The sequence below is a fragment of the Kitasatospora sp. NPDC008050 genome, assembly GCF_042957465.1.
GTDB lineage: Bacteria > Actinomycetota > Actinomycetes > Streptomycetales > Streptomycetaceae > Kitasatospora.
The window spans coordinates 287,675-344,952 of sequence record NZ_JBIBIJ010000009.1 but is presented as its reverse complement, the minus strand read 5'-3'; the positions used below and the strand labels follow the sequence as shown (position 1 = coordinate 344,952).

General features: G+C 72.8%; 46 protein-coding genes and 1 tRNA gene (2 of these 47 running past the window's edge). 16 read left to right on the top strand and 31 right to left on the bottom strand.

All coding sequences use genetic code 11. From position 1 onward, the window contains the following. From ACFZB9_RS20535 to ACFZB9_RS20470, 14 genes are all read right to left on the bottom strand, one after another. Positions 1–150 carry part of the coding region annotated (locus ACFZB9_RS20535; protein ID WP_391449022.1) for a flavodoxin-dependent (E)-4-hydroxy-3-methylbut-2-enyl-diphosphate synthase on the bottom strand (this coding region is incomplete at its 3' end). Its footprint begins 515 nt before the window's first position, so 150 of the 665 annotated nt are shown. 85 nt (positions 151–235) lie between these two features. Further along, positions 236–1,258: an adenosyl-hopene transferase HpnH gene (gene hpnH, locus ACFZB9_RS20530; RefSeq protein WP_391449020.1), complete on the bottom strand. Its 1,023-nt coding sequence runs from the start codon at positions 1,256–1,258 to the stop codon at positions 236–238. A 2-nt stretch (positions 1,259–1,260) separates the two neighbouring features. Next, the gene (locus ACFZB9_RS20525; RefSeq protein ID WP_391449018.1) at positions 1,261–1,983 is read right to left on the bottom strand and encodes a 1-hydroxy-2-methyl-2-butenyl 4-diphosphate reductase; all 723 of its coding nucleotides are present in this window, start codon (positions 1,981–1,983) and stop codon (positions 1,261–1,263) included. Further along, entirely contained in the window at positions 1,980–3,929 is a 1,950-nt protein-coding gene (shc, locus tag ACFZB9_RS20520) for a squalene--hopene cyclase (protein ID WP_391449047.1), read from the bottom strand. Before shc ends, ACFZB9_RS20525 begins: the two co-directional genes overlap by 4 nt. 154 nt (positions 3,930–4,083) lie before the next feature. After that, positions 4,084–5,169: a polyprenyl synthetase family protein gene (locus tag ACFZB9_RS20515; protein ID WP_391449016.1), complete on the bottom strand. Its 1,086-nt coding sequence runs from the start codon at positions 5,167–5,169 to the stop codon at positions 4,084–4,086. 179 nt (positions 5,170–5,348) lie between these two features. After that, on the bottom strand, positions 5,349–6,920 hold the full coding sequence (locus ACFZB9_RS20510) for an FAD-dependent oxidoreductase (protein WP_391449014.1): 1,572 nt from the start codon (positions 6,918–6,920) through the stop codon (positions 5,349–5,351). A 127-nt stretch (positions 6,921–7,047) separates the two neighbouring features. Beyond that, positions 7,048–7,905 (bottom strand): presqualene diphosphate synthase HpnD, encoded by an 858-nt coding sequence (gene hpnD / locus ACFZB9_RS20505; RefSeq protein ID WP_391449013.1) that lies wholly within the window; start codon positions 7,903–7,905, stop codon positions 7,048–7,050. Positions 7,906–7,946: 41 nt separating this feature from the next. Then, complete coding sequence (gene hpnC / locus ACFZB9_RS20500) at positions 7,947–8,861, bottom strand: squalene synthase HpnC (protein ID WP_391449012.1); 915 nt, start codon at positions 8,859–8,861, stop codon at positions 7,947–7,949. Positions 8,862–9,226: 365 nt separating this feature from the next. Further along, positions 9,227–10,090: an ABC transporter ATP-binding protein gene (locus ACFZB9_RS20495; RefSeq protein WP_391449010.1), complete on the bottom strand. Its 864-nt coding sequence runs from the start codon at positions 10,088–10,090 to the stop codon at positions 9,227–9,229. Further along, positions 10,083–11,021: an ABC transporter permease gene (locus ACFZB9_RS20490; protein WP_391449009.1), complete on the bottom strand. Its 939-nt coding sequence runs from the start codon at positions 11,019–11,021 to the stop codon at positions 10,083–10,085. The genes ACFZB9_RS20495 and ACFZB9_RS20490 overlap by 8 nt, the downstream gene beginning before the upstream one ends. 125 nt (positions 11,022–11,146) lie before the next feature. Further along, positions 11,147–12,070, bottom strand: coding sequence for a glycosyltransferase family 2 protein (locus ACFZB9_RS20485; RefSeq protein WP_391449007.1), 924 nt, complete (start codon positions 12,068–12,070; stop codon positions 11,147–11,149). Between the two features lie 8 nt (positions 12,071–12,078). Further along, positions 12,079–12,816 carry a CDP-alcohol phosphatidyltransferase family protein gene (locus ACFZB9_RS20480; protein ID WP_391449045.1) on the bottom strand — a complete coding sequence of 246 codons (738 nt, stop codon included), beginning with the start codon at positions 12,814–12,816 and terminating at the stop codon, positions 12,079–12,081. Positions 12,817–12,922: 106 nt separating this feature from the next. Further along, positions 12,923–13,984: an iron-containing alcohol dehydrogenase family protein gene (locus tag ACFZB9_RS20475; RefSeq protein WP_391449005.1), complete on the bottom strand. Its 1,062-nt coding sequence runs from the start codon at positions 13,982–13,984 to the stop codon at positions 12,923–12,925. After that, on the bottom strand, positions 13,972–14,727 hold the full coding sequence (locus ACFZB9_RS20470) for a sugar phosphate nucleotidyltransferase (protein ID WP_391449004.1): 756 nt from the start codon (positions 14,725–14,727) through the stop codon (positions 13,972–13,974). The genes ACFZB9_RS20475 and ACFZB9_RS20470 overlap by 13 nt, the downstream gene beginning before the upstream one ends. A gap of 539 nt (positions 14,728–15,266) precedes the next feature. Between ACFZB9_RS20470 and idi the strand changes: the two genes are divergently transcribed. Next, entirely contained in the window at positions 15,267–15,872 is a 606-nt protein-coding gene (gene idi / locus ACFZB9_RS20465) for an isopentenyl-diphosphate Delta-isomerase (RefSeq protein ID WP_391449002.1), read from the top strand. Positions 15,873–15,951: 79 nt separating this feature from the next. On the opposite strand, the gene ACFZB9_RS20460 is transcribed toward idi, so the two are convergent. Beyond that, positions 15,952–16,482 (bottom strand): ATP-binding protein, encoded by a 531-nt coding sequence (locus tag ACFZB9_RS20460; protein ID WP_391449000.1) that lies wholly within the window; start codon positions 16,480–16,482, stop codon positions 15,952–15,954. Positions 16,483–16,916: 434 nt separating this feature from the next. Between ACFZB9_RS20460 and ACFZB9_RS20455 the strand changes: the two genes are divergently transcribed. Beyond that, positions 16,917–17,004 (top strand) — tRNA-Leu (locus tag ACFZB9_RS20455). A 2,505-nt stretch (positions 17,005–19,509) separates the two neighbouring features. Beyond that, positions 19,510–20,682, top strand: coding sequence for a serine hydrolase domain-containing protein (locus ACFZB9_RS20450; RefSeq protein WP_391448998.1), 1,173 nt, complete (start codon positions 19,510–19,512; stop codon positions 20,680–20,682). Between the two features lie 99 nt (positions 20,683–20,781). Here the strand turns inward: ACFZB9_RS20450 and ACFZB9_RS20445 are convergent, their stop codons facing one another. From ACFZB9_RS20445 to ACFZB9_RS20435, 3 genes are read right to left on the bottom strand one after another with little or no spacing between them, the layout of a single operon-like run. After that, positions 20,782–21,657: a geranyl diphosphate 2-C-methyltransferase gene (locus ACFZB9_RS20445; protein ID WP_391449043.1), complete on the bottom strand. Its 876-nt coding sequence runs from the start codon at positions 21,655–21,657 to the stop codon at positions 20,782–20,784. Between the two features lie 34 nt (positions 21,658–21,691). Continuing rightward, a complete protein-coding gene (locus tag ACFZB9_RS20440; protein ID WP_391449041.1) occupies positions 21,692–22,942 on the bottom strand; it encodes a family 2 encapsulin nanocompartment cargo protein terpene cyclase in 1,251 nt (416 codons plus the stop codon). 20 nt (positions 22,943–22,962) lie between these two features. Continuing rightward, positions 22,963–23,115, bottom strand: a complete 153-nt coding sequence (locus ACFZB9_RS20435) for a hypothetical protein (protein ID WP_391448996.1) — start codon at positions 23,113–23,115, stop codon at positions 22,963–22,965. 518 nt (positions 23,116–23,633) lie between these two features. On the opposite strand from ACFZB9_RS20435, the gene ACFZB9_RS20430 reads away from it, so the two are divergent. From ACFZB9_RS20430 to cobF, 6 genes are all read left to right on the top strand, one after another. Further along, positions 23,634–28,034, top strand: coding sequence for a hypothetical protein (locus ACFZB9_RS20430; protein WP_391448994.1), 4,401 nt, complete (start codon positions 23,634–23,636; stop codon positions 28,032–28,034). Between the two features lie 126 nt (positions 28,035–28,160). Further along, entirely contained in the window at positions 28,161–28,586 is a 426-nt protein-coding gene (locus ACFZB9_RS20425) for a hypothetical protein (protein ID WP_391448992.1), read from the top strand. Between the two features lie 5 nt (positions 28,587–28,591). Then, positions 28,592–29,392 carry a nucleotide exchange factor GrpE gene (locus ACFZB9_RS20420; protein ID WP_391448990.1) on the top strand — a complete coding sequence of 267 codons (801 nt, stop codon included), beginning with the start codon at positions 28,592–28,594 and terminating at the stop codon, positions 29,390–29,392. 15 nt (positions 29,393–29,407) lie between these two features. After that, positions 29,408–31,990 carry an Hsp70 family protein gene (locus ACFZB9_RS20415; RefSeq protein ID WP_391448988.1) on the top strand — a complete coding sequence of 861 codons (2,583 nt, stop codon included), beginning with the start codon at positions 29,408–29,410 and terminating at the stop codon, positions 31,988–31,990. Then, a complete protein-coding gene (locus ACFZB9_RS20410) occupies positions 31,987–32,307 on the top strand; it encodes a tetratricopeptide repeat protein (RefSeq protein WP_391448986.1) in 321 nt (106 codons plus the stop codon). Before ACFZB9_RS20415 ends, ACFZB9_RS20410 begins: the two co-directional genes overlap by 4 nt. Positions 32,308–32,374: 67 nt before the next feature. Next, on the top strand, positions 32,375–33,133 hold the full coding sequence (cobF, locus tag ACFZB9_RS20405) for a precorrin-6A synthase (deacetylating) (RefSeq protein WP_391448984.1): 759 nt from the start codon (positions 32,375–32,377) through the stop codon (positions 33,131–33,133). 71 nt (positions 33,134–33,204) lie between these two features. Here the strand turns inward: cobF and ACFZB9_RS20400 are convergent, their stop codons facing one another. From ACFZB9_RS20400 to ACFZB9_RS20380, 5 genes are read right to left on the bottom strand one after another with little or no spacing between them, the layout of a single operon-like run. Beyond that, positions 33,205–33,981 carry an enoyl-CoA hydratase gene (locus ACFZB9_RS20400; protein ID WP_391448982.1) on the bottom strand — a complete coding sequence of 259 codons (777 nt, stop codon included), beginning with the start codon at positions 33,979–33,981 and terminating at the stop codon, positions 33,205–33,207. Further along, positions 33,978–34,868: a 3-hydroxyisobutyrate dehydrogenase gene (gene mmsB / locus ACFZB9_RS20395; protein ID WP_391448980.1), complete on the bottom strand. Its 891-nt coding sequence runs from the start codon at positions 34,866–34,868 to the stop codon at positions 33,978–33,980. Before mmsB ends, ACFZB9_RS20400 begins: the two co-directional genes overlap by 4 nt. Further along, the gene (locus ACFZB9_RS20390) at positions 34,868–35,953 is read right to left on the bottom strand and encodes an enoyl-CoA hydratase/isomerase family protein (RefSeq protein ID WP_391448978.1); all 1,086 of its coding nucleotides are present in this window, start codon (positions 35,951–35,953) and stop codon (positions 34,868–34,870) included. Before ACFZB9_RS20390 ends, mmsB begins: the two co-directional genes overlap by 1 nt. A 14-nt stretch (positions 35,954–35,967) precedes the next feature. Further along, positions 35,968–37,116 carry an acyl-CoA dehydrogenase family protein gene (locus ACFZB9_RS20385; protein ID WP_391449039.1) on the bottom strand — a complete coding sequence of 383 codons (1,149 nt, stop codon included), beginning with the start codon at positions 37,114–37,116 and terminating at the stop codon, positions 35,968–35,970. Then, positions 37,113–38,612: a CoA-acylating methylmalonate-semialdehyde dehydrogenase gene (locus ACFZB9_RS20380; RefSeq protein ID WP_391448976.1), complete on the bottom strand. Its 1,500-nt coding sequence runs from the start codon at positions 38,610–38,612 to the stop codon at positions 37,113–37,115. Before ACFZB9_RS20380 ends, ACFZB9_RS20385 begins: the two co-directional genes overlap by 4 nt. Positions 38,613–38,906: 294 nt before the next feature. Between ACFZB9_RS20380 and ACFZB9_RS20375 the strand changes: the two genes are divergently transcribed. Beyond that, positions 38,907–41,126, top strand: coding sequence for an NADP-dependent isocitrate dehydrogenase (locus tag ACFZB9_RS20375; RefSeq protein WP_391448975.1), 2,220 nt, complete (start codon positions 38,907–38,909; stop codon positions 41,124–41,126). Positions 41,127–41,184: 58 nt separating this feature from the next. On the opposite strand, the gene thrS is transcribed toward ACFZB9_RS20375, so the two are convergent. Continuing rightward, positions 41,185–42,429 carry a threonine--tRNA ligase gene (thrS, locus tag ACFZB9_RS20370; RefSeq protein WP_391448973.1) on the bottom strand — a complete coding sequence of 415 codons (1,245 nt, stop codon included), beginning with the start codon at positions 42,427–42,429 and terminating at the stop codon, positions 41,185–41,187. A 535-nt stretch (positions 42,430–42,964) separates the two neighbouring features. Next, entirely contained in the window at positions 42,965–43,339 is a 375-nt protein-coding gene (locus ACFZB9_RS20365) for a cupin domain-containing protein (RefSeq protein ID WP_391448971.1), read from the bottom strand. Between the two features lie 71 nt (positions 43,340–43,410). Between ACFZB9_RS20365 and ACFZB9_RS20360 the strand changes: the two genes are divergently transcribed. Then, positions 43,411–44,403 carry a helix-turn-helix domain-containing protein gene (locus ACFZB9_RS20360; protein WP_391448970.1) on the top strand — a complete coding sequence of 331 codons (993 nt, stop codon included), beginning with the start codon at positions 43,411–43,413 and terminating at the stop codon, positions 44,401–44,403. 58 nt (positions 44,404–44,461) lie between these two features. On the opposite strand, the gene ACFZB9_RS20355 is transcribed toward ACFZB9_RS20360, so the two are convergent. Next, positions 44,462–45,025 carry a WhiB family transcriptional regulator gene (locus tag ACFZB9_RS20355; RefSeq protein WP_391448969.1) on the bottom strand — a complete coding sequence of 188 codons (564 nt, stop codon included), beginning with the start codon at positions 45,023–45,025 and terminating at the stop codon, positions 44,462–44,464. Between the two features lie 413 nt (positions 45,026–45,438). Here ACFZB9_RS20355 and ACFZB9_RS20350 point away from each other — a divergent pair, with 413 nt between their 5' ends. Genes ACFZB9_RS20350 through meaB form a run of 3 tightly spaced genes read left to right on the top strand, consistent with a single transcriptional unit; the run spans position 45,439 to position 50,602 of the window. Further along, a complete protein-coding gene (locus ACFZB9_RS20350; protein ID WP_391448968.1) occupies positions 45,439–47,373 on the top strand; it encodes a methylmalonyl-CoA mutase family protein in 1,935 nt (644 codons plus the stop codon). After that, positions 47,370–49,571, top strand: coding sequence for a methylmalonyl-CoA mutase (gene scpA, locus ACFZB9_RS20345; RefSeq protein WP_391448966.1), 2,202 nt, complete (start codon positions 47,370–47,372; stop codon positions 49,569–49,571). Before ACFZB9_RS20350 ends, scpA begins: the two co-directional genes overlap by 4 nt. Positions 49,572–49,609: 38 nt before the next feature. Then, positions 49,610–50,602 (top strand): methylmalonyl Co-A mutase-associated GTPase MeaB, encoded by a 993-nt coding sequence (gene meaB, locus ACFZB9_RS20340; protein ID WP_391448965.1) that lies wholly within the window; start codon positions 49,610–49,612, stop codon positions 50,600–50,602. A gap of 27 nt (positions 50,603–50,629) precedes the next feature. Here the strand turns inward: meaB and lnt are convergent, their stop codons facing one another. From lnt to ACFZB9_RS20320, 4 genes are all read right to left on the bottom strand, one after another. After that, positions 50,630–53,428 (bottom strand): apolipoprotein N-acyltransferase, encoded by a 2,799-nt coding sequence (gene lnt / locus ACFZB9_RS20335; protein ID WP_391448963.1) that lies wholly within the window; start codon positions 53,426–53,428, stop codon positions 50,630–50,632. Positions 53,429–53,456: 28 nt separating this feature from the next. Continuing rightward, complete coding sequence (locus ACFZB9_RS20330; RefSeq protein ID WP_391448962.1) at positions 53,457–53,735, bottom strand: dsRBD fold-containing protein; 279 nt, start codon at positions 53,733–53,735, stop codon at positions 53,457–53,459. 83 nt (positions 53,736–53,818) lie between these two features. Beyond that, on the bottom strand, positions 53,819–55,099 hold the full coding sequence (locus ACFZB9_RS20325) for an SPFH domain-containing protein (protein ID WP_391448960.1): 1,281 nt from the start codon (positions 55,097–55,099) through the stop codon (positions 53,819–53,821). Positions 55,100–55,120: 21 nt separating this feature from the next. Then, positions 55,121–55,345, bottom strand: coding sequence for a hypothetical protein (locus ACFZB9_RS20320; RefSeq protein ID WP_391448958.1), 225 nt, complete (start codon positions 55,343–55,345; stop codon positions 55,121–55,123). A gap of 250 nt (positions 55,346–55,595) precedes the next feature. Here ACFZB9_RS20320 and ACFZB9_RS20315 point away from each other — a divergent pair, with 250 nt between their 5' ends. Together ACFZB9_RS20315 and ACFZB9_RS20310 are read left to right on the top strand one after the other, a co-directional pair. Next, positions 55,596–55,739 carry a hypothetical protein gene (locus ACFZB9_RS20315; RefSeq protein ID WP_391448956.1) on the top strand — a complete coding sequence of 48 codons (144 nt, stop codon included), beginning with the start codon at positions 55,596–55,598 and terminating at the stop codon, positions 55,737–55,739. 5 nt (positions 55,740–55,744) lie between these two features. Further along, on the top strand, positions 55,745–56,260 hold the full coding sequence (locus ACFZB9_RS20310) for a pyridoxamine 5'-phosphate oxidase family protein (RefSeq protein WP_391448955.1): 516 nt from the start codon (positions 55,745–55,747) through the stop codon (positions 56,258–56,260). A gap of 48 nt (positions 56,261–56,308) precedes the next feature. Here the strand turns inward: ACFZB9_RS20310 and ACFZB9_RS20305 are convergent, their stop codons facing one another. Further along, positions 56,309–57,278, bottom strand: the 3' portion of a protein-coding gene (locus ACFZB9_RS20305) for a glycosyltransferase family 2 protein (protein WP_391448953.1). 47 nt of this gene lie beyond the right edge of the window; only the last 970 of its 1,017 coding nucleotides appear in the window; the start codon falls outside the window, past its right edge — the gene reads right to left on this strand; it ends in the stop codon at positions 56,309–56,311.

Sequence of the window (57,278 nt, the reverse complement as noted above, 5' to 3'; positions counted from 1 at the left end):
ATCCGAGGTCAGCGTCGTGGTCATCGACTGCACCGACACCGGCGCATCGCCGCCGACCGGAACACTGCCGACCATGATCTGACGCGAGACGCGGCGGGTGGCGAGCGGCTTGAGCGGCAGGGACGGAACACCGAGCGAGATCGCGGTCATGGCTGTACGCACATCCTTGCTGTGATGGTCTTGATGTCATGGTCGGGCCCGGCGCGCGCTCTCGCACGCGCGCCGGGCCCGGCACTCAGTGGGTACCGCCCACGGTCTCCCGCATCGCGCGCAGCGTCTCCTTGAGCGAGCCCATGGTCGCGAGCACCGCCGTGGGCTCGTAGCCGCAGTGCGCCATGCAGTTCTCGCAGCGCGGGTCCTTGCCACGGCCGTACTTGGACCAGTCGGTCTTCTCGATGAGCTCGCGGTAGGTGGGCACGTACCCGTCGGACATCAGGTAGCAGGGGCGCTGCCACCCGAAGAGCGAGTAGTTCGGGATGCCCCAGGCGGTGCACTCGAAGTCGACCTTGCCCTCCAGGAAGTCCAGGAAGAGCGGGCTGTGGTTCAGCCGCCAGCGGCGGCGGTTGCCACCGGCGAAGGTCTTGCGGAAGAGCTCCCGGGTCTGCTCCACGCCCAGGAAGTGCTCCTGGTCGGGCGCCTTCTCGTACGCATAGGCCGGGGAGATCATCATCTCGTCGACCTTCAGGTCGTCGTTGAGGTAGTTGAGCACCTCGATGATGGTCTGAGGGGTGTCCGTGTTGAAGAAGGTGCTGTTGGTGGTCACCCGGAAGCCGCGTCGCTTGGCCTCCTTGATGGCCGCCACCGCCTCGTCGAACACCCCTTCCTTGGCCACCGACTCATCGTGCCGCTCGCGCAGGCCGTCGATGTGGACCGTAAAGGTGAAGTACGGCGAAGGAGTGAACTTGTCCAACTTCTTCCGCAGCAGCATCGCGTTTGTGCACAGGAAGACGTACTTGCGCTTCTCCACCAGCTGACGGACGATCTCGTCGATCTGCGGGTGCATCAGCGGCTCGCCGCCGGCGATGGAGACCATCGGAGCGCCGGACTCCAGCACCGCGCCGACCGCCTGGGCGACCGGCATCCGCTGCTTCAGCACCCCGGCCGGGTGCTGGATCTTGCCACAGCCCTCGCAGGCGAGGTTGCACGCGAAGAGCGGCTCCAGCTCGACGATCAGCGGGAACTTCTCACGGCGCTTCAGCAGCTTCTGCTGCATGAGATAGGTACTGACCCGCACGGTCTGGCGCAGCGGCATGGCCATGGCTAGCTCGCCTCCTGAGGGAGCGTCGGCAGGGAAGAGTGGGTCAACAGGGAAGGCTCTGCCGGCTCCGGTATCGCACGGAAGTGCTGTGCACCGGCCCCCGCGCCGACCACGGCACGGTGCCAGCCGAGCAGTGCGGGCACCAGGGCCCGCAGGGTACGGAACGCGCGCAGGCCGCCCGGCACGGTGCCGGGCCGGAGCAGTTCGCGCTCGGGCGTGTCGACCACCACCCGGACCGCCGCCATCGGCAGGCCGGCCGGCAGCTGGTCGAGCACGGTGTCGAACACGGCCGCGGACTCCATGTCCACGGCCAGGATCCCCGACCGGCCGAGCATGCGGCGCTCGTGGCCGCGCACCACGTGGTCGGCGGAGTGCAGGGCCCCGGTACGGACGTTCAACCCGAGGCCGGTCAGCGCCCGGGCGAGCGGCTCCGGCGAGTCGCTCGTCCGCGAACGGCCTGCGGCACAGTGCACGCGGTCGGAAACAATCACCTCACCCGGCCTTGTTCCCGACACGGCGGCGGCGCAGAATCCGGTCATCAGCACCGCGCCGTAGCCCTGGGGGGCGGCCGACAGCAGGGTGCGCACCGTCCGCCCGGCCCGGGCCGGGCCCATGCCGGTCCGGGCCAGCACCGGCGGGCCGCCGAGCGCCTGCGCCCAGTCGCCACGGCGCAGCGCCCACTCCTCGGCGGGCAGCGCGCACAGCACCAGGAGTGGCGCACTCATGTCAGCCTCCCCAGCACGGGATTGCCGTGCAGGTAGCGACCGAGCGCGGTGACCGGGAAGACCAGCCGGTAGAGGTGGTAGTTGATCGAGAAGTCCCACGGGAACCCGGTCCCGGTGAACTGCGGTTCGTCCCAGCTGCCTTCGGCCAACTGGGTGGTCGCCAGCCAGCGCACGCCGCGTTCCACAGCGGCGCTGCCCCGGTCCGGTCCGGGGCCGAACCGGCCGCCGGGGCCCTCGCCGGCCGACAGCAGCGCCATCAGCGCCCAGGCGGTCTGCGAGGCGGTGGACTCGCCGCGCCCCGACCAGTTCTGCGGGTCCTCGTAGGAGCGCATGTCCTCGCCCCAGCCGCCGTCCGGGTTCTGCCGCTCCTCCAGCCAGCGCACCGCGCGACGGATCGCCGGATCGGACTCGGGCACCCCCACCGCCACCAGGGCCGGCAGGACCGAGCCGGTGCCGTAGATGTAGTTGGTGCCCCAGCGGCCGAACCAGGAGCCCTCGGCCTCCTGGTTGCGCAGCAGCCACTCCACGCCCCGCCTGGTGCGCGGGTCGTCCGCCTTGCCGACCTCGGCCAGCATCTCCACCACATGGGCGGTGACGTCGGCCGACGGCGGGTCGACCACCTCGCCGAAGTCGCAGAACGGCAGCTTGTTCGGCAGCGTGCTGGTGTTGTCCACGTCGAAGGCACCCCAGGCACCGTTCTTGGACTGCATGCCGAGGTTCCACTCGACGCCGCGGTGCACGGCGCCGGCCACCCGCTCCGGGGCCGGATGGGCCACCCGGCGCAGCGCCAGCACCACCTCGGCGGTGTCGTCGATGTCGGGATAGGTGTCGTTGTGGAACTCGAAGGCCCAGCCGCCCGGGGCCAGCTGGGGCCGCTGCACCGACCAGTCGCCCTTGGTGGTGATCTCCTCGCCGAGCATCCAGTCGGTCGCCTTGACCAGCGCCGGGTGGTCGGCCGGCAGGCCCGCGTCGACCAGCGCGATGGTGGCCAGGCAGGTGTCCCAGACCGGGGACTGACAGGCCTCCAGCCAGCGCTTGCCGTCCTCGGTGTGCACGGTGAACCGCTCGAAGGCGGCCAGCCCGGACCGCATCACCGGGTGGTCCAGCTCGTAGCCGAGCAGGTGCAGCGCGATCAGCGAGTAGACGGCGGGCGGCTGGATGCCGCCCCAGCAGCCGTCCGCCTCCTGGCGCTCGACGATCCAGCGGCCGGCCTGGCTGAGCGCCAGCCGGCGCAGCGGTCGCACCGCGCGCTTGTGGTAGGCGTGCAGCACCAGGTCGAGTCGCTCGAACAGCCCGTCCCAGCTGGCGGGCGGGGCCAGCGGGCGCAGCGGGAAGGGGTTGGCCGGGTCGGTGTGCAACTCGGTCAGCTCGAACGGGCCCGGTCTGACCGGGCGGTGCGCGGAGACCACGGTGAGCGGAACGATGGTCTGCCGGGCCCAGCAGCCGAACGCGTAGATGTTCAGCGGCAGCCACTTGGGCAGGAACATGATCTCGGGCGGCATCTCCGGCAAACGCTCCCACGGCCACCAGCCGAAGAGTGCGAGCCAGATCCGGGTGAAGACCCGGGTCGCCGCGATGCCGCCGGCGCCCCGGACGTACTCGGCCGCGGCCCGCATGTGCGGGGCGTCCGGTTGGTCACCGGCCAGGCGCAGCGCGACATAGGCCTCGACCGTGGTGGAAATCTCCGGCGGACCTCCGTGGAAGGTCCCCCAGGTGCCGTCCGCGCGCTGCTGCGAGCGGATCCACTCGGCGGTGGCCGCGGTCTGCTCCACCGTGCGGATTCCCAGGAACTGACGGAGTAACAGGTCCTCCGCGTCCATGGTGACGTTGGTCTCCAGGTCCCCCTTCCACCAGCCTTCGGCGTCCTGTAGGGACAGCAGGTGGGTGGTGGCCCGGCGCAGGCTCTCCTCGATCGCCGCACGCTCCACGGGCGCGGGCGCGATCAGCTCCCCCAGAGCCTCGGTGCCGTCCTGCGCCACCTGCCACGAGGCGGCGCCGACCGGGTCGGCCAACGTGGCCGGCGGCCGCTCTTCCACCGCGACCGGCTCGGAATCGTACTCAGGGTCGAGCCGGCCGTCCGCGGTTGCTGTCAACTTGATGTCACCTCTCTCGTACCACCACGAATTCGGCGAGCGCGACGAAGCGCTCGCGCACCTCGTCGGCCATCGGGACCTCGTCCAGTGCGGCGAGGGCGGTCGTGTGCTGGCGGCGCGCCTCCTCCTGGGTCCAGGCACGGCCACCGGCCTGTTCGATCAGTGCGGCCCGCCCGGCCAGCACCTCCTCGGACTCCTCGCCGCGCCCCTGCGGGTCGGCGAGCAGTTCGGCCAGCCGACGGGAGGCGGCGCCGCCCTCGGCGAGGGCCGCGGCCACCGGCAGCGACTTCTTGCGCTGGCGCAGGTCGCCCCAGTGCGGCTTGCCGGTCACCTCGGTGGCGCCCCAGATGCCGAGCAGGTCGTCCACGGCCTGGAAGGCCAGGCCCAGGTGGTGGCCGTAGCGCTCCAGCGCGTCGGCCGTGCGGTCGTCGGCACCGGCCAGGACCGCGCCGATGGCGGAGGCGGCGGCCAGCAGCGCGCCGGTCTTGCCGCCCTCCATCGCCAGGCACTCCTCGACGGTGACCACGTCGCGGTGCTCGAAGGAGAGGTCCTGGGCCTGGCCGTCGATCAGCTTGCGGGTGGCGGTGGTGAGCAGTCGCACGGCGCGGGCGGCATCGGCCGGGGTCGCGGCACCCTGGCCGGCGTCCAGCAGGACCTCGGTCCCGAGGGTGGCCAGCGCGTCGCCGACCAGGATCGCCTGGGCCGGACCGAAGACCGTCCAGGCGGTGGCCCGGTGCCTACGGGTCTCGTCACCGTCCATCAGATCATCATGCAGCAGCGAAAAGTTGTGCACCAGCTCAACGGCCACCCCACCAGGTACTCCGACAGGTGCCTCGGCGCCGGCGGCCTCCGCCGAGAGCAGCGCGAGCGCCGGGCGGATCGCCTTGCCGCCGTCGCCCGCGGTCGGGTTGCCGGCCTGGTCGGTCCAGCCGAAGTGGTAGGCGGCGACCGCGTCCATCGGAGGGGCCAACCGGGCGACGGCCGCGCGCAGCGGCGGGATACAGAGCGTGCGGCCCCTGGCCAGCAGCTCGGGTACCGAGACGGGCTCGGCCTGGGCCGTCGCTCCCGCGGCCGTGCTCGGACGTGCCTCCACGTGTGTTCCCTCTCCCTGGGCCGGTGTGCTGGTTTCGGTGGTGGTGGGCTCGGCCGGCCCGGTCGCGGCGGTCGGCCCGCTCGCCCCCGGCGTGGACGCCGCTTGACTGGGCGCCACGTGACCGGGCGCCGTCGGCGTGGGCGCCGCTCGGGTGCTCGCCACCGGGCGCCGGGGACCGCTCATCGGGGCCACCGCCCGTCCCCGCGGTCCACCGGCACCCGCTCGCCCGCGGCGCGCAGCGCGGCGTCGGCGGCGGCGTGGCCGCTGCGCACGGCGCTCTCCATGGTCGCGGGCCAGCCGGTGGCCGTCCAGGAGCCGGCCAGCAGCAGGCCGGGGATCCGGGTCGCGGCCGCCGGACGCAGCACGGCGGTCCCCGGGGCCGGATCGAAGGTGGCGGTGCGCTCGCGGGTGACGAAGAAGTCGAGCACCTCGGCGTTGCGGGCGGCGGGCAGCAGGCGCTCCAGCTCCGGCAGGTAGCGGGCCCGCAGCTCGGCCACCGGCAGGTCGATCTCGTCCCGCACGGCGGACTGGGAGAGCGCCAGGTACTGCGCACCGGGGCGCCCGGTGCTGACCCCGGAGTGCGGGGTGCGGTCGAAGACCCACTGGACCGGGGAGTCCAGCGCGGCGAAGAACGGCCGGCGCAGCACCTTGCGGTCGTAGACCACGTGCACGTTGAGAATCGGCGCGGTGCCGAGCTCCGTCAGCCGGTGCTGCTCGGCGATCGCGCCCTCCGGCAGCAGCGCGGCGGCCGAGTCCTGGGCGCCGGCCAGCACCACCACGTCGGCGCTGAGCAGCTCGCCGTTCTCCAGCCGCACGGCGTGCGGCGGGCCGGCGGTGGTGGAGACGGACTCGGGACCGACCGGCACATGGTGGGTGGAGGAAGGAGCGGCGTCCGGGCCGAGTCTGGGCGGTGCCGACGAGGGAGCCACTGCGGAGCATTGGCGACTGAGAAGAAGCCGTTCAGGCGAGAGTCCGGGCGCCGCGACGCCGCCCACCATGTGCCGGTCGGTCCGTAGCTCGACGACCTTGGTGCGCAGCCGCACGGTGACCTCGGCCCGGGTCAGCTCGGCCAGCGCCGCGTCGTGGTGCACGGCGCCGAGCGGGACCGCCGCGATGCCGATGTCGCTGGCGCCCGGGTCGCTGAGCAGGCCGGTCTTGAAGACCATCGCGGCCAGCGCCAGCGAGACCTCCTCGGCCTTGGCGTTCAGGGTGGCCACCCCGACCAGGTCCCAGAGCGCGGCGACGGTCCGGTCGTTCTGCCCGTGCGAGCGCAGCCAGTCGCCGAAGGAGAGCTGGTCGAGCGCCGGGTCGGCGAGGTCCAGCCGCTGCAGCGCGAGCGCGCCGCGCACCACCCGCAGCCGGTCCAGCGGCCGCAGGTGCGGGTAGCTCGCCAGGCTGGCGGCCAGGTGCAGCGGGACCGGCAGGGCGGCCCGGCGCAGCCGGCCGAGCCGGTGCCGCTCGCCGCGCACGGCGAGCACCGGGACGTCCAGCCGGGGCTGGATCTCGACCTGGCCGCCGGCGCCCAGGCGCTCGATCAGGCCGCGGTAGGCGGTGCAACAACGCAGGAAGACGTGCTGGCCGTTGTCCACGGTCAGCTCGCCGCGGCGGAACGAGAAGGCCAGCCCGCCCAACCGCGGGCGGGCCTCCACCAGGGTGACCCGGTAGCCGGCCTCGGCCAGGCGCAGCGCGGCGGTCAGACCGGCCAGCCCGCCGCCCACCACGACGGAGGTCCGCTGGGCTTGCCCGCTCATCGCACCTCCCCGCTGTTCGCTTCGCGCGCCTCGACGCGCACCCGTCCGACGCGCAACATCCGGCACAACAGTCTCGGCCCTTCCGCTGATTCCCCGTCGAGGACGGCTGACGGAGGGTCGGACGGGTTCAAGAACGTCCTCCGGCCAGGCCGGAGAGCGCGACGTAGGCCTTCTCCCAGCCCGGCAGCGAGACCCGGCCGCGCAGCACCGACTCCGGCTCGGCGGCGATCCGCCCGAGCAGCCGGTGGTAGATGCCGGCCATCGCCGCGGTGCAGGCCCGGCTGCGCCGGTCCAGCATCGGCAGCAGCCGCAGGCCCTCCTCGAAGTAGCCCTGGGCCCGCTCGGCCTGGAAGGCGACCAGACCGGTGAAGTCGGCGCCGACCGGGGGCGTGGGCAGCGCGAAGCCCTGCTCGCATCCGAACCTGGCCAGGTCCTCGGCCGGCAGGTAGGTGCGTCCGTTGACCGCGTCCTCGCGCAGGTCGCGCAGGATGTTGGTGAGCTGCAGGGCGAGGCCCAGGGTGTCCGCGTACTCGGCGCCACGCTTGGGGTCAGCGCAGCCGTACACGCCCAGCGAGAGCCGGCCGATCGAGCCGGCCACACAGCGGCAGTAGACCTTGAGGTCCTCGAAGGTCTGGTACTCGGCGCCGCGCAGGTCCATCTCGACGCCGTCGATCAGCTCGTCGAAGGCGTCCAGCGGGATCGGGAAGCGCCGGGCGGCGTCCGCCAGCGCCACCTTGATCGGGTCGGTGTCCTCCTCCGTGACATCGCCCGCCCGTACCTCGTCCAGCAGGGCGCGGGTGGCGAGCAGCTGCTCGGTCTTGCGCTGCTCGGACAGCTCGCCGTCGCCGATGTCGTCGACCCGGCGGGCGAGCGCGTAGAGAGCGGACATGGCCAGCCGCTTGGGCTCCGGAAGCAGCCGGATCCCGTAGCTGAAGTTGCGGGCCTGCAGGGCGGTGACCGCCTCGCAGTACCGATAGGCCGCCATGACCGGTGCCGACGCCAGTGGTGATGCCGCCACTCGGGCGTTCACCTTCCCTTCGCGAAGATGGCCGCCGCCTTCATCGCCAGGCGGCGCTTGTCGGGCTTCGGCTGCTGGGCCAGCACGTCGTACCCCGCGGCCTCGACGGCCGCCAGGGCCGCGTACCCGCCCGCGGTGAATCCCGCCAGGAGAAGTCGAAGCCTCCCCCGAACCGTACCCACCAGCGGGGCGCCGTGATCGAGCAGGGTCCGTGCCCGAGCCGCCTCGAACGCCACGAGTTCGCGCACCCTCGCGTCGGCGGTGGGGGCGGCGAGGTCGGCCTCGGTGACGCCGTAGCGGGTCATGTCCTCGGCGGGCAGGTAGATCCGCCCGCGGGCGAGGTCCTCGGCCACGTCCTGGAGGTGCTCGACCACTTGGAGCGCGGTGCAGATCGCGTCCGAGAGCTCGATCCGCTCCGGGGTCGCGACGTCGGCGAGCGCGAGCACCAGGCGTCCGACCGGGTCCGCGGACAGCGTGCAGTAGCCGACCAGACTTTCGAAGGTCGGGTATCGGGTGGTTGTCTGGTCCACCCGGTTGGCCTCGATCAGACGGCGGAACGGCTCCGGCGTCACGGCGTGGCGGCCGATCAGCGGCACCAGCGCACGCATCAGCGGATGCCGCGGCGACTCACTGACGGTACCGGGCAGCGCGGCCTCGAAGGCCCGGTCCAGATCCCGTTCGAGCCCGGCGAGCAGCCCCAGCCGGAACGTCGTCTCGTCCCCGGTGTGCGTCGGCGCGCCCAGCAGCACGGCCGTCCCCGCCGGGTCCGCGAGGTCGCCGTCGCCGGCGTCGTCCACCAGGCGGGCGAAGCCGTAGACCGCCATCAGGTCGTCGCGCCAGGCGGCGGGCAGGAAGCCGGGGGCGACCGGGAAGTTCTCCCGCGCCGCCTTGGCCAGCGTCTCCTCCTCAGAGGGACCGCCCACCCCACCGCTCCCCGGCCGCGCCGAGAACTGAGCCGAAGTCGTCACTGCCGTCACTCCCCCGTTCTACACCGGTGTTGACCATGGACCCGACTCGGACACGCTTCCCCCGCGCAGGCTGGACCGCTCCCGGACCCCCACCCTTTCACTTCCGGTCACGAGTCGAAAAGACCACCCCCCGGCGCGCCGACCCCCCTCACCCACCCGGCGCACACGCGGGGGCGCGGGAAACGAGAGGTGCGCACGGGTCGCGCGCCGAGGGTAACCGGAGCGGACTCTGCCGCGCACACGGATCGAACATCAGGGGCCGGTGCCCGGAACGCCTTCACGTTCCGAACACCGGCCCCTGATGACCGGCTGCGGGCGCCTCAGGGGCGCTCGCCGCGTTCGTACATGCCGACGACCTCTTCGGTCGGGCCGTCCATGATCAGCTTGCCGGTCTCGATCCAGACCGTCCGCTCGCAGGTGTCACGGATCGCGTTGTTGTTGTGGCTGACCAGGAAGACCGTACCGGCCTCCTTGCGCAGCTCGCGGATGCGGGCCTCGCTGCGGCGCTGGAAGGCCTGGTCACCGGTGGAGAGCGCCTCGTCGATCAGCAGCACGTCGTGGGTCTTGGCCGCCGCGATGGAGAACCGCAGGCGGGCCGCCATGCCCGAGGAGTACGTGCGCATGGGCAGGTTGATGAACTCGCCCTTCTCGTTGATGCCCGAGAAGTCCACGATCGACTGGTAGCGGGCCTTGACCTGCTCCGGGCTCATGCCCATCGCCAGGCAGCCGAGGACCACGTTGCGCTCGCCGGTCAGGTCGTCCATCAGGGCCGCGTTCACGCCGAGCAGCGAGGGCTGGCCGTTGGTGTAGATGCCGCCCTTCTCGGTCGGCAGCAGGCCGGCGATGGCCGACAGCAGGGTCGACTTGCCCGAGCCGTTCGAGCCGATCAGGCCGACCGCCTCACCCTTGTACGCGGTGAAGCTGACGCCGCGCACCGCGTGCACCTCGGTGATCGCGGGTGAGCGCTTGCGGGAGATCAGGCGGCTGAGCGCCGAGGTGGCGCTGCCCTTGCCCGCCGAGGCGCCGTGCACCTTGTAGACGATGTGCACGTCGTCGACGACGACGGTGGGGACGCGGGTCTCCTTGGCGGCGGCGACCGCCTTGGCGTCGCGCTCGCGGCGGAGGGCAGCGCGCTCCTCGCCGGTGAGCTCGCGCTCCTCCTCGGTGGTAACAGTGTCAGCCACGGCCGTACTCCTCCTCTGCCTTCCAGAAGAAGACGTAACCGATCACGAAGGCCACCAGCGCCCAGCCGACGGCCATCTCCCAGATGTGGTGCGGCAGCTCCAGCGCACGGTTGCCGTAGAGGTGCTTGCGGTAGATGCTGGGGATCATCGCGTGCCGGACCAGCTCCATGTACACGGAGGCCGGGTTGGCCTGAGCGATCATCTGCACCCAGTGCGGCCAGTTCTTGACGTGGTCCGAGATGGTGTACATGACGCCGGACAGGTACATCCAGGTGCGCAGCAGGAACGGCATCAGCTGGGAGACGTCACTCGTCTTCGCACCGATGCGGGCCATGATCAGCGCCAGACCGGTGTTGAAGAAGGACAGCAGGATCAGCGTCGGGATCACCTGGAACCAGGTCATCCCCGGCATCAGGTTGTTCGAGAGGATGATGGCGACCAGCACGACCATCGAGATCAGCAGCTGCTGGAGCTGGATCACGGTGAAGGCGATCGGCATGCAGGCGCGCGGGAAGTGCAGCGCCCGGATCAGTCCGAGGTTGTAGGAGATCGCCCCGGTACCGGACTGGATGGCGCTCTGGATGAACTGGAAGATGAAGACACCGACGCAGAGCCACGGGATGTACTTCGGAGTGTTGTTGCCGCTCAGGATGACGCCGAAGACCAGGTAGAAGACCGCACAGTTCAACAGTGGCGTGACGACCTGCCAGACCTGGCCCATCTTCGCCGTGGTGTACTGCGCCACCAGGCGCGCAGTCGCGAAGGCGACGATGAAGTGCCGGCGCCCCCACAGCTGCTTGGTGTAGGCGAAGAGCCCTGGCCGGGCGCCGCTGATGCTCAGGCCGTACTTGTCGGCGAGCTGCTTCGGGGTCAGTCCGGTGTCAACACCCCCTGGTAGTGAGAGGTTGATCGGTTCAGTCACTGTCGACACATTCGTCCTTCACGGGCTCGGAAGTCCGGCTGCTGGCCGGGGGCAGTCGCCGGGCTCTCGGCGGGGAGATCCATGGGGGGATCACGGGGTCCGGCTGGCGGTGTGGTGGTCCGCTGACCGGGTGATCAGATGACCGGCGGTCTGCCCAACCTGGTCAATCGCCATACAGTACGCCATCGCATCGGCCGTCGCTCGCCGCATGGCTTGCGCCAGCCTTCCCGGAAGCCGCCCCACCAGGCCTTGAGTGCCTCCCCGGAGGGGCGGCGGGCCAGGGTGAGCAGCAGCCAGGTGCAGAGATAGAGAGGCACCAACAGGGCCGGGAGGTTCCGTCGGGCCAGCCACACCCGGTTGCGCGCCACGTTGTGGAAGTACGAGGCGTGCCGGGCGGGCGAGGTGGTGGGGTGGTGCAGCACGATGTCCGCCCGGTAGTCGATCGACCACCCGGCGTCCAGCGCACGCCACGCGAGGTCGGTCTCCTCGTGGGCGTAGAAGAAGTCGGCGGGCAGCTGCCCGGCCTGCTCGAACACCGTCGAGCGGACCGCGCTGGCGCCGCCGAGGAAGGTGGTGACCCGCGAGGAACGCAGCGGGTCGGCGGCGCGCAGCCGCGGGACGTGCCGGCGCTGGGTGACGCCGGTGTCGGGGTCGGCGACCCGGAAGCTGACGATGCCCAGGCCCGGGTCGGCGGTGAAGGCCTCCCGCAGCAGGCGGGCCGAGTCGGGGTTCGGCAGCGAGCCGTCGTCGTCCAGGAAGAGCACCGCGTCGACGTCGCGGCCGTCGGGGCCGAACAGCTCGATCCCCACGTTGCGGCCGCCCGGGATGCCGAGGTTCTCGGGCAGCTCGACGGCGCGCACGCCGGCCGGCAGGGGCGGCAGCGGGGCGCCGTTGCCGACCACGGCGAGTTCCACGGCCGGGCCCTGCTGGCGCCGGACCGACTCGATCAGCGCGTTCAGCTCGGCCGGGCGGTTGCCCATGGTGATGATCACGGCGCCGAGACGGAAGTCATCGGCCCTGGTGCCCGTGGGCTTGGTGTTCGTAGTGGTGTTGTTCATCGAAGCTTTCACCGCAGCCGACTGGAGAGGACGATGCTGAGCAGGTGGAGAACGGTCTGCAGCATGGCGATCGCGGCCAGCACGACCACCGCGAGGCGGGTGAAGGTGAGCCCGCCGTGCACCGCGTCGGCGATCCCGGCGGCCAGGATGAGGAGCGAGGCCTCGACCGCACCGACCAGCCGGTGGAACTTCAGCAGCGAGGCGGCCCGGCGGGCCTTGGCCACGCCCGCGGAGCGCGGCACCGAGGCGCTGTCGGCCACCGCCGTCATGCCGCTGCGGGCACGGGCGACGTCGACCAGGTCGGTCTCGGACTTGATCAGGATCGCGCCGAGCGCGGCCAGGGTGCCGAGGAAGGCCCACTCCCAGTGGGTGGCGCCGCCGCTGTGGTGCAGCAGGTCGGCACCGCGCAGGCCGAGGCCGGTGAGCAGCGCGGCCTCCGACATGTAGTGGCCGACCCGGTCCAGGTAGACGCCGGTCAGCGAGGTCTGCCGGCGCCAGCGGGCCACCTCGCCGTCCACGCAGTCGAGCAGCAGATAGAGCTGGATGAGCAGCGCACCGACGATCGCACCGGCGAGACCGGCGATCAGCAGCCCCGCGCCGGCCAGGATGCCGGTGCACATCATCGTGTAGGTCAGGCCGTTGGGCGTGATCGCGGTGACCGTCGACAGCACCCGGGTGATCCGCAGCGAGATGCTGCGCATGTAGAGGCGGCCCGCCCAGTGCTCGGCGCTGCGGCGCTGGAGCATGCCCGCCGGGTGGATCACCGCGCGCAGTTCCTCGATCGAGGGACGAACCGTGAGGTCAACCGCGGCGCGGCCGGCAGCCGGAGGCGGTGCGGCCGAGGCTCGGGGCTCAGCTGTTGACGGCTTGGACATAGTCGGCGTACGCGTCCCTGATCGCTGATGGGGAGAGGTCGAGGTACTCAAGAATCGTGAAGCGCCCCGGGCGGGTATTCGGAGCGTAGTGCACCGCTTCGACGAACTCCGCCTCGGTGAACCCGATCTGATCGGCAGTCACCGGCAGGCCGTGGGCCCGCAGGCGGTCGACGATCAGTCGGGTCAGCTCGTGCTCACCCCGCAGGAAGCTCGCGAAGGCCGCGCCGAGGCCGACCTGTTCGCCGTGCTGAGCCGAACGCTTGGGATACAGCACGTCCAAGGCGTGCGAGATCTCGTGACAGGCGCCCGAGGAAGGCCGGGTGCTGCCCGCGATGCTCATCGCGATGCCGGACAGTACCAGTGCTTCCGCGAGCGCCGTAAGGAGGTCCGCGTCCTCCAGGGCTCCCGGGTGGCGCAGCAGGTTCTCGCCCGCCGAGCGGGCCATCGCCACCGCCAGCCCGTCCACCTTCTCGCCCGTTTCGCGCTGGGAGAGTTCCCAGTCGGCACAGGCCGAGATGTTGGACAGGACGTCACCGATACCGGCCGCCACGAAGCGCTGCGGGGCCTGCTGGATCACGTCCAGGTCGACCACGATGCCGATCGGCCCGGGCACCCCGTAGGAGCCCCGGCCCGCGTCGTTGTCGAGGGTCGAGACCGGAGAGCAGATGCCGTCGTGCGCCAGGTTGGTGGCGACGGCGACCAGGGGCAGCCCGACCCGCGCGGCGGCGTACTTGGCGGCGTCGATGATCTTACCGCCCCCGAGGCCCACCAGGACGTCGTAGTGACCGCCGCGGACCTCGTCCGCCAGCCGCACCGCGCCGTCCAGGGTGCCGTCCCCCGCCTCGAACCAGTCGGCGTTCGGCAGCATCGGCAGCAGGCGCTCGCGCAGCCGGGTCCCCGAGCCGTTGCTGATCGCCACCGCGACCCGGCCGGCGGTCGACAGCCGCTGGTCGGCGAGGATGCCGGCCAGCGAGTCCAGGGCGCCCGACCGGATCTCGACGAAGACCGGCGAAGGGATCAGCCGGGTCAGTACTGGCACGCGATCTCCCGCGCCTTGGCCAGGTCCTCGTGGTTGTCGACCTCGACCCAGGAGACCTCGCCGATCGGCTGCACGTCGATCCGCAGGCCGCGGTCGGCCATCTCCTGGTAGCCGTCCTCGTAGTAGAGCTGCGGGTCGCGCTCGTAGGTGGTGCGCAGCGCGTCGGCCAGGTCGGCGGCGGCGGACGGGTTGATCACCGTGACACCGATGTACTCACCGGTCGCCTCGGCCGGGTCCATCAGCTTGGTGATCCTTTGCATGCCCTTGACCGGGTCGACGACGACCTTCATCTCCTCGTCGGCCAGCTTCTTGCGGGTGTCCAGCGCGAGCAGGATGCCCGGGGCATGGCCCTCGGCGATCAAGCGGTCGTTGCCGTCCAGCATGGTGCGCTGCACCGAGGCCGGGTGCACGGTGTCGCCGTTGGCCAGCAGCAGCCCCTCGGTGAACAGCTCGCGGGCGCACCAGAGCGAGTAGGCGTTGTTCCACTCCTCGGCCTTGTCGTTCTCGACCAGGGTGAGCTTGACGCCGTACTTCTGCTCCAGCGCCTCCTGGCGCTCGTAGACGGCCTCCTTGCGGTAGCCGACCACGATCGCCGCCTCGCGCAGACCGACCTCCGCGAAGTTGCCGAGAGTGAGATCGAGCACGGTCTTCTCGCCGTCGACCGGCACCAGCGCCTTGGGCAGGGTGTCGGTGTACGGACGGAGCCGACGGCCGGCTCCGGCCGCCAGAACGAGGCCGATCATGCGGGGTCTCCTGTTTCGTCGTTCCGGGTGCGCAGTGCCGCCCTGGGGTTCCCCTCGACCGTCCACGAGCCTGACGATGCACATCCGTACCCGCATGTGCCCGCTCACGGAACGACGCCCCGGTCCCGCCACTCGGCGGTGCACCGTGTCGTAGTGATGGTAGGCGACCGACACCACCGGCCCGAACGCCGCCCGGCCCACCGGGGTGCCCCGCGGCCGACCGATCGGGCCCGGCGGTGAGGGCGTTCGGACGGTTGCGTGGCGGTCACGTGTCGGACCGGTGTACGAGAAAAACGACCCATTCGGACAGCAGTGCTGGTCGAGGGTGCTCCTCGGCTCCCCCGCACCGGTGATCCCGGGGATGGTGCGTCGAATCCGTCCCAGCACCTCGGCCATACGGCAGACTGGCACCCATGCCCTCCGTACGCGACACGGCACTGTTCGCGCCCGGGGGCGTGCTGCCGTCCGCTGGACCGGGGGGGCTCGCCCGGGTGGCGTACCCGGGTGGCGGCGCCGGTCCCCGTGCCGAAAGAGGCGCTATGCCCGAGAGTTCATCGACCAGCCTTGCCACCGACCCGGCCGGCGGGGTCGCGGAGCCCACGGCCGCTCCCGAGATCCTGCTGGAGTTGGTGGACGACGAGGGTGCCACCATCGGCACCGCCGAGAAGCTCTGGGCCCACCAGCAGCCGGGCCATCTGCACCGGGCGTTCTCGGTCTTCCTCTTCGACCAGCAGGGCCGGCTGCTGCTGCAGCGCCGCGCGCTGAGCAAGTACCACTCACCCGGCGTCTGGTCCAACACCTGCTGCGGCCACCCCTACCCCGGCGAGCCGCCGTTCGTGGCCGCCGCCCGGCGCACCGCCGAGGAGCTGGGCGCCGCCCCCAGCCTGCTCGGCGCGGCGGGCACCGTGCGCTACGACCTGCCGGACGAGGCCTCCGGGCTGATCGAGCGGGAGTGGAACCACCTCTTCGTCGGCCTGCTCACCGACGAGCTGCGGCCCGACCCGCAGGAGGTCGACGACACCCGTTTCGTGACGGCCCGGGAGCTGAAGGAGCTCCAGCAGGAGCGGCCCTTCTCGGTCTGGTTCAACACGGTCTTCGAGGCGGCCCTGCCGGGGATCCGGGAGATCGCCGGGCCGAGCTGGTGACAGCGGCGGCCCGTTGAGGAGGGGCGGGGCCGGTCCGCCGAGGGGTGGGGTGGCGCCGCCGAGGGGTGGGGCGGGCCGCTCAGCGGCCGCTCACGCCGCTCCCCGCCCGCTCGGCGGCGGCGGGGAGCGGTAGCGAGGCCCAGATCACCTTGCCGCCGTCGCACGTCCGCTCCACGTCGCAGGCGCCGCCCGCCGCCAAGGCGATGCTCTTGACCAGCAGCAGCCCGCGCCCGCCGGTCTGCTCGGGGTCGCTCTGCACGGCCTTGGGCCGGTGCGGGTGCCCGTCCTCCACCGCCACCCGCACCTGGCCGCGGCCGATCTCCACCTCGGTGGTCACCCGGGGCGAGAGCACCGCGGCGTGCGTGACGGCGTTGGTGACCAGTTCGGAGACGATCAGCAGCAGGCCGTCGGTGAGGTCCTCATAACACTCCCCGGTCAGCCCGCGGGCCCGTAGCAGGTCACGTACCGCGTGCCGGACCCGTGGCACCGAGGACTCCCGCGCCCCGGCGACGATCCGCCACAGCCCGTCGGCGGCCCGCTCCACCTCGACCCCGTCCGGCACCTGGACCGGCGCCACCACCGTCGACGTCCCCGCAGTCGTCCGCTCCACGTCCAGCCACCCTTCGTCGGGCCTCGGGAGGCACCGCCGGCACCGGCCGACCATCCGGGAACGGGGTGTTCCGTTCAGGGCTCCCCTTCATCTCCGAGGCTAGGAGAGCGACCGGAATCCTCGCGCCCGGTCGAGGAACTTGCCCCTGGCAGACCATTTTCGACCGACCATGAGCACAACAGCCCACTTCCTGGCCGACTTTCCCCGCGCCTCCGACGCACGACCGTTCATCCGCCCCGGGCCCCTGACCTGCCCGCGCACCCACTGCCGGCGGGAGGCGGCGTTGCCGCCCCGAGCGGGCGCCCGGGTGCCCGCGGGGAGCGAGAACCGCAGGTGGGCGGCGGGAGCGGGTGGGTCGGAGCTACGCCGAAAGCCTGATAGTGTTCTCTCTGTCGCCGCGGGGACAGCACGAAAAACCCCGAGGCACACACCCTGTCCGGGTGGCGGAATGGCAGACGCGCTAGCTTGAGGTGCTAGTGCCCTTTATCGGGCGTGGGGGTTCAAGTCCCCCCTCGGACACCAGCAGATACCCCACTTCATGTGGGGTTTTTCTGTTTCCAGACCCTGAGCGTGACCAACCATGTGACCAACGGCCCAGCGAGTCTCCTGGCCAGGGATGAGAGAGACCAATCCGGCTTGATCGACGTAGATGACCGCGTTGTCGCCCCCGTCCTTGGTGAGCTTTCGTAGCCGGAACGTGTTGCCTTCTTCGACCACCACCCACCCGAGTTCGATGGAGCACTCATCCCAGTTGATGAGGTCCCACATCCACCCCAGCACCTCACTCCGGCGGCACGAGGTCGCCGCGTAGGAGGTCCACAGCGGGCGTCCCGCAGGCAGTGATGGGTCAGCCCCTCGTCACAGGCCTGGTTGCCGCAGGGCTCCCAGATCTCGCCCAGGAAGTGAGCCGTCTCCTGGTCGTTGAGGGTCGGGAAGCCGGGTTCCGCGGCCCTGATCTGCCGCTCGGTCGGAGGGTTCGCCGTGTGGGGCGGGTTGACCTTCAGAGGAGGGGATGCCGTTCATCAAGGTCGGCCAATCACTTCGCTGCCGGCCAACCGACCTTGACCGGTGGCTGGACAAGCGTTACGCCGCGGGCCCACCACGGTGAGCCGCTCCACTCAAGCGACCAGCGGCTGCTGACGGACCGCACGCTGGAGTCAGCGCCACCCATAGGGCCGCGCCGGAATGCGGGCGGAGTGACGGTGTACGCAGAATTCCCGTGAGCGAGGGCACTCCGCCCGCCGTACAGAGGGAAGCAGGGAACGGTATGACCGCGGACCAGAGTAAGCACCGACCGCGAAGGTCGGTGCCCAGGATCCCGGGTCCTGCGGGGAGCACTGGAGGTGTGAAGAGACCCGGGGAGAGGAGAGGGCGTCCGAGGGCCGGGGCCGTTGCGAGTGTGGCGGCTGCCGTGGCCGGGGCGGTGATCCTCCCCACGACCCTGGCCGCTCCTGCCACCGCCGCCGGCCTGAATGCCCCAACGCGGCAGGTGTTCTCGTCACCAGGCGAGTTTGCCTTTACCCCTCCGGTTGGCATTGCGACGTTCACTGTGTACCTGTGGGGCGGCGGAGGTGGCGGCGGTGCCGGCAGCGGCGGGGGCGGAGGTGGGGGCGGCGAAGCCACTGATGCGTTCGGTGGGGGAACCTCCACTGGTGGCGGGGGCGGGGCAGGCGGCGGCGGTGGCGGTGGCGGTGTTAGTGGCGGTTACGTCCCGTGCGTTGTCAGGGTGTCTGATCCCACACATCCCCCTGCCTACCAGGTCGTCGTCGGAGCGGGCGGAACCGGAGCGAAGCCCGGCGGGAAAGGCGGCACAGGCGGACCTCGCGGAGTCGGCGATGCGGCGCAGGACGGGAAGCCGGGATCACCTGGCGGGGCTTCCGGGGGCGTGGCAGGGCACGGACAGCCTTCCAAGCTGACTGGGCGATTCACTTCCGACGGGGCGCAGGCAGATGCCGGTGGCCCCGGCTTCAATGCAACCGAGGGCGCGAGGGGCGGCCAGGGCGGCCAGGGGAAAGGGGCCAAGGGCGGTCAGCCCACCGACCCGGGGGACAGGGGCATCAGCCACACCGGCACACCGATGTGCGGATGGGACATGTTTCCACCACTCAGCAACGCCGGAACCGTCGGAGCCCGCGGGGCCGCCGGAAGCGCTGGGCGCACCAGTGACTATGTCTATGGTGCGGGTGGAGGCAGTGGTGGTGCCGGTGGTGCGGGTGGCCGCACTCCGGTCACCAGCGTCACCCTGCCCGATGGCACTCTCTACACAGTCCCAGCTGGCACTGGGAACAGCGGGAACGGCGGGAAGGGCGGGAACGGCGGCAGCGGCGGGAACGGATATCGCAACTCGGGCAATGTATTGAACACACCGGGTACCCCCGGCACGGACGGCGATCCCGGCAAGCCAGGCAACAACGGTCTGGTCGTTGTCGCCTGGGCAGCGGCTCCCAGAACCTGACCAGGGCTCCCGTTCACCCTGTCAAAGTGGCCACCGGCGCCGTGACACGCCTACCGGGTCCGGCCACCGGCGGACGTCGCACCTGCCTCTACACCATCCCCGGCCACACGCCGGCTCCCGCACCAACACCCTTCACGGCAAAGCCGGTTGCCCGCCCGGACGTAAACCTGTCCGATCTACTGGCCATGTGGTGAAGCCCGAGACGCAGGTGGTGCCACGACCGCGCGCCACGGGGGAACGGCGCAGAAGCCGGGGCGGCTTCAGGGGCATCTCCTACCAGCGCGCGTCCCAGCAGCTCCAGCACCCCGGCACACCCGACCGCCGTGGGGTAACAGTCTGTGTCCCCCTCGGACACCAGAGGTGAGTTCGCAGGTTCCAGCCGAGTGCCGGCCGGGATTGATCCCGGCCGGCACTTCTGCGTTTCCGGATGTGTTTCCGGTGTGGTTCCGAGCCGTGGGTGGGAGCGTCGGGCGGCGCGACTGCCCGTAGCGGGGCGCGTGCGCGCAGGGGGTGTCCGGGCTGCACCGTCCGGCCGAATCGCGCCGGGGGCCCGGAAGGTCGACGATCGACGTATGAGAGCCTTACCCACCCGCAGAGCAATCGCGGCTGCCACGCTGGCCCTCGCCGGGCTGTTGCAGGTGGCGGCCGTACCGGCTCAGGCCGCCGCCCCCACCGCGATGGTGCAGCAGGACCAGCCCGGCACGGAGGCGAGCAGGCTCGACAGCGCCATCCAGCAGGCGCTGCAGCAGACCGGTGTACCCGGCGCCATCGTCGGGTTGTGGCAGCCGGGGCAGCCCGACTACGTCCGTACCTTCGGGCATGCCGACAGCGCCACCAAGCAACCGATGAGCACGAACCTCCACATGCGGATCGGCAGTGAGACCAAGACCTTCACCGCCACCGCCGTGCTCCAGCTCGTCGACCAGGGCAAGATCGGCCTGGACGACCCGATCTCGATGTACGTCCCCGGGGTTCCGAACGGCGACAACATCACGCTGCGTCAGTTGCTGGAGATGCGCAGCGGCCTGTTCCCGTACTCCTCCGACCCCACCTTCGTCAATAAGTTCCTCACCGACCCGACCGCGCCATGGACCCCGCAGCAGTTGCTCGCGCTCGGCTTCGGCCACCCGAACCTGTTCGCGCCCGGCAGCCAGTTCCTGTACGACAACTCCAACTACATCCTGCTCGGCCTGGTGGTCGAGAAGGTGTCCGGCCAGGACCTCGCCGGTTACCTGCACGACCACGTGACCGGCCCGGCCGGGCTGAGCGACACCTTCCTGCCCAGCGGCGCCGAGTACCCGAACCCGCACGCCCAGGGCTACACCAACCAGACCCTGAACGGCCAGGAGGCCATCTCCACCAACTGGAACCCCAGTTGGGGCTGGGCGGCCGGTGCTGAGATCTCGACGCTGAACGACCTGCACAAGTGGGCCTTCGACGTCGCCACCGGCACCCTGCTCGGCAACGCCGTCCAGGCGCAGCGCACCAACTTCATCAACACCACCATTCCGGGGGCCGGTTACGGCCTGGGCCTGTTCGACATCAACGGCTGGATCGGGCACAACGGCTCCCTCCCGGGCTATGAGAGCGTCACCATCTACCTGCCGTCGCAACAGACCACGTTGGTCGTGCTGATCAACTCCGACATCCCGTACCAGGGCAACGAGCCGAGCACCGTGATCGCCAAGGCCATTACCGGCGTCGCGACTCCGGGCAACGTCTACAACATCCCGCCGGCCGGCTGATCCCGGCACCGGAAGCGGGGAGAGGGACCACCGAAGACGCCCGAGGGCACCCCGGTCGCTGGACGCGGGGTGCCCTCGGGCAGTGGCCGGCGCGGGTGGTCAGACCCGGTCGGCGGCGATCAGCAGGTACTGGAAGGACCCGTCCTTGTAGGAGGAGAGGAACGCCTCCTCGATTCCGGTGACCAGCGAGGAGGTGGCCCGCAACTCCCAGTACGGCAGCGTGGCCTCGGTGAGGTCGATCACGGCGTTCGGAACGAGGCGGTTGTCGGCCATCGCCCGCAGGTACTCGCGGCGGGAGTGGATGTTGCACTCGAAGTGGGCGTTGATCTGCGAGACCCACTTCGAGGGCTGCCCGTAGACCGGGTTCCAGCAGCCGGTGATGGTCACATAGCGGCCGCCGACCGCAAGGACGCGGGCGTGCTCGGCGAACAGGTCGTGCAGGTCCACGTACATGCTGGACTCGTTGTTCCACGAGGCGGCCGCCTGGCCGGTCTCGAACGGCATGTCCAGCATGTTGCAGACCTGCGAGCGGACGTACTTCTCGAAGCCGAGCTGCCGGACCCGCTGGTTGGCGAACTCGGCCTGCTTGGCCGAGAGGGTCAGGCCCTCGACCCGGCAGCCGAAGCGCTGGTGCGCCATCACCATCGAGCCGCCGCGGCCGCAGCCGGCGTCCACCAGCATGCTGTCCCGCGGGATCTGGCCCAGGTTGTCGAGCAGCAGATCGGCCTGCGCGGACTCCAGCCGGTGCAGCTCGGCGACCACCTTCTTCTCGCGCTCGCTGTCGCCCGCGGCACCCAGGGCGTCGACCTCGACGTCCCCGATCCCGTAGTGGTGGTGGTAGAGGCCGTCCACGTCACCGAGGCGCAGGTTGACGGGGCGGGCCTCCTGGTCCCAGTAGCGGGCGATGTCGTCCTGATACGCCGTTGCGGGGCCGGGGATCACGGCTGCGGTCTCGGTGCCGGGGGTGAGGTCCATCGTGGTCACTTCGTCAGCTCCATCGTTTCCGTCGTTACCAGAAATCGGGCAGGCTGTAGCGGTAGGTGTTGGTCTGGTGCCAGTGGTGGTTGCCGTCGATCCAGGTGGCCACACCGCGCAGGAAGCGCAGCAGGGTCGGATCGGGATGGGTGGCGGCCAGCGCCGCCGCGGTGGCCTCGAAGGTCTGCATCAGGTCGTTGTGCACATCGACCGCCTTCAGGTAGGCCTCGCGCTCGGAGCAGCCCTCCTGCTCCGCGATCACCACCGGAAGGTTCAGGTGCTTGCCGGGCGAGGCGAGCTCCTTGGTGTACGAGTACAGGTCGTTGACGATGGTGGTGGCGTTGGAACCGAGCGCGATGACCCGCTGCACGGCGGGCAGGGCGTGCAGGTGCGCCGGGAGTTCGTAGCCGCCGACGGTGTCGGTGATCGTGGGGCAGGGGCGGAAGTTGTTGAACTGGCGCATCGCCAGGTACTCCCACGTCTGCGGGCTGTACTCCGTCTCGGCCCAGGCCGCCTCGGCGAGATACCCCAGGTGCAGGCGGGCCATGTCGTGCCGGAGGCGGTCCGACTGGGCGGGCGTGGCGGAGCGGGCGAAGTAGTCCATGGCGGAGCGGTAGGCGCGCCGCGGGGGGTCCGCGCTCAGCGACTCCTCCCACTGGGGATGGAACTCCTCGGTGGTGTGCAGCGCGTCGAGGGCCGTGTGCGCCAGCAGGAGCCGGCCGCCGAGGCCGACGGGCGAGCCGCCGTGGTCCTCGCAGTAGCAGTCGTCCACCGCGTTCTCGGCCGCCATGAGCCGGGTGGCGAGCATCAGGTGGTCGACGGTGGGGGCATCCGGGTGGCAGGCGACCATGTAGCGGCCGAGCGAGAAGCCGTCGAACTGGTCCTCCCAGTCGGGCGGGTACAGCTGGACCTCGTCCAGGGCCCAGGACTTGATCCGCCGGCTCACCTCGGCCACCCGCTCGGGGTCGGGCTCGGCGACCGGGTGGTAGTAGAGGCCCGGAATCGGGTCGCCGGGCTGGGGCGGCCCCTCGCGCTGGGGCGTCTGCGGACTCTGCGGAGCTTGTAGGGCTTGTAGGGCCTGCAGCGCGGAAAGGCTCTGCGGCACGGACGGGCTCTGCGGAGCGGAAAGGCTCTGCGGAACCGATGGACTCTTGGCCGGCGCGTTGTCGGCCGGCGCACCCGGGGCCGGGATCGCGCATTCCGGCGGCGCCGCGGCCGGCGCATCGCAGGTCCGCTGGAGCTGTTGCAGGCTTGCTGTACCGATTCCGCTGGGACCACGCAGAATCCGTTCCAGGGGGCTGGAATTCACGACCGCACCACCGCGAACTCACCGGTGATCAGCCGCCGTTGCGGTTCGCTCTCGGCGATCTCGGGCAGCGGCACGGTGGGCTGGGCAAACCTCGTGGAATGGGCGAAGAGGCCTGACCGCAATTTACTGGGGAATCCCGTGCGGGGCATTGACTACTCCTTAAGCAGAGCTGCCGACTCTTCCAGATAACTGGACCGCGAGCGCGGGCGTCAATCGCCTCCCACCCAGCGCATAGGCGCGCGCTGATGGCGCGCGCCTGCTGGATGACCCCAAGTTCATCCCTGCCGTGGCGCTATTCGCACTCCATTGCGTTGTTATCAAATATCTTTTCGCCCCGTGGTGGAACTCCACGCGCCGGCCTGCCGGTCCCGTTCCGCCTCCGGCGGGCCACGCGCTGCGGACCGTGCGGGCCCGCGTCGCGGAGGTCCGCGAGCCGGCCTCGGCGCCCGTGCCACCAAGGGCCGAGCCGCCGGAACCGGGCTGCCTCCCACTGTCTTTGGATCGTGCCATTCTGCTGGTCCGCTCGCCCGGCGCCGCCTATCCTGATGCCACTGGCAACATCATGATTGAGCGTCAGATCGCTTTCTGTACACGGTCGTTGGTCTGACCTGCGCGGATCCGGCGCGACTGGCGAATCCGGCGGAGCTCAACGGCAAGGGGACGGTGCATGGCACAGCTCGCACTGCTGCTGCTCGTGGTGGTGCTGGTCGGTGCGGGCGGTGCCGCGCTGGTTCGGCACAGACGCGCCTTCGACCCGGCCGCGGTGGCCAAGGCGCTCACCAGGGCAGCGGCGCCGGCCAAGGCCGGGCAGCAGGAACAGGCCCGGCGGCGATACGCCCGGCTGGTCCGACGGTTGGCGACGGCGCCCGAAGCGCTGCGGGCGCAGCGCGGCCTGGCCCTGGTCGGGCAGGCCGATGCCACGGCCGCACTGGGTGACACCCCCGGGGCACTGCCGCTCTATCGCGAGGCGTTCCCGCTCCTGCCGGAGCCGGCCTGGCAGTTGCCCCGCTGGAGCCTGCGCCAACTCGCCGGGGAGGCGGTCCAATCTGCCAAGGGCCTGACCGCCGACGGCCTGGTCACTGACGGGCTGACCACCGACGGCCAGTTCGCTGACGGCCAGTTCGCTGATGACAGCCTCCCACCGGTGCTCGCCTTCCTCCAGGCGACGGCCCAGGGTGCCGAGCCGGGAGCCGAGGCCCAGGCGGCGGCCGCCGCGCTGGACTGGCTGCAGCGCCGCTGCCGGGAGGGCACGGACGCGCAGCGCGAGCACGCGACGGCGGCCGCGCTGGCCGCACTGCCGGGACGGGACTGGCCGGTGCTCGCCCGGACGGCACTGCTGCACGGCTCCGGCCGCCTACCGGAGGCCGAGGCGCTGCTGGCCGCGGCCGCGCCCGCCGGCAGCGGCGAACTCTGGTTCCGCCGAGGCGCCCAGCTCAGCGCGCGGCAGCAGGACACCCTGGCGGTCGCGGCCTTCGACGAGGCGCTGCGGCGGGGGCCGGGCGAGCCCGGCCCGTGGTCCCGGGGACCGCTGCTGCGCGCGGAGTCGCTGCTCTTCCGTGGGCTGGCCCGGCAGCGGCTCGGCGAACTGGCCCCGGCCGGTGCCGATCTGCGGGCAGCGGTGGCCGAGGCGCCGCGCGATCCGCGGCCGCGCTACGCGCTGGGCCGGCTGGCGCTGCTGCGTGGCGAGGACGAGCAGGCACGGGAGCAGTTCACGGCCGCGCTGGGCACTCAACACACCTATGCTCCGGCCCGGTTGGGCCTGGCGGTGCTGCACGAGCGTGCGTCCCGGCCGGCCGACGCGGCCGCCGACTACCAGGCGGCGCTGGCCCTGTCACCGCACTGGCGGCCGGCCCGGGTGCGGCTCGGCGCCGCGCTGCTGGCGGCCGGCCGGGACGCGGAGGCGGAGCCGCTGCTGCGCGCCGAGGCGGCGAACGGGACGGCGGGCGAGGCGGAAGACGGGGCGACGGGCGGAGCAGCGGGCGGAACGGGCGAGGGGCCGGACGACGGCTGCTGGCGCCGGACCGCCGCCTTCCACCACGGCCTGGCGCTGGCCCGGGCAGGCGACCCCGCAGGAGCGCTGGCCCGCTGGGAACCGCTGCGCGGCGTGGACCTGCTCGACCGGCTCGCCCTGGCCCGCGACCAGCTGGCCCGCCGTCAGCTCGCGGCCGACCCGGCGGCGGCCCGCGCACTCTGGCAGCAGGCAGTCACCGACGTACCGTCCGCTCCCGGCTACCGGCCGGCGCTGCGCGAGGCCGCGCTGCGCGAGGCGGCGCAGCTGCTGCTGGGGCGGCGCGACCTGGCGCGGGCCCGCGAGGAGGCCGCCGCCGCGCTCGCCCTGGCCGAGCCGCCACCGCCGTGGCGGACGGCCGGACCTGGCCAGGTAGACGGCCCGCACGCGGGAGCCCCGAAGACCGGCGTCCCGGACGCGGCGCGGGCCCCGGTGACGACGGACCGGCGGACCGCGCGGCTGCGCGCCGCGCTCGCCCTGGCCCAGGGCTCGGCGGACGGCACAGCCGCCCTGCTCAGCCCGGCCGACGGCCCCCGCGAGCGCTACCACCTGGCCGCCGCCGCCCTGGTGACTGGCCGCCCGGTGCAGACCGTGGCGCTGCTCGCACCCCTGGAGCCGGCGCCGGCGGGCGACCCCGGCACAGCCCGGCTGCGCGCGCTGCTCGCCGAGCGGGCCGGCAACTGGCCCGCGGCGCTGGAGTGGCACCAGCGCTTCCTGGACAGCCCGGTGGGGCACTCCCCCGGGGCCGGTCCGGTGTCCGGCCTCGCGATCGCCCACTCGCCGTGCGGCGCCGGCTCCGGCGCGGCCTGCACCGAGGCGGCCACCGGCGCCTGCGGAGGCTGCGGCCGGGAGGGCTGCGCCGGCCACCTGTACCGCCCCGAGCAGGCCGGGGCCGGCGCGCCGCGCTGCGTGTCCTGCGCCGGCCCCGCACTGCGCGCGGTGCTGGACTGCGCCCGCCGGGCCGGGCTCGTCGCGCAGGCCGAGGCGACCCTGACCGCCTGGGCCGACGTGCTCGGCGAGGCCGACGCCGCCCCGGTCCGCCGCGATCTCGCGCTGCTCCGCGCCGAGCGGGGCGATCTGGCGGGTGCCCTGGCCACGCTCCCCGCCGCGGCGGCCCGGGAGCGCGGCGCCGTGCTGGTGCGCAGCGCCGCCGTGGCGCTGGCGGCCGGGCAGAGCGCCCGCGCGGCCGGTGAGCTGCGCCAGGCCGTCGACCTGGCGCCGGAGCACCCGCAGGCCACCGCCGCCCTCGCGCTGCTGGCCGAGCACGAGGCTCACCTGCACGCCGCCGAGGGCCGGTACCAGCAGGCCTGGGACGGCTACCGCGCGCTGCTGCTCGGGGACCCGGCCCACCCCCGGCTGCTGCACTCCCTCGGCCTGACCGGCTACCGCCTGGCCACCGCGGCCGGCCGTGCGGGCGATGACGGCGCAGCCGAGCAGGACGGGTCGCTCTGGCAGTGGACCATCGGCTCGCTGATCGCCGCGCTCCACCTGCCCGAGCTGTGGCACGAAACCGCCCGTGTCACCGCACGGCCGGCCGAGCCCCAACGCATCGCCGCCGCCCGTACCGCGCTCACCGACCGGCTCCGCGAGGACCTGCGCCTGCTCGACCGCGCACACGGCCGCAGCGGCGACGAGGTGGCCGCGTGGACCGTCCGGCTCGGCATGGAGACACACAGTGCCGAGGCCTTCGCGCAGGAGGAGGAGCTGCGGATATCCGGACCGGGCGGCGACAGCCGCCGGCTGGTCCTCGGCCCGACCCTGGACCGGCTGCTGCGGGCGGCGCCGCAGAGCCCCGAACTCATCGACTGGCGGCGACGGTTCGAGCACGCCGTGCAGCCCTGGCGCCGGCCCGGCCCGTTCGGCGTGCACCCGGTGACGCAGGCGCTCGGCCTCTTCGGCACCCTAGGCCCGCACCGCTACCTGCTGCTCCAGGGACGGCACGCGGCAGCCGTCGCCGCCCTCGACGCGATACCCGGGCCCGAGCAGGACGAGGCCTGGCGGGAGCTGCTTCAGGAGGCACTGACCAACCAGGCCGGGGAGCACCACCGCCAACAGGACTGGCGCGAGGCGCTGGCCTGCCTGACCCGCGCCCAGCAGCTGCGCGAGGCGCCCGTCCCGCCGGCGCTGGCCGAGATCGCCGCGGACTGCGGCCTGCGCGCCGCCCGCGCCCTGCTCAAGGAGACCGGCGACGACCAGGCGGGCGCGGTTTCCCTGCTGGAGCAGGCCCGGGCCCTGGCCCCCGAGCACGACGAGGTGCGCAGCAACCTGGGGGCCGGCTACGCCCAGCTGGCCCGGAAGATCAGCAACGAGGGCAAGGAGTTCACCCGCGCGCTGGCCCTGCTGCGCCGGGCGATCGAGCTGGCCCCGCAGGATCCGACGGCCCGGCACTTCCTGGCGGCCGCCCTGGGCAACCGGGCCCGCGAGCTCAGCGCCCCCGGGACGGAGAAGGGCCTGCTGGAGGCGGTGGGGCTGTGGCAGGAGCTGATCGCCCTCGACCCGCAGGAGAAGGAGCACCGGTACGGCCTCACCCATGTGCTCGGGCAGCTGGCCCGCACCGCCGCGCTGGCCGGGGACCGGGCGCAGGCCGTCGGCCGGATGACCACGGCGCTGGAGAACGATCCGGACTGGAGCGGCAACACCGTCCGGGAGGCCCCGCGCCGGGTGGCGGTGCTGCTGGCCAACACGCTGGAGGAGTACCAGGGCCGCCCGTTCGGGGAGCGGACCGCGCTGCTGAAGCTGGCCCGGTCCTACGACGACTCGGCCGAGCTGCGCGGGCTGATGCTCGTCGTCTGGCGCAGTGAGGCGGCGGAACACTTCGGCGCCAACCGCTACCAGGAGTCCACCGAGCTGCTGGAGGAGGCGCTGAAGCTGGCGCCCGATCCGGCGGCGGCCAACAAGGTCCGCGAGGAGCTGGGCATCGTCTGCAGCGCGCACGCCGTGCGCCAGGCGAACATGCGCCAACTCCGGCAGGCCAGAAGCCTGATCGCGCAGGCCGTGCAGTACAGCCCGCAGGACCGGACGCTGCGCAACCTCCAGCGGCGGATCAACTCGCTGCGCTGAACCGCCGCCACCGACACCCGTCCGCTACCACTGGCACCCCTCCACCACCATCCACCATCCACCACCGCCGAAGCGGCCGAACCTGCCGTAACGGCCTTTCCGCACAAGGGAGACGAGACCGCCGCCATGCCGCTGCACGAACCGTCGCCGTACGAGGTCCTGGGTGTCCCGCTCAGCGCCGGAGTACGCGAGATCAACCTCGCCGTGGGACCGGCGGTCAAGCGGGGCCGCTACAGCCGCCAGCAGATCCAGGAGGCGGCGGCCCTGCTGCGCAACCCGGACCGGCGGCTGGAGTTGGACGTCCAGCAGCTGCTGCCACCCGACCCGGTGTCGGGCGTCGCCGAGCTGCTGGCCCCCGCGCTGGCCGAGCCGCTGCTGGTGATCGACCGGCCGCCGCTGCCGCCCGCCGAGACCCTTCTGGTGCTGCACCGCGCGGAGTTGACGGCGGACTTCGCCGACCCGCCACCGGCCGGGGTCGACCCGGAACCGCCCGTCCCCGCGCGCTTCGCCGCCGACCTGTCGGTGCTGCCGCCGATCGAGATCCCGGAGTGAGCGGCATGACGACGCCACAGACGCATGAGCCGTGCGAGGCAGCCGAGTCGAGCGAGCCGGCGGAGCCCCTGGCGGTGCCGCAGCGGGCCTTGGAGGTCGATCTGGCCCAGGCCTTCAGCCAGTTGCTCTACCGCTGCTCGCTGCTGCAACGACTGCGGGGTGAGGAGGCGCGGGCGGCCCGGGAGGCACAGCAGGAGCTGCTCGGGCTGCTGATCGAGGTGGACGACGCGCTGGTGGCGCTGGCGCAGGACCCGGAGTCGGCGCTGCCGGGGCGGCGCGCGGGGATCGACGCCACCCGCCGCAGGCTGCTGGGCAAGCTGGCCAAGGCGGGCGTGCGTCCGATGCGGCTGGACGGGCTGGCGGCGGACCCGGCGCTGTCCGAGATCGTGGGCGGCGAGCCGAGGACCGAGGTGGCGCCGGAGACCGTGGTCCAGACGGTGGTCACCGGGTTCTTCTGGCAGGACGAGGTGCTCCGCCGGGCCCAGGTGGTGGTCGCCACCACCGCGCCCGCCACCGAGGTGGCGCAGGACGGGCCGCCGGCTGCCGCTGAGGAGGCGGAGCCGTCACTCGCCGAGGAGGCGGAGCCGTCACTCGCCGAGGAGGCGGAGCCGTCACTCGCCGAGGAGGCGGAGCCGTCACTCGCCGAGGGGGCGGAGCCATCGCTCGCCGAGGGCGAAGAGCCGTCCCCCGCCGAGCCGGCGGACCTGCCCGCGGCCGACGCCCCGCAGAGCGCTGCCCGCACAGCCCGAACGCAGCACCGCGGGGCTCGTAAAGCCAAGGCCCGGCGCGGGCGACGTAAGCGATAGTCAGAGGGGAACGACATGTACCGCACGCTCGGGATCGACCTGGGCACCACCAACTCCGTGGTGGCCCACCTCCGCCGAGGCGAACCGGAGATCATCTTCAACCGGCAGAACCAGGAGGCCACCCCCTCCGTGGTCGGCCGGGGCCGGCGCGGCGAGCTGCTGGTCGGCTCCACCGCCCGCGGCCGCCTGGCGCTGGACGGCGAGAACGTGATCCGCTCGGTCAAGCGCTTCATGGGCCGCAAGTTCCGCGATCCGCACGTACAGGCGGCACTCGACGAGTTGGACTACAAGGTCACCGCGGGCACCGACGGCGACGTCAACGTCTGGTTCGACGGCCGCTCCTACACCCCGATCGAGATATCCGCGATCATCCTGCGCCGGCTCAAGGAGGACGCCGAGCAGCGCCTCGGCGAGCCGTTCCACCGGGCCGTCATCACCGTCCCCGCGTACTTCGGCGAGCGCCAGGTCGCCGCCACCCAGGAGGCCGGGCGGCTGGCCGGCCTGCACGTGCTGCGGGTCATCAACGAGCCCACCGCGGCCGCCCTCGCCTACGGGATGACCAGCGAGCCCGGGGACGAAGCGCGCACCGTACTGGTCTACGACCTGGGCGGCGGCACCTTCGACATCTCCATCCTGCTGCTGGTGCCCGGTTCGGTCTCGGTGCTCGGCATCGAGGGCGACAACCTGCTCGGCGGCGACGACTTCGACCGCGCCATCACCGGCGCGCTGCTGGCGGACATCCGCGCGGAGCACGGGACGGACTACCAGCCCGACCGCCGGGACCGGCCGCGGATCGCCGCCGCCGCCGAGGTCGTCAAGATCGAGCTGTCCAACCAGGAGGCCTCGGAGGTGGTCCTGCCCGGGCTGGGCGCAGGCCAGTTGGTCCTGGAGACGGTCTTCGAGCGGTCCCGTTTCGAGGAGTTGATCAGGAGTCAGATCGAGCGCACCATCGAACTGACCCAGAAGGCCATCATGCAGGCCAACCTCACCGTCGGGGACATCGACGAGGTGCTGCTGGTCGGCGGCTCGACCTCGATCCCGTTGGTGGCACGGCGGTTGGGCGAGGTCTTCGGCCACCAGCGGATCCGCCGCGGGGTCAACCCGATGCAGTGCGTGGCGCTGGGCGCAGCGGTGCAGTCCGCGCTGGTCGCCGAGGTGGAGTGCCCGGAGTGCCGCGCCCCCGGCGACCTGGCCGCCTCGGCCTGCGCCAACTGCGCCGCCTCGCTGCTCGGCGGCCCCCGCCTCTCCTGCCCGGGCTGCCACCTGCCGGTGGACGCCGCGGCCGAGGCCTGCCCCAAGTGCGGCCGCCAGGTGGCCACCGGGACCGCCGGAGCCACCGAGGCCGGTGGCGCCACCGCGAGCGCCCCCGTCGCGACGACGGCCGCCCCGGTGCCCGCCGCGCAGACCCACAGCTGCCCGCGCTGCGGCACCCCGGCCGCCCCGGGCGCCACCGCCTGCGAGCTCTGCGGGATGTCGCTCACCGGCGGCGGCAGCGGCACCAGCGCGGCCGAGGACGTGGGCCTGCGCTGTGCGAACTGCGGGACCGTCAATCCGCCCGGCACCGAAGTCTGCGCATCCTGCGACGAGTTGATGCAGGTCACCAACCCCTTCGACATCACCCCGAAGAACCTGGGCATCGAGCTCAACGACGGCCGGCTGGCCGTCATCATCCCCAAGAACACCAGCTATCCGACCAGTTCACCGGTCAGCCGGGAGTTCGTGGTCTCCGGCAGCGGCCGCCAGCGGCTGGAGGTCGCGGTCTACGAGGGCGAGCACGAGACCGCCCAGCAGAACGAGTTGATCGGCCACCTCAGCCTGCGGCTGCCGGCCGGCCTGGGCGGACGCACCCCGGTGGACGTCTCCTTCGGTCTGGACCGGGACCGCACCATCACCCTCTCGGTGCAGATCCAGGGCGGCGAGCAGAAGACCGTCAAGCTGGAGCGGGTCACCCTCGACCCGGAGCTCAAGGTGCAGGTGGAGGACCAGCAGCGGCAGATCGAGAGCTTCACCGACCGCTGGGGCGAGGAGCTCACCGAGGCCGAACTGCGCGAGGCCCGGCAGCTGATGGACACGCTGGACGACATGGCCGCGGGCCAGACCAGGGGCCGGTCGGTGGACGCGGCGCTGGAGCGGGCCCAGTTCCAGCTCCAGGCCCAGCGCTGGGTGCGCGGTTCGGAGGCGTACCTGAGCCTGTTCATCCACTACTGCGAGAAGCACCTGGACCCCAGCGACCTGGTCCGGCTGCGCGCGGTGGCCGCGCGGCTGCGCGATCGCCGCGAGGCGGCGGACTGGGACGGCGCGGTGGCCGCGGCCTCGGAGGCGGACGAGCTGTGCGCCTCGCTCGGCCACACCTTCCGGATGCTGACCATGTGCAACGTCTACGTCAGCCAGAGCCTGGTCTCCCCCGCCCTGGCCCAACGGATCCTGGCCGAACTGCGCGGGCTGGACGAGGCGGTGGAGTCGGCCAACATGGAGGCCGCCAACCGGCACAACTCGGCCCTGCTGCTGCTCTACGCCGAGGCGCAGCGGGAGCTCGGCGACGAGCCGGCGCCGGAGTCCCTCGGCCCGGTCCGCCCCGAGGAGGCCGGTCCCCGATGAGCACCGCCCCCAACGCCTCGCACGTGCCGCCCATCGAGGTGCCCTGCCCGCAGTGCGCGGTGCCGGCGGAGCAGGAGAGCCTGCGCTGCCCGTCCTGCCGCGAGGACCTGGCCGCCCTGGTCCGGCTGCGCTACACCGGCCGGATCGACTACAACGAGGCCCTCACCCACCTGCGTTCCGGCGACACCCCGGCGGCGCTGGCCCTGCTCCGCCGCGCCCTGACCACCGAGCCGGACCTGCGCCCGGCCCTGACCCTGCTCGCCGACCTGACCGCCCGAGCGAAGGGAGCCAGCAGCGCCGAACCGGTCGACCGGTGACCCGGCGTCGGGCTCGACCGGTGACCCGGCGTCGGTGGTGGGCGGGCTGACCGGCACAATCACCGGTATGCGGCACATCCTCATCATCGGCATCGGCGCGGGCGACCCCGACCACCTGACGCTGCAGGCGGTCAAGGCCATCGCCCGCACGGACGTCTTCTTCATCCTGGACAAGAACGAGCAGCGCCAGGACCTCATCCAGCTGCGGCGTCAGCTGCTCGCCGACCACGCGCGGCCCGGCCACCGGGTGGTCGACGTGCCGGACGCCGAGCGCGACCGTCACACGCCCGCCTACACCGAGGCCGTGGACGACTGGCGCCGGCGCCGGGCCGACCTGGTCGAGGAGTTGATGGCGGAGCACCTGGGCCCGGAACAGACCGGGGCGTTCCTGGTCTGGGGTGATCCGAGCCTGTACGACAGCGTGATCGCGGTGGTCGAGCAGGTGCACGAGCGGGGCGGGGCGGACTTCGACTACGAGGTCATCCCCGGGATCAGCAGCATCTCGGTGCTGGCCGCCCGCCACCGCACCACCTTGACCCGGGTCGGCCGGGCGGTGCAGGTCACCACCGGGCGGCGGCTCGCCCAGGGGTTCCCCGAGGGGGTGGACGACGTGGTGGTGATGCTGGACGGGCGCGCCGCGTTCACCGAGATCGACCCGCAGGGCCTGGAGATCTTCTACGGCGCCTACCTGGGCACGCCCGACGAGATCCTCGCCGCGGGCCCGCTCGCCGAGACCGCCGAGAGCATCCGCCGGCTGCGGGACGAGGCCCGGCAGCGCAAGGGCTGGATCATGGACAGCTATCTGCTGCGCCGCAGCACCGACTGACCGCCGGAACGCGCGACGGGCCGGCCGCCCTCCGGGGGAGGGCGGCCGGCCCGTCGCGGGGTGCGACCAGGTCAGCGGTGGGTGAAGGACGCCGGCCGCTTCTCGACGAAGGCCGCCATCCCCTCCTTCTGGTCCGCGGTGGCGAAGGTGGCGTGGAAGAGCCGGCGCTCGAACCGGACGCCCTCGGCCAGGGTGGTCTCGAAGGCCCGGTTGACGCTCTCCTTGAGCATCAGCACGGCCGGCGCCGACATCCCGGCCACCGTCTCGGCCACGGCCAGCGCCTCGCCGAGCAGGTCCCCGGCGGGCAGCACCCGGGAGACCAGGCCGGAGCGTTCGGCCTCCTCGGCGTCCATCATCCGCCCGGTCAGGCACAGGTCCATCGCCTTGGCCTTGCCGATCGCCCGGGTCAGCCGCTGGGAGCCGCCGATGCCCGGGATCACGCCGAGCTTGATCTCCGGCTGGCCGAACTTCGCGGTGTCGGCGGCGAGCAGGATGTCGCAGAGCATCGCCAACTCGCAGCCACCGCCCAGCGCGTAGCCGGCCACCGCGGCGACGACCGGCTTGCGCAGCCGGCCCAGCTCGTCCCAGGCGGTGAACCAGTCGCTGAGGTAGGCCTCGGCGAACTCCAGCGCCTGCATCTCCTTGATGTCGGCGCCGGCCGCGAAGGCCTTGGCCGAGCCGGTGACCAGCAGGCAGCCGATCTCCGGGTCGCGGTCGAACTCCTTGGCCGCCGCGACGAACTCGTTCATCAGCTGGGTGTTGAGCGCGTTCAGCGCCTTGGGCCGGTTGAGCGTGATCAGACCGACCCGGCCCTTGCGCTCGACCAGGATGGTCTCGTACTCGGTCACTGACCGTCCTTCCGCAGGGTGGTGACGATGGCCGAGAAGTCCAGGGCGGCGCCCTGACCCTCGGCGAACTGGGCGAACAGCTCGGCGGCCTTCAGACCGAGTTCGGCCGGCACGCCGCCGGCCCTGGCGGCGTTGGCGGCCAGCCCGAGGTCCTTGGCCATCAGCGCGGCCGCGAAGCCCGCCGCGTAGTCGCGGTTGGCCGGGCTGGTCGGCACCGGGCCGGGGACCGGACAGTTGGTGGTCAGCGCCCAGCACTGGCCGGAGGCGGTGGAGGCCACGTCGAACAGCGCCTGGTTGCTCAGGCCCAGGCTCTCGCCGAGCACGAAGGCCTCGCTGACCGCGATCATCGAGATGCCCAGGATCATGTTGTTGCAGATCTTCGCGGCCTGCCCGGACCCGGCCGGACCGCAGTGGACCACCTTGCGGCCCATCGCCTCCAGGACCGGCTGCACGGTGGCGAAGTCGTCCTCGCCCGCGCCGACCATGAAGGTCAGCGTGGCGCCGGTGGCCCCGACCACGCCGCCGGAGACCGGCGCGTCCACCGCCCGGTGGCCGGCCGCCACCGCCAGGGCGTTCGCGGCCCGGGCATCGGCGACGTCGATGGTGGAGCAGTCCACGAACAGGGTGCCGGGGCGGGCGGCGGCCAGCAGGCCACCGTCGTAGGCGGCCAGCACGTGCCGGCCGGCCGGCAGCATGGTGATCACCAGGTCGGCCCCGGCCACCGCCTCGGCGGCCGAGCCCACCGCCAGGACGCCGGCGGCCGCGGCCTGCTCCAGCGCCTGCGGGGCGAGGTCGAAACCGGTCACCCGGTGTCCGGCCTTGACCAGGTTGGCGGCCATCGGCCCACCCATGTTGCCCAGCCCGACGAAACCGATCGCGAGGGTCATCAGCGCTCCTGGGGTGTAGTGGTGGCAAGGCCGAGTTCACGCTCGCCGAGCGGGGCGAAGAAGCGTGCCACGGCCTCGTCGGTGACGTCCGCCAGGGTCGGCGGGTCCCAGCGGGGGTTGCGGTCCTTGTCGATCACCTGGGCCCGGATGCCCTCGGCCAGGTCGGGCCCGCTGAGCGCGGCGCAGGAGGTGCGGAACTCCTGGTCCAGCACCTCCTCCAAGCTGTCCAGCGAGCGGGCCCGGCGCAGCGCGGCCAGCGCGGCCTTGACCGCGGTCGGCGACTTGGCGGCGATCTGCTCGGCGGCCTCCTTGGCCGCCTGGCGGCCGTCGGCGGCGAGCCTGCGCAGGATCTCCTCGACCGTGTCGGCGGCGTAGCACGCGTCGATCCAGTCGAGCTGCTCGGCGAGCGCCGCGGTCGGCGCGGTGGCGGTGTGCCGGGCCAGCGCGTCGGGCACCGGCAGCTCGGCCAGGTCGGCGACGAGCTGCGGCAGCCGCTCGGCGGGCACGTAGTGGTCGGCCAGCCCGCACAGCAGCGCGTCGCCCGCGCCCACCGTGCCCGCGGTGAGGGCGAGATGGGTGCCGAGCTCGCCGCGCGCCCGGGACAGCAGGAAGATCCCGCCGACGTCGGGCACGAAGCCGATGCCGGTCTCCGGCATCGCCACCTTGGTGCGCTCGGTGACGATGCGCACGCTGCCGTGCGCGGAGACCCCGACGCCGCCGCCCATCACGATGCCGTCCATCAGGGCGACGTACGGCTTGGGGTAGCGGGCGATCCGGGCGTTGAGGTGGTACTCGTCGCGCCAGAACTCCTCGGCCAGCTGCGGCACACCGCTCACCGCGGCCTGCCGGATGGCGCGGATGTCGCCGCCGGCGCACAGCCCGCGCTCGCCCGCCCCGGTGATCAGCACCGCCGACACCCGGTCGTCGAGCTCCCAGGCGTCCAGTGCCTCGGCGATCCGCCGCACCATGTCGTGGGTGAGCGCGTTGAGCGCCTTGGGCCGGTTGAGGACGATGTGGCCCAGCCGCCCCTCGCGGCGCAGCAGGACCTCCTGCTCCTGGTCCGAGGCGGCCGGCGCGTTCGTCACGTCGGGCCGGCTCATCAGGCGGCCCCGATCAGGCCGCGGGCCACGATGACACGCATGATCTCGTTGGTCCCTTCCAGGATCTGATGCACCCGCAGGTCGCGGACGATCTTCTCCAGACCGTACTCGGCCAGGTAGCCGTATCCGCCGTGCAGTTGCAGAGCGGCGTTGGCCACCTCGAAGCCGGTGTCGGTGACATGGCGCTTGGCCATGGCGCACAGCTCCGGTGCGCGCGGGTCCTTGCGGTCCAGCGCCCCCGCCGCGCGCCAGAGCAGCGCCCGGGCGGCCTCCAGCTCGATGGCCATGTCGGCCAGCCGGAACTGCAGCGCCTGCGCGTCCAGCAGCCGGGCACCGAAGGCCTGGCGGTCCTTGAGGTAGCGGGTGGCCCGCTCCAGGGCCTCCTGCGCGCCGCCCAGCGAGCAGGAGGCGATGCCGAGGCGGCCGCCGTTCAGCCCGCTCATCGCGATCCGGAAGCCGCCGCCCTCCTCGCCGAGCAGCCGGTCGGCGGGCACCCGGACGCCCTCCAGGATGACCTGGCGGGTGGGCTGGGCGTTCCAGCCCATCTTGTGCTCGTTGGGCCCGAACGACAGGCCCGCGTCCTCCCGGTCGACCAGGAAGGCGGAGATCCCGCCGGGGCCGGGCCCGCCGGTGCGCGCCATCACGACGTACACCTGCGAGGTGCCGGCGCCGGAGATGAACTGCTTGACGCCGTCGAGCACCCAGTGGTCGCCGTCGCGCACCGCACGGGTGCTCAGCGCGGCGGCGTCCGAGCCGGCGCCGGGTTCGGTGAGGCAGTAGCTGGCCAGGTGCTCCATCGTGCAGAGCCCGGGCAGCCACCGCTCGCGCTGCTGCTCGCTGCCGTACTGGTCGACCATCCAGGCGACCATGTTGTGGATCGAGAGGTAGGCGGCGATCGAGGGGCAGCCGGTGGAGAGCGCCTCGAAGATCAGCACCCCGTCCTGCCGGGTGAGCGCCGAGCCGCCGAACTTCTCACCGACGTACACCCCGCCCAGGCCCAGGGCCGCCGCCTTGCGCAGCACGTCCACCGGGAAGTGCTTCTTCTGGTCCCACTCCACCGCGTGCGGGGCCAGGTGTTCGCGGGCGAACTCACCTGTGGTCTCCGCTATGGCGAGCTGGTCCTCACTCAGGTCGTGCACGCCGCTCAGTCCATCGTGGGGATGCTGAAGCTCGCGCTCTCCTTGACCCCGGAGGGCCAGCGCGAGGTGACGGTGCGGGTGCGGGTGTAGAAGCGGATCGAGTCCGGGCCGTGCTGGTTGAGGTCGCCGAAGCCGGAGCGCTTCCAGCCGCCGAAGGTGTGGTAGGCGATCGGCACGGGGATCGGCACGTTGACGCCGACCATGCCGGTGTTGACCCGGCGGGAGAAGTCGCGGGCGGTGTCACCGTCGCGGGTGAAGATCGCCACACCGTTGCCGAACTCGTGCTCGCTGGGCAGCCGCAGCGCCTCCTCGTAGTCCGCGGCGCGGACCACGGTGAGCACCGGACCGAAGATCTCCTCGCGGTAGATCCGCATGCCGGTGGTGACCCGGTCGAACAGCGAGGCGCCCAGGAAGTAGCCGTCCTCGTGGCCCGCCAGCTTGAAGTCCCGGCCGTCCACCAGCAGCTCGGCGCCCTCGTCGACGCCGATCTCGATGTAGTCGCGGACCCGGTCCAGCGCGTCGCGCCCGACCAGCGGGCCGAAGTCGGCCGCCGGGTCGTCGGAGCGGCCCACCTTCAGGGTGGCGATCCGCTCCTGGAGCTTGGCGACCAGCTTGTCGGCCGTCTCCTCGCCCACCGGGACGGCCACCGAGATCGCCATGCAGCGCTCGCCCGCCGAGCCGTAGCCGGCGCCCACCAGCGCCTCCACGGCCTGGTCGAGGTCGGCGTCCGGCATGATGATCATGTGGTTCTTGGCGCCGCCGAAGCACTGGGCGCGCTTGCCGTGGGCCGCGGCGGTGGCGTAGACGTGGGCGGCGATCGGCGTGGAGCCGACGAAGCCGAGCGCCTGCACCCGCGGGTCCTCCAGCAGGGTGTCCACCGCCTCCTTGCCGCCGTTGACGACGTTGAGCACGCCGGCCGGCAGCCCGGCCTCCAGGAACAGCTCGGCCAGGCGCAGCGGCACCGAGGGGTCGCGCTCGGAGGGCTTGAGGATGAAGGCGTTGCCGCAGGCGATGGCCGGCGCGGCCTTCCACAGCGGGATCATCGCGGGGAAGTTGAACGGCGTGATGCCGGCCACCACGCCCAGCGGCTGGCGCATCGAGTAGACGTCGATGCCGGTGCCGGCGTTGTCGGTGAACTCGCCCTTGAGCAGGTGCGGGATGCCGGCGGCGAACTCCACCACCTCCAGGCCGCGCTGCAGGTCGCCGTGCGCGTCGGCGATGGTCTTGCCGTGCTCGGCGGAGAGCAGCCGGGCCAGCGACTCGCGCTCGCCCTCGACCAGCTGCAGGAAGCGCATCATGATCCGGGCCCGGCGCTGCGGGTTGAAGGCGGCCCACTCGCGCTGGGCGCGCTCGGCGTCCGCGATCGCGGCCTCGACCTCGCCGCGGTTCGCCAGCGGCACCCGGGCCTGGACCTGGCCGGTGTTGGGGTCGTAGACGTCGCCGAAGGCACCCGAGGTACCCGGGACGTGCTTGCCCCCGATGAAATGCGTCAGTTCACGGACCATCGGTTCCTGCTCTCTCGTGGGGTGGTGAGAGGAGGACGGGCGCTGCGCGCCCCGGCCGAATGCGCTGGTGGCGCGGTGCTGCCGGTGCCGTCCTCGTGAAGCGAAACGGCGGCGGACCGTGCCGGATCCGGCCGGCTCCCGACACCGCGGACCTGCGGACCGACCATATAGTTGGACGTCCTAGTAAGTCTAGAAGGCAAATCAGGACGTCCACCGGGGTGGGGTTGGTGTCGGGAGGGGCCCGTCACGGGATATCTTGATATCAAGACGTTGTAGCCGTGAAGCGGAGCACTGATGACTGACTCGACCATCATCTATACGCACACTGACGAGGCCCCGGCCCTGGCAACGTATTCGTTCCTGCCGGTGATCCAGGCCTACGCCTCGACAGCGGGCGTCAAGGTGGAGACGCGCGACATCTCGCTGGCCGGGCGCATCATCGCCAGCTTCCCGGAGTACCTGGAGGAGGGCCAGCGGATCGCCGACGCGCTCTCGGAGCTCGGTGAGCTGGCCAAGACCCCCGAGGCCAACATCATCAAGCTGCCGAACATCTCGGCCTCCATCCCGCAGCTCAAGGCGGCCATCGCCGAGCTGCAGGCCCAGGGCTACGCCCTGCCGAACTACCCGGACGAGCCGAAGTCCGACGAGGAGCGCGAGGCCCGCGCCCGGTACGACAAGATCAAGGGCAGCGCCGTCAACCCCGTCCTGCGCGAGGGCAACTCCGACCGCCGGGCGCCCGCCTCGGTCAAGAACTACGCCAAGACCCACCCGCACCGGATGGGCGCCTGGAGCTCGGACTCCAAGACCAACGTCGCCACCATGGGTGTCAACGACTTCCGCCACACCGAGAAGTCCGCGGTCATCGCCGAGGCCGGCTCGCTGCGGATCGAGCTGGCGGCCGCCGACGGCAGCACCGTCGTGCTGCGCGAGTCGGTCCCGGTCCAGGCCGGCGAGGTCGTCGACGCCTCCGTGATGCGCGTCGCCGCGCTGCGCGAGTTCCTGGCCGCCCAGGTCGCGCGGGCCAAGGCCGAGGGCGTGCTGTTCTCGGTGCACCTGAAGGCCACCATGATGAAGGTCTCCGACCCGATCATCTTCGGCCACGTGGTGCGCGCCTTCTTCCCCAAGACCTTCGCCCAGTTCGGTGAGGTGCTGGCCGGCGCCGGCCTGAACCCGAACAACGGCCTCGGCGGCATCCTCGGCGGCCTGGACGCGCTGCCGCAGGGCGCCGAGATCAAGGCCTCCTTCGAGGCCGAGCTGGCCGAGGGCCCGGCCCTGGCGATGGTCGACTCCGACCGCGGCATCACCAACCTGCACGTGCCGAGCGACGTCATCGTCGACGCCTCGATGCCGGCCATGATCCGCACCTCCGGCCACATGTGGGGCCCGGACGGCAAGGAGGCCGACACCCTGGCCGTGCTGCCGGACAGCAGCTACGCGGGCGTCTACCAGGTCGTCCTCGACAACTGCCGCGAGCACGGCGCCTTCGACCCGACCACCATGGGCTCGGTGCCGAACGTCGGCCTGATGGCGCAGGCGGCCGAGGAGTACGGCAGCCACGACAAGACCTTCGAGATCCCGGCCGACGGCACCGTCCGCCTGGTCGACGCGGCCGGCAACGCGGTCATCGAGCAGCCGGTCAGCGCCGGCGACGTGTTCCGCGCCTGCCAGACCAAGGACGTGCCGATCCGCGACTGGGTCAAGCTCGCCGTCAACCGCGCCCGCGCCACCGGCAACCCGGCCGTCTTCTGGCTGGACGAGACCCGCGCGCACGACGCCAACCTGATCGCCAAGGTCAAGGCGTACCTGCCGGAGCACGACACCGAGGGCCTGCAGATCGAGATCCTCGCCCCCGAGCAGGCCACCGCCTTCTCGCTGGAGCGCATCCGCCGCGGCGAGGACACCATCTCGGTCACCGGCAACGTGCTGCGCGACTACCTGACCGACCTGTTCCCGATCCTGGAGCTGGGCACCAGCGCCAAGATGCTCTCGGTCGTCCCGCTGATCAACGGCGGCGGTCTGTTCGAGACGGGCGCCGGCGGCTCCGCCCCCAAGCACGTCCAGCAGCTGGTCAAGGAGAACTACCTGCGCTGGGACAGCCTGGGCGAGTTCTTCGCGCTGGCGGCCAGCTTCGAGCACCTGGCGCAGAGCACCGGCAACGCCGACGCCCAGGTGCTGGCCGACACCCTGGACCGGGCCACCGGCACCTTCCTCAACGAGGACAAGTCGCCCAGCCGTCGCCTCGGTGGCATCGACAACCGCGGCAGCCACTTCTACCTGGCGCTCTACTGGGCCCAGGAGCTGGCGAAGCAGGGCGAGGACGCCAAGCTGGCCGCCGCGTTCGGCCCGCTGGCCCGGACGCTGGCCGAGCAGGAGCAGACCATCGTCGACGAGCTGATCGCCGTGCAGGGCGCGCCGGTCGAGCTGGGCGGCTACTACCAGCCCGACCCGGCCAAGGCCGCGGCGGCCATGCGCCCGTCGAAGACCTTCAACGAGGCGATCGCCACCCTCGGCTGATCCGGTCACACCCCTCGGCCCCCGGGTCCGCTGCTGCGGACCCGGGGGCCTTGCCACGTCAGGAGGCGGCCCACAGCTCGCCGCCGCGGGCGGCGACCTGGGCCCCGATCCGGGCCAGCGCCTCGGCCACCGGCAGCGGTTCGAGCCGCCGGCCGTCGCGCAGCCGCAGCGCGACCGCCTCCGCCGCCGCCTCCCTGGGCCCGATCACCGCCTGGTACGGCACCAGCCGCGCGGTGCGGATCCGCGCCCCCAGGCCGCCCTCTTCGGGCAGCACCAGCTCCGCCCGCAACCCCTCGGCCACACACCGGTCGACCAGCGCGGCGGCCACCGGCACCTCGGCCTCGCCCACCGGCAGCGCGACCAGCTGCACCGGCGCCAGCCAGCCGGGGAAAGCGCCCGCGTGCCGCTCGATCAGCTGGGCCACCACCCGCTCCACGCTGCCGATCACCGCGCGGTGCACCATCACCGGGCGGTGCCGGGCGCCGTCCGCACCGATGTAGCGCAGGTCGAACCGCTCGGGCTGGTGGAAGTCGACCTGGATGGTGGACAGGGTGGCCTCGCGTCCGGCGCCGTCGGCGATCTGGACATCGATCTTGGGGCCGTAGAACGCCGCCTCTCCCGCCACGCTCTCGTAGTCGATCCCGGCCTCCTCCAGCACGCCGATCAGCAACTCCCCGGCCTGGCGCCACATCCCCTGGTCGGCGACGTACTTGCCGCCCTCGCCGGGCAGCGAGAGCCGGTAGCGGGCGGCCTCGATGCCCAGCACCCGGTAGGCCTCGCGGATCAACTCCAGGGCGGCGCGCACCTCCTGGGCCACCTGGTCCAGGGTGCAGAAGATGTGCGCGTCATTGAGCTGGATCGAGCGGACCCTGGTCAGCCCGCCCAGCACCCCGGACCGCTCGGAGCGGTACATGCCGCCCAGCTCGGCCATCCGCAGCGGCAGCTCGCGGTAACTGCGGGCCCGGGAGCGGAAGATCACCGCGTGGTGCGGGCAGAGGCTGGGCCGCAGCACCACCTGCTCGCCGCCCAGGTCCATCGGCGGGAACATGTCCTCGCGGTAGTGCGCCCAGTGCCCCGAGATCTCGTACAGCTCGCGTTTGCCCAGCACCGGCGAGTAGACGTGCCGGTAGCCGGCCCGGCGCTCCACCTCGCGGATGTACTCCTCCACCGCGTGCCGCACGGCGGCGCCGGCCGGCAGCCAGTACGGCAGGCCGGCGCCGATCAGCGGGTCGGTGTCGAACAGGTCGAGCTCGCGGCCGAGCCTGCGGTGGTCAGGAACGGGCCGGGACAACTGGTCGGACATGGGGACTCCTCGGCTGGTGCGGAGCGAGTACCCACATGGCGAAGCCCCGGGGCACTCGCCCCGGGGCTCGGTCGACGTGAAGCAGCTGTCAGCGCACCGGGACGGTCTCCGGCGTCGTCGTCGCGACTGCGTGCTTCGGGAAGCTCATGTCGGCCAGCGTAGCAGCGGGTCGCGCGGGCGGACATCGAAAAACGCCATCGGAAAACGCCACGGCCCCGACCTCTTGTGGTGGTCGGGGCCGTGGCGAATGGCGGGTGGCCTAGCGGGCCGGACGCCAGAACTCGGGAAGCCGGTCCGATCGGACCGAACGCTCGCCTCTTGGGGGGACGAGCCAGGCGAACAGCTTCTTGAGCATCGTAACCTCCTTTCATCGCGAACATGTCATGACTATGGCTACACCATGCACATGAACGAATCCACTGGGTGAGGCAGTTGGGGGTCGGATTCGGCCAAAGAATGGCCGGGAGGGCGCACTTGCCCCTTGACACGGGTCGGGCCTGCCCCGGCACCCGCAGGCCGCACGCACGCGGCGGCGCTACACCGCGCTCGGCGCCGTCGGCGTGCTGACCGGGATGTTGATGCCGAGCATCCGGGCCCCGCTCTCGCTGTGCGGCCGGTGCGCACTGCCCGGCGCGAACACCACGTACGAACCGGGGCCCAGCCGGCGCCCGCCCTCGATGACCTCGCCGCTGATCACGTAGTAGCGCTCCTCGCCCTCGTGCCGGTCCAGCCGCGGCCACCGGGTCCCCGGGGCGAAGTCGATCACCCAGCCGTCGGCCAGCGTGGTCCTCGGCAGGCTGCGCCGGGTGATGCCGGGGGCCACCTCGGTGGGCTCGACCTCGTCGACCCGGAGGTACCGCACCAGGTCCGGCCGCTCGTCGCTTCGTCCATCGCTCACTCGATCGCTCATGGGTCCAGCCTGGCCGGAAGCGGTCCGCCCGCCCCAGTGTCCGGAACGACACGGTGAGGTACTTTCCTGCCATGCCCTCCTCGCCCCCGGGGGACCGCCCCCACCGGGTCGTCGCGCTCGCCCAGCCGCCCCAGTCGACCTTCGAACTGGCCATCGCCGCCGAGGTGTTCGGCGTGCGGCGACCCGGCCTGCCGGCCCACTACACGTTCCAGGTCTGCGCCGAACACCCCGGCGGCGTACCGACCCTGGCCGGCTACGAGCTGGCGGTGACCGCCGGCCTGCCGGCGCTGGCGGAAGCGGACACCATCGTGGTGCCGGGCCGGCGCCCACCCGGCACGCCGGACTCCCCCGCCTCCCCCGCCGTCCTGACCGCCCTGCGCCAGGCCCACGCCCGCGGCGCCCGGGTGGTGGCGATCTGCGCGGGCGCCTTCGTACTGGCCGGGGCCGGGCTGCTGGACGGCCGCCGCGCCACCACCCACTGGCGGATGGCCCAGGAGCTGGCGACCGGGTTCCCCGCCGTCCAGGTCGACGCCGACGTGCTCTTCGTCGACCACGGTGACGTCGCCACCAGCGCCGGGACGGCGGCCGGCGTCGACCTCTGCCTGCACCTGGTACGGGCCGACCACGGCGCCGCCTACGCCGCCCAGGTCGCCCGCCACATGGTCATGCCCCCGCACCGCGAGGGCGGCCAACTCCAGTACGCGGCAGTCCCGCTGACCGCCGGGCAACCCGCCGAATCGCTGGCCGCCCTGTTGGAGTGGGCCACCGGCCGGCTGGCGCAGCCGCTCTCCGTCGACGACCTGGCCGCCCGCGTCGGCGTCTCCCCGCGGACCCTGGCCCGCCGCTTCGCCGAACAGCTGGGCACCAGCCCCGGCCAGTGGCTGCTCGCCCAGCGCATCACCGCCGCCCGGGCCCTGCTGGAGGAGACCGACCTGCCGGTCGACACCATCGCGCTGCGCGTGGGCCTCTCCTCGGCCGTCAACCTCCGCCGCCGCTTCCACCAGGCCCTGCGCACCACCCCCTCCGCCTACCGACGCGCCTTCCGCGGCACCGCCGCCCACTGAGCCGACGGCCGCGCCGTGGCAGGACGGCGGCAGCGCGGCCAGGGCCGCGACACGCCGGTCACCCCCGTGGCAGCCGATCCGCGCTGTGCTCGGCCCAGCCCGGCAGCGCGAGGCCCAGCGCGCGGCAGTACCCGAGCACCCGCCAGGCCGTCGCCCGCGCGGCGCGCACGGTGGCGTCCGACAGGTGCAGCGCAGCCGAGATCTCCCGCTCGGTCCACCCCTGGTTGAGCAGCAGCAGGACGACGGCGGGGCGGTCCCGCTCGTCCGGCGCCAGGCCCGCCGCGATGATCCCCTCCACCAGCCGCACCGCGCCCCCGCCCAGGGCCAGCAGCGCGCCGCTCTGGCGGCGCAGCACCTGGCGCTCCATCGGGGTCAGCCCGCCCCAGATGCCGTCGCCCTCCCCGTCCGCCACCGCCTGCCGCAGGCAGGCCTCGCGCACCGGGCAGCACCGGCAGACGCCCTTGGCCGCCGCCACCCGGGCGCCGTTGTCGACGACCCGGCCGGCCTCGGCGGCGCGTCCGCAGGCGAAGAACAGCTCCGGGTCGACAAAACGACACGCCGGCCCGGTGATGACGACCTGCCCGGCCCCACCCGCTTGGTCAATGACCGAAGACCGTGACATTCCCGCCTCCTCGGCCCGTCTGCGGGCCGCACCGGCGGTACGGCCTCACAAGCTGTCACGGACCATCCGACCTGCGGGTTCACCACCCGGCGGGCGACGCCCCACGATCGCCCCCATCCGCAGCCGGCCGATCAGCGGCAGCACCGCCCGGGGCGCTGCGGATCCGCGACCTCACGCAGGCCTCCAGCGCGGCGACGGCGCGCTGCTTCTGATCGGACGTCATGCCTCGCCCGCCACGCCCGACCCCGACCCGCCCGGGGCGGATCCGGTGGAGTCGACCCGGGCGGGGAGGCGCGAGGCCGGTACGAGAAATCCCCCCGGCGCCACCGCGGACCCGCCGCATGGAGCAGCGAGTGCAACATCACACCCGGTAACCCTGCTGCGGCTTTAGGCCCGGGCACTAACCTGCCCCCATGACGGTCCCGCCCGAAGGGCTCCCCCTGGCCGCCGAGTTCCCGGATGCAAGCCGTGAGCAGTGGCGGCGCCTGGTCGAAGGCGTCCTGAGCAAGTCAGGTACGCGAATCGCCGCCGGTACACCGGCCGAGGACGCGCTGGCCAGCACGCTCCAGGACGGGCTGCGCGCCCGTCCGCTGTACACCGCCGAGGACGCCCCGGCTCCGGCCGCGGCCGGCTATCCCGGTTTCCCGCCGTTCGTGCGTGGCGGCCGCCCGCAGGGCCCGGCGGTGGCGGGCTGGGAGGTCCGCCAGTACCACGCCGACCCGGACCCGGCGCGCGCCGCCGAGGCGGTGCTGGCCGACCTGGAGCACGGCGGCGGCTCGGTCTGGCTCACCCTCGGCGAGGCCGGCCTGCCGGTCTCGGCGCTGCCCACCGTCCTGCGGGACGTCTACCTGGATCTCGCGGGCGTGGTGCTGGACGCCGGCCCGCAGACCAAGGCGGCCGCCGAGCGGTTCTTCCAGCTGCTGGCCGAGCGCGCGGTCGCGAACGAGGCGGCCACCGGCAGCCTCGGCGCCGACCCGCTGGGCCTGCTCGCCCGCACCGGCAGCGTTGCCGACGGCGCCGATGACACGGGCGACGACGCCACCACCGCCCGCCTCGCCGAGGCCGCCGAGCTGGCCGCGCGCTGCCACCGGGACTACCCGGGCCTGCGCGCCCTCACCGTCGACGCCCTGGCCTACCACGAGGCCGGCGCCTCCCCCGCCCAGGAGCTGGGCGCCGCGCTCGCCACCGGCGTCGCCTACCTGCGCGAGCTGACCGCCGCCGGCCTGTCCGTGGACGCGGCCGCCGGCCAGCTGGAGTTCCGCTTCGCCGCCACCGAGGACCAGTTCCTCACCATCGCCAAGTTCCGCGCCGCGCGCCGCCTGTGGGCCCGGGTCGCCGAGGTCAGCGGGGTCTCGCCGCAGGCCGCCGCGCAGCGCCAGCACGCCGTCACCTCGGCCGTGATGATGACCGCGCGCGACCCGTGGGTGAACATGCTGCGCACCACGGTGGCCACCCTGGCCGCCGGGGTCGGCGGCGCCGACGCGGTGACCGTGCTGCCGTTCGACAGCGCGCTCGGACTGCCGGACGCCTTCGCCCGCCGGATCGCCTGCAACACCCAGGCGATCCTGCTGGAGGAGTCACACCTGGGCCGGGTGATCGACCCGGCCGGCGGCTCCTGGTACGTGGAGCAGCTGACCGAGGAGCTGGCGCAGGCCGCCTGGGCCTGGTTCCAGGAGATCGAGCGGGCCGGCGGCCTGCGCGCCGCGCTGGACTCCGGGCTCATCGGCGAGCGGATCGCCGCCACCTGGGCCGAGCGCTCGGCCAGGCTCGCCAAGCGGCGCGAGCCGATCACCGGCGTCAGCGAGTTCCCCAACCTCGGCGAGCAGCCGCTGGTCCGCGAGCCGGCCCCGCATCTCCCTGGCCGCGCTCGGCCCGGCGGCGGCGGCCTGCCCCGGGTGCGCCGGGCGGAGGCCTTCGAGGCGCTGCGGGACCGCTCGGACGCGCACCTGGCGGCCACCGGCAGCCGCCCCAGGCTCTTCCTGGCGGCGCTCGGCCCGGCGTCCGCGCACACCGCGCGGGCCACCTTCGCCGCCAACCTGTTCCAGGCCGGTGGGATCGAGACGGTCCTCGCCGCGGGCACCGAGCCGGCCGCGCTGGCGGCGGAGTTCACCGCGAGCGGCGCGACCACGGCCTGCCTGTGCTCCAGCGACACGCTCTACGCTGAACTGGGCGAGTCGGTGGCCGGCGCACTGAAGGCGGCCGGCGCCGGCACCGTGCTGCTGGCCGGACGGCCCGGCGAGCAGCGGGAGGCCTACCAACGAGCCGGGGTGGACGAGTTCGTCTTCGCGGGCGGCGACGCGGTCGCGCTCCTGGCCTCGCTCCTCGACCAGATCGGAGTGGCGCGATGATCCCCGACTTCACCACCATCGGGCTCGACGGGGAGCAGGCCGCCGCGGCCACCGCCGAGCAGTGGCAGGACGCCTGGCGCGAGGCCACCGGCAAGGACGTGGGTGAGCAGCTCTGGGAGACCCCGGAGGGCATCGGCGTCAAGCCGCTCTACACCGCCGAGGACCTGGCGGGCCTGGACTTCCTGGGCACCTACCCGGGCATCGCGCCCTACCTGCGCGGCCCGTACCCGACGATGTACGTCAACCAGCCCTGGACGGTGCGCCAGTACGCGGGCTTCTCCACCGCCGAGGAGTCCAACGCCTTCTACCGCCGCAACCTGGCGGCCGGGCAGAAGGGCCTGTCGGTCGCCTTCGACCTGCCCACCCACCGCGGCTACGACAGCGACCACCCGCGGGTGACCGGCGATGTCGGCATGGCGGGTGTGGCGATCGACTCGATCTACGACATGCGCCAGCTCTTCGACGGCATCCCGCTGGACAAGATGTCGGTGTCGATGACGATGAACGGCGCCGTGCTGCCGGTGCTGGCGCTCTACATCGTGGCGGCCGAGGAGCAGGGGGTGCCGCCCGAGAAGCTGGCGGGGACCATCCAGAACGACATCCTCAAGGAGTTCATGGTCCGCAACACCTACATCTACCCGCCGCAGCCCTCGATGCGGATCATCTCCGACATCTTCGCGTACACCTCGCAGAAGATGCCGCGCTACAACTCGATCTCCATCTCCGGCTACCACATCCAGGAGGCCGGAGCGACGGCCGACCTGGAGCTCGCCTACACGCTGGCCGACGGCGTGGAGTACCTGCGGGCCGGGCTGGGCGCGGGACTTGACGTGGACGCCTTCGCGCCGCGGCTGTCCTTCTTCTGGGCGATCGGGATGAACTTCTTCATGGAGGTCGCCAAGCTGCGCGCGGCCCGGCTGCTCTGGGCCAAGCTGGTCAGGCAGTTCGACCCGTCGAGCCCCAAGTCGCTCTCGCTGCGCACCCATTCGCAGACCTCCGGCTGGTCGCTGACCGCCCAGGACGTGTTCAACAACGTCACCCGCACCTGTGTGGAGGCGATGGCCGCCACCCAGGGCCACACCCAGTCGCTGCACACCAACGCGCTGGACGAGGCGCTCGCGCTGCCCACCGACTTCTCGGCCCGGATCGCGCGCAACACCCAGCTGATGCTCCAGCAGGAGTCGGGCACCTGCCGGGTGATCGACCCCTGGGGCGGCAGCGCCTACGTGGAGAAGCTCACCCACGACCTGGCCCGGCGCGCCTGGCAGCACATCCAGGAGGTCGAGGCGGCCGGCGGCATGGCCAAGGCGATCGACGCGGGCATCCCCAAGCTGCGCGTCGAGGAGGCCGCCGCCCGTACCCAGGCGCGGATCGACTCGGGGCGGCAGCCGGTGATCGGCGTCAACAAGTACCGGGTCGCCAACGACGAGCAGATCGACGTGCTCAAGGTCGACAACTCCGCGGTGCGCGCCCAGCAGATCGAGAAGCTGCGCCGGCTGCGCGCCGAGCGCGACGAGGCCGCCTGCCGGCACGCCCTCGATGCGCTGACCCGCTCCGCCGAGGCGGGGGCCAGCGGCTCGCTGGACGGCAACCTGCTGGCGCTGGCCGTCGACGCGGCCCGCGCCAAGGCCACCGTCGGGGAGATCTCGGACGCCCTGGAGAAGGTGTACGGGCGGCACTCCGGGCAGATCCGTACCATCTCCGGTGTGTACCGTGACGAAGCCGGAGCCTCCTCCACCGGCGTGCAGCGCACCCGCGACCTGGTCGAGAAGTTCGAGGCCGCCGAGGGCCGCCGCCCGCGCATCCTGGTCGCCAAGATGGGCCAGGACGGCCACGACCGCGGCCAGAAGGTGATCGCCACCGCCTTCGCCGACCTCGGCTTCACGGTGGACGTCGGCCCGCTCTTCCAGACCCCGGCCGAGGTGGCCCGCCAGGCGGTGGAGGCCGACGTGCACATCGTCGGCGTCTCCTCGCTGGCGGCCGGGCACCTGACCCTGGTCCCGGCGCTGCGCGCCGAACTGGCCGCGGCCGGGCGGGAGGACATCACCATCGTGGTCGGCGGCGTGATCCCGCCGCAGGACTTCGAGGCGCTGTACACGGCCGGTGCCGTGGCGGTCTTCGGGCCCGGCACGGTGATCCCGGACGCCGCGTACGAGCTGCTGGAGAAGCTGGCCGCCGACCTCGGACACGACCTGTGAGGCGGCTGCCCCGACCACGAGTTGTGAGCCGCTGACCGATGGCCCGCACGATCGACCTCGACCAGTACCGGCAGGGTGTGCTCGACGGCTCGCGCGCCTGGATCGCGCGGGCCATCACCCTGGTCGAATCCACCCGGCCCGACCACCGCGAGCTGGCCCAGCGGCTGCTGGTCGACCTGCTGCCGCGCTCCGGCAAAGCGGTGCGGGTCGGCATCACCGGTGTGCCCGGGGTCGGCAAGTCGACCTTCATCGAGGGTCTCGGCACCAAGCTGACCGGGCGCGGCCACAAGGTGGCGGTACTCGCCGTCGACCCGACCTCCAGCCGGACCGGCGGCTCCATCCTGGGCGACAAGACCCGGATGGAGCGGCTGGCGACCGACCCGAACGCCTTCGTCCGCCCCTCCCCCACCTCCGGCACGCTCGGCGGCGTGGCCCGCGCCACCCGCGAGTCGATGGTGGTGATGGAGGCGGCCGGCTATGACGTGGTGCTGGTCGAGACGGTCGGCGTCGGCCAGTCCGAGACCACGGTGGCGGGCATGGTCGACTCCTTCCTGCTGCTCACCCTGGCCCGCACCGGCGATCAGCTCCAGGGCATCAAGAAGGGCGTGCTGGAGCTGGCCGACCTGATCGCGGTCAACAAGGCCGACGGTCCGCACGACCGCGACGCCAAGGCCGCCGCCCGCGAACTGGCCGGTGCGCTGCGCCTGCTCCAGGCCCCGGACGCGGTCTGGACGCCACCGGTGCTCACCTGCAGCGGCCTGGCCGGCACCGGCCTGGACGAGCTCTGGGAGCGCCTCACCCAGCACCGCGAACTGCTGGAGGCCACCGGCGCGTTGAGCACCAAGCGGCGCGACCAGCAGGTCGCCTGGACCTGGGCCATGGTGCACGACCAGCTCTTCGCCCAGCTCCACGAGAACCCCGAAGTCCGGCGCCTGACACCGGTGCTGGAGCGCCAGGTCCGCGAGGGCACGCTCACCGCGACGCTGGCGGCCCAGCAACTGCTCGCGGGCTTCTGGCGGCCCACGGAGTAGGCAGGGTCCTGGGCGGGGGCGCCTGCGTCACGGCCGCGCCCGCCCCACTCCCGCCGCTGTCACCGCGCCCGCCAGCACGGTGAACGCCACCGCGAGCATCCAGTCGCCCGCCCGCTGGTACGGCGTGGTGCCCGAGACCAGCGGCACCTGCGTCACGAACGCCCCGCGGTAGCCGTCCCCGTGCCAGGCCAGCACCCGCCCGTGCGCGTCGAAGACGGCGCTGTCACCGGTCAGCCCGACCTGCACCGCGGGCCGGCCGGTCTCCACCGCCCGGACCGCCGCCAGTGAGGCGTGCTGGGGCTGGGCCCAACTGTCCTGGAAGGTCGACGTGCTGGTCTGGTACACCAGCAGCTGGGCACCGTGCGCGACCTCGGTCCTGGACATGTCCGGGAACGTCGACTCGTAGCAGATCAGCGGCCCGAAGCCGACCGGCCCGGCCCGCATGACCACCGTCCGCTCGCCGCGCAGCACATTGGTCGGCGCCGCCTTGCTGACCCCGGTCAGCCAGCCCAGCGCCGCACGGAACGGGATGTACTCGCCGAACGGGACCAGCCGGATCTTGTCGTAGGTGCCCAGCACGCCACCGGGGCCGATCAGCAGCGACTGCTTGTAGAAGCCCGAGCCGTCGGCCGCCTGCGCGTCGCCGTTGACCAGCAGGTCGCCGCCCACGGTACGGGCCAGCGCCGCGAGGGCGGCGTTCGAGGACGCGCCGCTGTTCACGTTGTCCGCCAGCGAGCTCTCCCCCCACACCACCAGGGCCGGGTGCTGCGCGGCGAGTCCACCGGTCGCCGCGACCTCGAAGGCCTGCTGGGCGGCGGGGTCGGCCACCCCGGGCTGCACCACGGCCACCGGCACGCTGCCGGTCTGCGGCAGCGCAGGGCGCACCGCCGACCAGATCGGCCCGACCGCCAGGCATCCGCCGACCGTGATCAGCGCCGCGACCCGCAGCCGGAGCCGACGCTGGATCAGCACCACCACCAGCGCCGTGTTCACCGCGGCCACCAGGAACCCGGTGAGCCAGACCCCGCCCAGCGCGGCGGTGGAGAGCATCTGGGGCTGGTTCCACTGAGTGGCCCCCAGCAGCGCCCACGGCCCGCCCAGGCTCTGCCAGGACCGCACGCCCTCCGCGCAGAGCCAGGCGCTGGGCACCACCACCAGCGCCACGGCCGTGCGCCGGCCGGTCAGCGGGGCGGCCAGCAGCCGGTGCACGGCCCAGCCCCAGGGCAGCCAGAGGACACCGAGCAGCAGGGCCGCCAGCGCGAGCGCGGGCCCGATGTCGGGCACCAGCCAGTACTGGGTGGCCACTTCGAAGCCCGCCAGGCCCCACCAGGCCCGCACCACGCCCTCGCGCCGGGTCGGCGCGGCGCGGACCACCAGGGTCAGCGGCACCAGCGCGAACCAGGCCAGCCACCACCAGGCGGGCGCCGGGAAGGCCAGCGCGGGCAGCATGCCGACGGCGAACGCGCCGAGCCGGCCCCGGTAGCGGCCCGGCCGCTTCACCCGCCGCCGCCGTCCGCCGGTCAGCCGGTGCGCCAGGCGCTCACGCGGCCGCCAGCCCTGCTCGACCGCGCCGAACACCGCCCACCCGGCGGTGAACCCGGCCGCCACCCACCAGAGCAGCACCCGCTGGTGGCCGGAGTGCCACCAGGGCACCATCACCAGTCCGGCCAGCACGAACGAGATGTTGTAGAGCATGTCGTAGATCGCGAAGACCCGGCCGCGCGCGGCGTCCGGGGTCGCCCCGCCGAGCAGCGCGTCGGTGCAGACCTTGAGCACCTGGAAGGCGAACGCCGCCACCCCCACGCACGGCACCAGCACCCAGAGCGAGGGCAGCAGCCCACCGACATAGGCCGCCGCGGCGGCCGGCAGGAAGGCGGCCGGCAGCAGCGCGCGGGTCCCGTAGCGGGCGGCCAGCGGCGGTGCGGCCGCGCTCGCCGCGAAGGTGGCGACGCCGGTGACCGCCAGCGCGATCCCGTATCCGGAGGCCTTCAGCCCGTACTGCGAGTCGGCGACCAGCACCAGCAGCACGAAGCCGGCCCCGAGCAGCAGCCGGTGGGTGGCCACCGCCAGCAGCGGCCGCCGGATCGCCGTGCTGCCGCCGGCCACCTTCACGCCGTCCCACAGGTCCACCGCCACCCGGTGCAGCCGCACCGTCATGTTCTCCGCCCCGCCGCCGCCCCGCCCGCCCAGGTACGGCAGGGGTGCGAAGACCAGGGCGGCCGCCAGGTACAGCAGGCCCGCCGCCATGAACCCGGCCGCCGCCGACCACCCCACGAACTGCGACCCGCCCACCGCGCCGAGGAACGCCGCCGCCGATCCGGCCAGCGCGGAGAGCGCGTTCGCGGGCACCAGCCGCTCCCGGGGCACGGTGCGCGGCAACGCGGCCCCCTTGGCGGTGAGCACCAGGCGGGAGGAGGAGAGCAGCAGCAGGGTCGCCACGTACGCTGCCGGGGTCCACCGCTGCGCCACGATCACCGCCCCGGCCAGCACCAGCACCGCGCGCAGCACCGAGACCACGACGAGTGTGCGCCGCCGGTCGAACCGGTCCAGCAGCACCCCGGCGAACGGCCCCAGCAGGCTGAACGGCAGCAGCGTCACCGCCAGCACGAGCGCGATCCGACCGGGCGTGGCACCCCGGCCCACGTCGAACAGGACGAACTGGGCGAAGGCGATCTGCGCCAGCCCGTCACCCGCCTGGCCCAGGCACTGCCCGCCGATCAGCCCGCGCAGCGGGCCGCTCAGGTCCTGCCGTACCGACCCGCCGCCCGGCCCAGGGGCCGCGCGCGGCACCGATCCGTCGGCGGCGAGCCCTGTTCGCTCGCTCATCTGCGCAGATCACCCGCTGCCGTGCTGGTCAGTGGCCCGAGACGGCGGGCCAGTGGTCCGCCGCGCCGATCTCGCCGTCGGCCCGGACCCGCAGCTGCCGGGCCAGCGCGTGCAGCGCGCGGGCGGCGGCCAGCTCCTCGCCGATCCGGTAGGCGGGCCGGTCACTCGTCTGGCGTAGTGCCGCACCCTGGCCGTGCAGGGCGGGGGCGCGCTCACCGGCCAGCCAGGCCGAGCAGGCCGTCCTGGTGCCGTCCTCCTCGAAGCTCAGCTCGATGTCCCACTGGTTGTCCAGCCGGTAGTTGCGCATCTGGCACCTCCTGGCCGGGCACCGCCCGGCGGCGACCCCGTCCACCACTAGCGTGCTCCGGCCCGTGCCGGACCGGCAACGGCTCAGCCCTGCGCGGGCTGCGGCCCGGAGTCCGGCCGCACCTCCTCGCTCACCTCCACCACCTGCGACGATGCCTTGGGCGTGGCGCGCTTGAGCACGTCCAGGATCGCCAGCCCCTGTCCCACGATCCCGGCGGCCACCTGGCTGACACCCTCGCTGCCGTTGAGGATCGTCAGGTTCGATCCGGCGATGCCCTGGGCCGCCGCCTCCACCAGCGCGGGCAGGTTCTCCACCACCCGGTTGGCCGCGATCAGCTCCTGCGCGCCGTCGCGCAGCGAGTCGGCCCGCAGCGCGTTGGCGGCGGCCTGCGCCTCGGCGGTGGTCCGCTCGGCGTACGCGGCTCCGTCCGCCTGCACCCGCACCGCCTGGGCCTCGGCGGTGGCGAGCGTGGTGCGCCGGTAGGCCTCGCCCTCGGCCTCGAACTTCGCCCGGTCGCGCTGCGCCTCGGCCAGCGCACGCAGCCGGTAGGCCTCCGCGTCGGCCGGACGCCGCACCTCGGCCTCCAGCCGCTGGGCGGCCAGCTCCGCCTGACGCTGCGCCAGCTGGGTCTGCTCGGTGATGACCTCCTGCGAGGCCTTCGCCTGGGCCAGCGGTCCGGCCTGCGCGGCACGGGCGTTGGCCTGTTCGGTCTCGGCGACGAAGCCGGCCCGCTTGATCGCGGTGTCCCGCTCGTACTGCGCCTTGAGGGCCATCGCCTCCTGCTCGCGCTGGGCGGCCTCCTGGTCGGCCCTGGCCTGCGCGATCCGGGCCTGACTGGCGACGGCGGCGGCGTGCGGGGCGGCCAGGTTGGTCACGTAGCCGGTGGCGTCCTCGATCTCCTGGATCTGCAGGGCGTCGACCACGATGCCGAGCTTCTCCATCTCGTTGTGGCTGCCGGCCTTGACCTCCTGGGCCACCCGGTCGCGCTCACGGATGATCTGCTCCACCGTCAGACCGCCGATGATGGACCGCAGATGGCCCGCGAAGATCCGCCCGACCAGCTCCTCCATCCGCGACTGCTCGGCCAGGAACCGGCGGGCCGCGTTCGCGATCGAGACCGAGTCGTCGCCGACCTTGAAGACGGTCACCGCCCGGACGGTGAGCCGGATGCCCTGCTGGGTCACGCAGTCCTCGGCGATCTCCGCCTCGCGCAACGCCAGCGAGAGGATCTTGGCCTTCTGCTTGATCGGCATCACGAAGCTGCCGTGCCCGGTGACGATCCGGAACTGGGTGTCCTGGGCCTGGCGCTTGGAACCTGAGATCAACAGCGCCTCGTTGGGCGCCGGCACATGCCAGAACAACATCGCGAACTCCTCACGAACGTCCTATGTACGGGGGAACAGCACCACCAGCACGGATCGGGCCGATATCCGCTCCACGACCATGACCTGCGTGTTCCGCGCGATCGGCGTGTCGGACCAGGCCGCGAACGCCTCGCTGCCCCCGCGCACCGGCAGCAGCACCTCGCCCGGCCCGTCCACCGGGATCGAGACGGTGACCCAGCCCACGGCTCCCACCGGGCTCTGCTCGGCGTCGTCAGGAACCTCCATCAGGCTCACCCGCTCTCCGACGCCGATCCACGGGCCCCGCCGATGGGAACCCCTGCTCTCCAATCTAACGAGCCCACCGGCGGAAAGAGCCGCCCGCGGCACGACGCGCGGTGGCACGGTCCTGACCCAGCCGAAGGACGCTGCGCCGACCGACCGCGCGGCTGCCCCGCCCACCGCACGCCCCGTGCCAGGCTGACCGCCGGCGCCCCGCCCGCGCGCACCCCCGAGACGCCCTGCTGGAGGCCCGCCGATGACCGCCGTGGATCCCGTGCCGGACGACCGCCCGCGCCTGACGCCCCGGCTCTGCAACCGCTGGAACGTGGCCGGCCACTTCGAGGACGTCCCACCGCGGGAGCCGGCCCGGCGGGCCGCCGCCGCGATGGGCGGGAGCTGACCGCGGTGTCCGACGACCCGGCGGCACGAGCGCCGCGCGCGACCCGCCCGTCCATGCCGGGCTACGGGATCCTGGCCGCCGACGAGGGAACCGGCCTGCTGCCCTGGTCCTGGGCCGAGCGGCGGCTGACCGACTCGCACGACTACTGGGTCTGCACCGTGCGCCCGGACGGCCGCCCGCACAGCATGCCGGTGTGGGGCGTCTGGCTGCGGGGAGCGCTCTGGTTCAGCAGCAGCCGCCGGTCCCGCAAGTACCGCAATCTGGCCGACCGCCCCGACTGCGTGCTCACCACCGACAACCCGCACCAACCGGTGGTGCTGGACGGGGTCGCGGCGGTCATGACCGGGCCGGCGGACGTCGCCGCGTTCCTGGCCGCGCTCAATGCGAAGTACCGCACCGACTACGGCCCGGACTTCCTGGACCCGGCGGTGAACGCGACCTTCCGGGTCCGGCCGAGCTCGGTCTTCGGCCTGACCGACGCCGACTTCACCGGCTCGCCGACCCGCTGGACCTTCGGCTGAGCCCGGGGGCCGCCCCAAGCCGGCGCCCCCCGCCCACCCTTCGCAGCGTTACCCCCGCCCGCCCTTCCCGGTGACTGCCGTGCGGGCGATCTGCGAGAGCTTCGCCACCTCGAACGCGCTGTACACCCCGCCCGCCAGCAGCGAGAACTTCAGCCCGGCGCGCCCGCCCGGGCGCTTGAAGCCCACCGGCAGGTAGCGCTGGTAGTGCTCGGCGGCCCGGTGGAAGAACCGCGGCCGGGCCGCCCGGGTGACACAGCCCGCCAGGTCGAAGACGAACAGGTAGTGCTGGATCATCCGGCCGAACAGGTGCGGCCGCAGCGCCTCGTACTCCGGGCGCGCGTCCAGCAGTTCGAAAGTGCGCTCGTACTGGTCGAAGAGGTCGAAGGTGCTGCTGCCGGGCGACCCGGTGGGGTGCACGGTGTGGCGGCGCCGGATCTGCACCAGGTCCCGGTCCAGCACCGCGACCCGCTCGGCCGCCAGCAGTGCCTGGTAGGCCACCGGCACCTCCTCGTACTCGCCCTCGGGGAAGGCGAGCTCCTCGTCCTCCCAGAGCCGGCGGCTGATCAGCCGGTCCCAGACCTGGGCGGGCGCGCCGAGCAGTTCGGGGTGGTCGGTCACCCAGAAGCAGCCCGGCCCGCCCGCGGTCGCCACCGATGCCAGCAGCCCGGCGGTGGCGCCCGGCCAGACCTGCCCGGCGTGCAGCCGGGTGTGACCGAAGAGCAGCACCTGCGGATCCGCCGCGCTCACCTTTTCGGCCAGGGCCAGCAGCGCCCCGGGATCGAGCACATGGTCACTGTCCAGGAAGAGCAGATAACGCCCGGTGGCGCGGGCCGCTCCCGCATTGCGGCTGCGGCCCACCCCCACCGTCGCGTTCAGCCGCAGCACCGACACCCGACCGTCCTGCGTCGCGTGCGGGACCCGGCTCGGGCAGTCGGGCGAGGGGTCCGCCACCACGATGACCTCGAAGCCGCCGAAGGACTGCTCAAGGATCGAGTCCAGGCAGTCGGCGAGCTGTCCT

What these genes read in the sequence shown, in the direction of transcription:
- hpnH (WP_391449020.1), bottom strand. Translation starts at nt 1,258, where the DNA reads ATGGCCATGCCGCTGCGCCAGACCGTGCGGGTCAGTACCTATCTCATG.
- ACFZB9_RS20525 (WP_391449018.1), bottom strand. Translation starts at nt 1,983, where the DNA reads ATGAGTGCGCCACTCCTGGTGCTGTGCGCGCTGCCCGCCGAGGAGTGG.
- ACFZB9_RS20510 (WP_391449014.1), bottom strand. Translation starts at nt 6,920, where the DNA reads ATGAGCGGGCAAGCCCAGCGGACCTCCGTCGTGGTGGGCGGCGGGCTG.
- hpnD (WP_391449013.1), bottom strand. Translation starts at nt 7,905, where the DNA reads ATGGCGGCCTATCGGTACTGCGAGGCGGTCACCGCCCTGCAGGCCCGC.
- ACFZB9_RS20485 (WP_391449007.1), bottom strand. Translation starts at nt 12,070, where the DNA reads ATGAACAACACCACTACGAACACCAAGCCCACGGGCACCAGGGCCGAT.
- ACFZB9_RS20480 (WP_391449045.1), bottom strand. Translation starts at nt 12,816, where the DNA reads ATGCTCCAGCGCCGCAGCGCCGAGCACTGGGCGGGCCGCCTCTACATG.
- ACFZB9_RS20470 (WP_391449004.1), bottom strand. Translation starts at nt 14,727, where the DNA reads ATGATCGGCCTCGTTCTGGCGGCCGGAGCCGGCCGTCGGCTCCGTCCG.
- idi (WP_391449002.1), top strand. Translation starts at nt 15,267, where the DNA reads ATGCCCGAGAGTTCATCGACCAGCCTTGCCACCGACCCGGCCGGCGGG.
- ACFZB9_RS20450 (WP_391448998.1), top strand. Translation starts at nt 19,510, where the DNA reads ATGAGAGCCTTACCCACCCGCAGAGCAATCGCGGCTGCCACGCTGGCC.
- ACFZB9_RS20445 (WP_391449043.1), bottom strand. Translation starts at nt 21,657, where the DNA reads ATGGACCTCACCCCCGGCACCGAGACCGCAGCCGTGATCCCCGGCCCC.
- ACFZB9_RS20435 (WP_391448996.1), bottom strand. Translation starts at nt 23,115, where the DNA reads ATGCCCCGCACGGGATTCCCCAGTAAATTGCGGTCAGGCCTCTTCGCC.
- ACFZB9_RS20430 (WP_391448994.1), top strand. Translation starts at nt 23,634, where the DNA reads ATGGCACAGCTCGCACTGCTGCTGCTCGTGGTGGTGCTGGTCGGTGCG.
- ACFZB9_RS20425 (WP_391448992.1), top strand. Translation starts at nt 28,161, where the DNA reads ATGCCGCTGCACGAACCGTCGCCGTACGAGGTCCTGGGTGTCCCGCTC.
- ACFZB9_RS20420 (WP_391448990.1), top strand. Translation starts at nt 28,592, where the DNA reads ATGACGACGCCACAGACGCATGAGCCGTGCGAGGCAGCCGAGTCGAGC.
- ACFZB9_RS20415 (WP_391448988.1), top strand. Translation starts at nt 29,408, where the DNA reads ATGTACCGCACGCTCGGGATCGACCTGGGCACCACCAACTCCGTGGTG.
- ACFZB9_RS20410 (WP_391448986.1), top strand. Translation starts at nt 31,987, where the DNA reads ATGAGCACCGCCCCCAACGCCTCGCACGTGCCGCCCATCGAGGTGCCC.
- cobF (WP_391448984.1), top strand. Translation starts at nt 32,375, where the DNA reads ATGCGGCACATCCTCATCATCGGCATCGGCGCGGGCGACCCCGACCAC.
- mmsB (WP_391448980.1), bottom strand. Translation starts at nt 34,868, where the DNA reads ATGACCCTCGCGATCGGTTTCGTCGGGCTGGGCAACATGGGTGGGCCG.
- ACFZB9_RS20380 (WP_391448976.1), bottom strand. Translation starts at nt 38,612, where the DNA reads ATGGTCCGTGAACTGACGCATTTCATCGGGGGCAAGCACGTCCCGGGT.
- ACFZB9_RS20375 (WP_391448975.1), top strand. Translation starts at nt 38,907, where the DNA reads ATGACTGACTCGACCATCATCTATACGCACACTGACGAGGCCCCGGCC.
- thrS (WP_391448973.1), bottom strand. Translation starts at nt 42,429, where the DNA reads ATGTCCGACCAGTTGTCCCGGCCCGTTCCTGACCACCGCAGGCTCGGC.
- ACFZB9_RS20365 (WP_391448971.1), bottom strand. Translation starts at nt 43,339, where the DNA reads ATGAGCGATCGAGTGAGCGATGGACGAAGCGACGAGCGGCCGGACCTG.
- ACFZB9_RS20360 (WP_391448970.1), top strand. Translation starts at nt 43,411, where the DNA reads ATGCCCTCCTCGCCCCCGGGGGACCGCCCCCACCGGGTCGTCGCGCTC.
- ACFZB9_RS20355 (WP_391448969.1), bottom strand. Translation starts at nt 45,025, where the DNA reads ATGTCACGGTCTTCGGTCATTGACCAAGCGGGTGGGGCCGGGCAGGTC.
- ACFZB9_RS20350 (WP_391448968.1), top strand. Translation starts at nt 45,439, where the DNA reads ATGACGGTCCCGCCCGAAGGGCTCCCCCTGGCCGCCGAGTTCCCGGAT.
- scpA (WP_391448966.1), top strand. Translation starts at nt 47,370, where the DNA reads ATGATCCCCGACTTCACCACCATCGGGCTCGACGGGGAGCAGGCCGCC.
- meaB (WP_391448965.1), top strand. Translation starts at nt 49,610, where the DNA reads ATGGCCCGCACGATCGACCTCGACCAGTACCGGCAGGGTGTGCTCGAC.
- lnt (WP_391448963.1), bottom strand. Translation starts at nt 53,428, where the DNA reads ATGAGCGAGCGAACAGGGCTCGCCGCCGACGGATCGGTGCCGCGCGCG.
- ACFZB9_RS20330 (WP_391448962.1), bottom strand. Translation starts at nt 53,735, where the DNA reads ATGCGCAACTACCGGCTGGACAACCAGTGGGACATCGAGCTGAGCTTC.
- ACFZB9_RS20325 (WP_391448960.1), bottom strand. Translation starts at nt 55,099, where the DNA reads ATGTTGTTCTGGCATGTGCCGGCGCCCAACGAGGCGCTGTTGATCTCA.
- ACFZB9_RS20320 (WP_391448958.1), bottom strand. Translation starts at nt 55,345, where the DNA reads ATGGAGGTTCCTGACGACGCCGAGCAGAGCCCGGTGGGAGCCGTGGGC.
- ACFZB9_RS20315 (WP_391448956.1), top strand. Translation starts at nt 55,596, where the DNA reads ATGACCGCCGTGGATCCCGTGCCGGACGACCGCCCGCGCCTGACGCCC.